General features: G+C 70.0%; 47 protein-coding genes and 3 tRNA genes. 21 read left to right on the plus strand and 29 right to left on the minus strand.

From position 1 onward, the window contains the following. The 5 genes from phaE to VI238_RS09060 form a co-directional block, all read right to left on the minus strand. The coding region (gene phaE / locus VI238_RS09040; RefSeq protein WP_331650604.1) for a class III poly(R)-hydroxyalkanoic acid synthase subunit PhaE at positions 1-1,033 on the minus strand (1,033 nt) is incomplete at its 3' end. A gap of 72 nt (positions 1,034-1,105) precedes the next feature. Then, on the minus strand, positions 1,106-1,687 hold the full coding sequence (locus tag VI238_RS09045) for a class I SAM-dependent methyltransferase (protein WP_331650606.1): 582 nt from the start codon (positions 1,685-1,687) through the stop codon (positions 1,106-1,108). Positions 1,688-1,995: 308 nt separating this feature from the next. Continuing rightward, complete coding sequence (locus VI238_RS09050) at positions 1,996-2,454, minus strand: hypothetical protein (RefSeq protein WP_331650608.1); 459 nt, start codon at positions 2,452-2,454, stop codon at positions 1,996-1,998. A gap of 77 nt (positions 2,455-2,531) precedes the next feature. Next, positions 2,532-4,724, minus strand: a complete 2,193-nt coding sequence (gene rlmKL / locus VI238_RS09055; protein WP_331650610.1) for a bifunctional 23S rRNA (guanine(2069)-N(7))-methyltransferase RlmK/23S rRNA (guanine(2445)-N(2))-methyltransferase RlmL — start codon at positions 4,722-4,724, stop codon at positions 2,532-2,534. Beyond that, the gene (locus VI238_RS09060) at positions 4,724-5,236 is read right to left on the minus strand and encodes an alpha/beta hydrolase (RefSeq protein WP_331650611.1); all 513 of its coding nucleotides are present in this window, start codon (positions 5,234-5,236) and stop codon (positions 4,724-4,726) included. The genes rlmKL and VI238_RS09060 overlap by 1 nt, the downstream gene beginning before the upstream one ends. 148 nt (positions 5,237-5,384) lie before the next feature. On the opposite strand from VI238_RS09060, the gene VI238_RS09065 reads away from it, so the two are divergent. From VI238_RS09065 to VI238_RS09080, 4 genes are all read left to right on the plus strand, one after another. After that, positions 5,385-5,954: an N-acetylmuramoyl-L-alanine amidase gene (locus VI238_RS09065; RefSeq protein ID WP_331650613.1), complete on the plus strand. Its 570-nt coding sequence runs from the start codon at positions 5,385-5,387 to the stop codon at positions 5,952-5,954. A 140-nt stretch (positions 5,955-6,094) separates the two neighbouring features. Further along, entirely contained in the window at positions 6,095-6,964 is an 870-nt protein-coding gene (gene tesB / locus VI238_RS09070) for an acyl-CoA thioesterase II (RefSeq protein WP_331650615.1), read from the plus strand. A 39-nt stretch (positions 6,965-7,003) separates the two neighbouring features. Next, on the plus strand, positions 7,004-7,390 hold the full coding sequence (locus tag VI238_RS09075) for a hypothetical protein (protein WP_331650617.1): 387 nt from the start codon (positions 7,004-7,006) through the stop codon (positions 7,388-7,390). A 256-nt stretch (positions 7,391-7,646) separates the two neighbouring features. Further along, positions 7,647-8,348 carry an arginyltransferase gene (locus tag VI238_RS09080; RefSeq protein WP_414650045.1) on the plus strand — a complete coding sequence of 234 codons (702 nt, stop codon included), beginning with the start codon at positions 7,647-7,649 and terminating at the stop codon, positions 8,346-8,348. A gap of 18 nt (positions 8,349-8,366) precedes the next feature. On the opposite strand, the gene VI238_RS09085 is transcribed toward VI238_RS09080, so the two are convergent. Together VI238_RS09085 and purT are read right to left on the minus strand one after the other, a co-directional pair. Then, positions 8,367-8,633: a hypothetical protein gene (locus VI238_RS09085; RefSeq protein WP_331650621.1), complete on the minus strand. Its 267-nt coding sequence runs from the start codon at positions 8,631-8,633 to the stop codon at positions 8,367-8,369. A gap of 78 nt (positions 8,634-8,711) precedes the next feature. After that, positions 8,712-9,893, minus strand: a complete 1,182-nt coding sequence (gene purT, locus VI238_RS09090; RefSeq protein ID WP_331650623.1) for a formate-dependent phosphoribosylglycinamide formyltransferase — start codon at positions 9,891-9,893, stop codon at positions 8,712-8,714. Between the two features lie 191 nt (positions 9,894-10,084). On the opposite strand from purT, the gene VI238_RS09095 reads away from it, so the two are divergent. Continuing rightward, positions 10,085-11,530 carry a transglutaminase-like domain-containing protein gene (locus tag VI238_RS09095; protein WP_331650625.1) on the plus strand — a complete coding sequence of 482 codons (1,446 nt, stop codon included), beginning with the start codon at positions 10,085-10,087 and terminating at the stop codon, positions 11,528-11,530. On the opposite strand, the gene VI238_RS09100 is transcribed toward VI238_RS09095, so the two are convergent. Further along, entirely contained in the window at positions 11,527-12,327 is an 801-nt protein-coding gene (locus tag VI238_RS09100; RefSeq protein WP_331650627.1) for a GlxA family transcriptional regulator, read from the minus strand. The two genes, VI238_RS09095 and VI238_RS09100, sit on opposite strands and share 4 nt — an antisense overlap. Positions 12,328-12,414: 87 nt before the next feature. Continuing rightward, a complete protein-coding gene (locus tag VI238_RS09105) occupies positions 12,415-12,537 on the minus strand; it encodes a hypothetical protein (protein ID WP_331650628.1) in 123 nt (40 codons plus the stop codon). 90 nt (positions 12,538-12,627) lie between these two features. On the opposite strand from VI238_RS09105, the gene VI238_RS09110 reads away from it, so the two are divergent. The 3 genes from VI238_RS09110 to VI238_RS18750 all read left to right on the plus strand — a co-directional run bounded on the left by VI238_RS09110 (position 12,628) and on the right by VI238_RS18750 (position 14,830). Then, entirely contained in the window at positions 12,628-13,473 is an 846-nt protein-coding gene (locus VI238_RS09110; RefSeq protein ID WP_331650630.1) for a dienelactone hydrolase family protein, read from the plus strand. Beyond that, positions 13,470-14,354 (plus strand): NAD(P)-dependent oxidoreductase, encoded by an 885-nt coding sequence (locus VI238_RS09115; RefSeq protein WP_331650632.1) that lies wholly within the window; start codon positions 13,470-13,472, stop codon positions 14,352-14,354. The genes VI238_RS09110 and VI238_RS09115 overlap by 4 nt, the downstream gene beginning before the upstream one ends. Before the next feature lie 188 nt (positions 14,355-14,542). Next, positions 14,543-14,830: a hypothetical protein gene (locus tag VI238_RS18750; protein ID WP_414650046.1), complete on the plus strand. Its 288-nt coding sequence runs from the start codon at positions 14,543-14,545 to the stop codon at positions 14,828-14,830. A gap of 3 nt (positions 14,831-14,833) precedes the next feature. Here VI238_RS18750 and VI238_RS09125 read toward each other — a convergent pair whose 3' ends face one another. Beyond that, positions 14,834-16,519 carry a M64 family metallopeptidase gene (locus VI238_RS09125; protein WP_331650634.1) on the minus strand — a complete coding sequence of 562 codons (1,686 nt, stop codon included), beginning with the start codon at positions 16,517-16,519 and terminating at the stop codon, positions 14,834-14,836. A 122-nt stretch (positions 16,520-16,641) separates the two neighbouring features. On the opposite strand from VI238_RS09125, the gene VI238_RS09130 reads away from it, so the two are divergent. The 4 genes from VI238_RS09130 (at position 16,642) to VI238_RS09145 (ending at position 19,310) form a co-directional block, all read left to right on the plus strand. Continuing rightward, the gene (locus tag VI238_RS09130; protein WP_331650636.1) at positions 16,642-17,520 is read left to right on the plus strand and encodes an SPFH domain-containing protein; all 879 of its coding nucleotides are present in this window, start codon (positions 16,642-16,644) and stop codon (positions 17,518-17,520) included. A gap of 79 nt (positions 17,521-17,599) precedes the next feature. Next, positions 17,600-17,785, plus strand: a complete 186-nt coding sequence (locus VI238_RS09135; protein WP_331650638.1) for an Arc family DNA binding domain-containing protein — start codon at positions 17,600-17,602, stop codon at positions 17,783-17,785. 162 nt (positions 17,786-17,947) lie between these two features. Next, positions 17,948-18,736, plus strand: a complete 789-nt coding sequence (locus VI238_RS09140) for a DUF3887 domain-containing protein (protein ID WP_331650640.1) — start codon at positions 17,948-17,950, stop codon at positions 18,734-18,736. A gap of 10 nt (positions 18,737-18,746) precedes the next feature. Continuing rightward, positions 18,747-19,310 carry a M15 family metallopeptidase gene (locus VI238_RS09145; protein ID WP_414650047.1) on the plus strand — a complete coding sequence of 188 codons (564 nt, stop codon included), beginning with the start codon at positions 18,747-18,749 and terminating at the stop codon, positions 19,308-19,310. Between the two features lie 4 nt (positions 19,311-19,314). Here the strand turns inward: VI238_RS09145 and VI238_RS09150 are convergent, their stop codons facing one another. The 7 genes from VI238_RS09150 to rimO all read right to left on the minus strand — a co-directional run bounded on the left by VI238_RS09150 (position 19,315) and on the right by rimO (position 27,023). After that, positions 19,315-19,695: a DUF423 domain-containing protein gene (locus VI238_RS09150; protein WP_414650048.1), complete on the minus strand. Its 381-nt coding sequence runs from the start codon at positions 19,693-19,695 to the stop codon at positions 19,315-19,317. A gap of 38 nt (positions 19,696-19,733) precedes the next feature. After that, positions 19,734-20,975, minus strand: a complete 1,242-nt coding sequence (locus tag VI238_RS09155; protein WP_331650642.1) for a DUF4340 domain-containing protein — start codon at positions 20,973-20,975, stop codon at positions 19,734-19,736. After that, positions 20,972-22,852, minus strand: a complete 1,881-nt coding sequence (locus VI238_RS09160) for a Gldg family protein (RefSeq protein ID WP_331650644.1) — start codon at positions 22,850-22,852, stop codon at positions 20,972-20,974. Before VI238_RS09160 ends, VI238_RS09155 begins: the two co-directional genes overlap by 4 nt. A 14-nt stretch (positions 22,853-22,866) precedes the next feature. After that, a complete protein-coding gene (locus tag VI238_RS09165; protein ID WP_331650646.1) occupies positions 22,867-23,601 on the minus strand; it encodes an ABC transporter permease in 735 nt (244 codons plus the stop codon). Further along, positions 23,598-24,539 (minus strand): ABC transporter ATP-binding protein, encoded by a 942-nt coding sequence (locus VI238_RS09170; protein WP_331650648.1) that lies wholly within the window; start codon positions 24,537-24,539, stop codon positions 23,598-23,600. Before VI238_RS09170 ends, VI238_RS09165 begins: the two co-directional genes overlap by 4 nt. A 195-nt stretch (positions 24,540-24,734) precedes the next feature. Beyond that, on the minus strand, positions 24,735-25,595 hold the full coding sequence (locus tag VI238_RS09175) for a DUF3025 domain-containing protein (RefSeq protein WP_331650650.1): 861 nt from the start codon (positions 25,593-25,595) through the stop codon (positions 24,735-24,737). A gap of 69 nt (positions 25,596-25,664) precedes the next feature. Further along, on the minus strand, positions 25,665-27,023 hold the full coding sequence (gene rimO / locus VI238_RS09180; protein ID WP_331650652.1) for a 30S ribosomal protein S12 methylthiotransferase RimO: 1,359 nt from the start codon (positions 27,021-27,023) through the stop codon (positions 25,665-25,667). A 295-nt stretch (positions 27,024-27,318) separates the two neighbouring features. Here rimO and VI238_RS09185 point away from each other — a divergent pair, with 295 nt between their 5' ends. The 8 genes from VI238_RS09185 (at position 27,319) to VI238_RS09220 (ending at position 34,674) form a co-directional block, all read left to right on the plus strand. After that, the gene (locus VI238_RS09185; protein ID WP_331650653.1) at positions 27,319-29,376 is read left to right on the plus strand and encodes a GGDEF domain-containing protein; all 2,058 of its coding nucleotides are present in this window, start codon (positions 27,319-27,321) and stop codon (positions 29,374-29,376) included. Positions 29,377-29,452: 76 nt separating this feature from the next. Then, the gene (locus tag VI238_RS09190; RefSeq protein WP_331650655.1) at positions 29,453-30,127 is read left to right on the plus strand and encodes a dienelactone hydrolase family protein; all 675 of its coding nucleotides are present in this window, start codon (positions 29,453-29,455) and stop codon (positions 30,125-30,127) included. Next, positions 30,124-30,540, plus strand: coding sequence for an HIT family protein (locus VI238_RS09195; protein ID WP_331650657.1), 417 nt, complete (start codon positions 30,124-30,126; stop codon positions 30,538-30,540). Before VI238_RS09190 ends, VI238_RS09195 begins: the two co-directional genes overlap by 4 nt. Continuing rightward, on the plus strand, positions 30,537-31,259 hold the full coding sequence (gene pxpB / locus VI238_RS09200) for a 5-oxoprolinase subunit PxpB (RefSeq protein ID WP_331650659.1): 723 nt from the start codon (positions 30,537-30,539) through the stop codon (positions 31,257-31,259). Before VI238_RS09195 ends, pxpB begins: the two co-directional genes overlap by 4 nt. Continuing rightward, entirely contained in the window at positions 31,256-32,251 is a 996-nt protein-coding gene (locus VI238_RS09205; protein ID WP_331650661.1) for a biotin-dependent carboxyltransferase family protein, read from the plus strand. The genes pxpB and VI238_RS09205 overlap by 4 nt, the downstream gene beginning before the upstream one ends. Continuing rightward, positions 32,248-33,033, plus strand: coding sequence for a 5-oxoprolinase subunit PxpA (locus tag VI238_RS09210; RefSeq protein WP_331650662.1), 786 nt, complete (start codon positions 32,248-32,250; stop codon positions 33,031-33,033). The genes VI238_RS09205 and VI238_RS09210 overlap by 4 nt, the downstream gene beginning before the upstream one ends. Next, positions 33,030-33,719: a DUF969 domain-containing protein gene (locus tag VI238_RS09215; RefSeq protein WP_331650663.1), complete on the plus strand. Its 690-nt coding sequence runs from the start codon at positions 33,030-33,032 to the stop codon at positions 33,717-33,719. Before VI238_RS09210 ends, VI238_RS09215 begins: the two co-directional genes overlap by 4 nt. Continuing rightward, entirely contained in the window at positions 33,706-34,674 is a 969-nt protein-coding gene (locus VI238_RS09220; protein ID WP_331650665.1) for a DUF979 domain-containing protein, read from the plus strand. Before VI238_RS09215 ends, VI238_RS09220 begins: the two co-directional genes overlap by 14 nt. A 126-nt stretch (positions 34,675-34,800) precedes the next feature. Here the strand turns inward: VI238_RS09220 and VI238_RS09225 are convergent, their stop codons facing one another. Together VI238_RS09225 and VI238_RS09230 are read right to left on the minus strand one after the other, a co-directional pair. After that, the gene (locus tag VI238_RS09225; protein ID WP_331650666.1) at positions 34,801-36,237 is read right to left on the minus strand and encodes a DUF1501 domain-containing protein; all 1,437 of its coding nucleotides are present in this window, start codon (positions 36,235-36,237) and stop codon (positions 34,801-34,803) included. A gap of 8 nt (positions 36,238-36,245) precedes the next feature. Then, a complete protein-coding gene (locus tag VI238_RS09230; protein ID WP_331650668.1) occupies positions 36,246-38,177 on the minus strand; it encodes a DUF1800 domain-containing protein in 1,932 nt (643 codons plus the stop codon). Positions 38,178-38,491: 314 nt separating this feature from the next. Here VI238_RS09230 and VI238_RS09235 point away from each other — a divergent pair, with 314 nt between their 5' ends. Continuing rightward, a complete protein-coding gene (locus VI238_RS09235; RefSeq protein ID WP_331650670.1) occupies positions 38,492-38,959 on the plus strand; it encodes a helix-turn-helix transcriptional regulator in 468 nt (155 codons plus the stop codon). 243 nt (positions 38,960-39,202) lie between these two features. On the opposite strand, the gene VI238_RS09240 is transcribed toward VI238_RS09235, so the two are convergent. The 10 genes from VI238_RS09240 to kdsB all read right to left on the minus strand — a co-directional run. Then, positions 39,203-39,547 (minus strand): hypothetical protein, encoded by a 345-nt coding sequence (locus VI238_RS09240; protein WP_331650671.1) that lies wholly within the window; start codon positions 39,545-39,547, stop codon positions 39,203-39,205. A 39-nt stretch (positions 39,548-39,586) separates the two neighbouring features. Further along, the gene (locus VI238_RS09245) at positions 39,587-39,778 is read right to left on the minus strand and encodes a hypothetical protein (protein WP_331650673.1); all 192 of its coding nucleotides are present in this window, start codon (positions 39,776-39,778) and stop codon (positions 39,587-39,589) included. A gap of 407 nt (positions 39,779-40,185) precedes the next feature. Beyond that, positions 40,186-40,272 (minus strand) — tRNA-Leu (locus VI238_RS09250). 154 nt (positions 40,273-40,426) lie between these two features. After that, positions 40,427-40,500: transfer RNA gene (locus VI238_RS09255), tRNA-Cys, on the minus strand. A gap of 88 nt (positions 40,501-40,588) precedes the next feature. After that, positions 40,589-40,664 (minus strand) — tRNA-Gly (locus VI238_RS09260). A 115-nt stretch (positions 40,665-40,779) separates the two neighbouring features. Then, a complete protein-coding gene (gene pgsA / locus VI238_RS09265) occupies positions 40,780-41,340 on the minus strand; it encodes a CDP-diacylglycerol--glycerol-3-phosphate 3-phosphatidyltransferase (RefSeq protein WP_331650674.1) in 561 nt (186 codons plus the stop codon). A 17-nt stretch (positions 41,341-41,357) separates the two neighbouring features. Further along, the gene (gene uvrC / locus VI238_RS09270) at positions 41,358-43,313 is read right to left on the minus strand and encodes an excinuclease ABC subunit UvrC (protein ID WP_331650676.1); all 1,956 of its coding nucleotides are present in this window, start codon (positions 43,311-43,313) and stop codon (positions 41,358-41,360) included. 53 nt (positions 43,314-43,366) lie between these two features. Continuing rightward, positions 43,367-44,794 (minus strand): thioredoxin-like domain-containing protein, encoded by a 1,428-nt coding sequence (locus VI238_RS09275; RefSeq protein ID WP_331650678.1) that lies wholly within the window; start codon positions 44,792-44,794, stop codon positions 43,367-43,369. A gap of 1 nt (position 44,795) precedes the next feature. Further along, positions 44,796-45,266, minus strand: coding sequence for a low molecular weight protein-tyrosine-phosphatase (locus VI238_RS09280; RefSeq protein ID WP_331650680.1), 471 nt, complete (start codon positions 45,264-45,266; stop codon positions 44,796-44,798). Positions 45,267-45,404: 138 nt separating this feature from the next. Next, positions 45,405-45,961, minus strand: a 557-nt coding sequence (gene kdsB / locus VI238_RS09285) for a 3-deoxy-manno-octulosonate cytidylyltransferase (RefSeq protein WP_331650682.1), incomplete at its 5' end; no start/stop codon positions are given.

Raw genomic sequence — 45,961 nt, forward strand, 5'->3', positions numbered from 1 at the left:
GCCCGGGCGCCGCCGCCCGCGCCGCCTCCGCGATGACCGCGGGGCCTTCGCCGCTCGTCGCGCGCGCACCCCCGATGGCTGCCTTGAGGTCCTCGAACTCGCGACGCAGGGCTGCGAGTTCGTCGGTGAACGCATCGCCGCCCCGCTGCGCGCGGACTTCACGCCGCAGCGCCTGCAGGCGCTCGCCGATGTTGTTGAGCTCGCTGCGCGTCGGCATGCCGAGGTCGGCGCTGAGACGTTCGATCTCCTGGTGGATCTGCGAACGCAGGCGCATCTGCGCGTTGGTCAGCGCACCATAGACGTCGCGGAACTCCTTCGACAACGCGATCTCGGCGTACCCTTCCTCGGCGGCATCGACCCACAGGTCGTACAGCGCACGCAGCGACTCGATCTGCCGGCCGGGCTGCTCGCGCTCGATCAGCTTGCCTTCGAACAATTCGAAGCCGCGCCGCGCGGCCTCGAGCATCTTCGTGTTGTAGCGCGCGAGCTGCTCCTGGTAATCGACCCAGGCCACCGCGCTCTTCTGCTGGTGTTCCTGGTGCTCGCGCAGGTAGCCGAACGCGGGCAGCTGCAGCCACGACTTCAATTCCTCGGCGGGATTCGCGCCGCCCGGCAACGTTCCGAACAGCTTGCCGAGTGCTGCTTGCGCGTTGCCCGCCGTGGCGTGTTCCTTCCACAGGCGCGCGAGGGGATGCTCGAACGACGCCGGGCCGCCGGGCATCGTGAACGCCTGGCGCAACGCGTCGCCCCAGGACGGCACGCCATCCGTCGCGTTCGTGCCCGCGGCGGCAATCAGCGATTGCATGAAAGAGACGTAATTCTTCGCGCCCTCGACGAGACGCTCGATCGTCTCCGCCTGCGCGCCCTTGCCGGGCCCGGCGCCGAATGCGCGCGACCACTGCTCGAATCCGTCGACGCGTCCATGGCCCGCCTGGTTCATGGCATCACGCGCGACCTCGGTCCAGGCGTTGACGGACTGCTGCGACAGTGCCTGCCACTGCTTCATCCAATCGGGGATCGACGATTCGCCCACGGCGCGGCCTCGCAAAGTCTGGGGCCGACATGATACCGCGAGCGTCGCTGCGAATTGACGGCGCCGTGCGCCTCAGGCGCGCGTGTAGACGAACACGAACGCGGGCGGCAGGTTGATCGGGGCGATGCCGCCGCGACGCACCGACAGGCCGAGTTCCTCGAGCAGGTCGCGCGGAATCGGACTCGCCGGCCCGTACGTGAACTGGATCAGGGGTCGGCCCGGGCCGAGCACCGAGAACACGGCGGAAAGAATGCCTTTCTGCACCTCGCGCGGCATCGCGAGGAAACCGAGGCCGCTGATCGCCGCGTCCGCGGCCTCGAACCCGTTGCGCGCCGCGATCGCGGCGAGGTCGCAGGCATTGCCGTGCACGATCCGTGCGTCCGGAAACTGCGCCTGCAACAGCCCGTGCAGTTCTTCGTTGAGCTCGACCACGAGCAGGTCGCGCGCTCGAATGCCGTGCGCGAGCAGCGCACGCGTGAACACGCCCGTGCCCGCGCCGAGTTCGACCACACGCTGCGCACCCACCGGCAGCTGGGCGATCATCGCCTGCGTCAACTGGCGCCCCGACGGCGACAGCGCGGCCATCGCGCGCGGATTGCGCAGCCACTGGCGGAAGAACGTCCATGCGCCCGGAACCTGCCGTTGCGCCGGCATTCCGGTTCGTCTGCTCTGCTCGCTCATGCACGCGTCGTCGGCCATACGTCCGCGCATCATACCTGCGAACCGCCCGAACGAGCCGCCCCGCGTAGCCGACGGCCGCCCTGGACGCGCGCATCGAGCCGGGTCACGTCGTGCTCGGCGAGCCACACGCAGCCGTCACGGCTGCCTCCGCGCAAGCCGCCTTCCGCGCACAAAATAGAAACCCCGCGACGATCAGGGGAAATCGTCGCGGGGCGGAGACACCGGCGGCAGGAAGGGGGAGGGGTGGCCGCCGGCGCTGACTGGTGATCGAGACCTAAGCGTCAATGACGATAGTAGCCGTCCCGGTCGTAGTAGGACGCCCGGTGTCCATAGTCGTCGCGATCGCGGTGACGATGGCCTCCGTCGTGATCACGGCGTCCATGGCCGCCGTAGTAACGGTGCGACGGCCGGTCGTAGTAGCGCACGCTGTAATAACCCGGGTAGTACGACGGCTCGTAGTACGAGGGCGAGTAGTAGTCGGCAGCGTAATAGCTCGGCCCGTAGTACACGGGCGCGTAGTACGAGCCGTAGTAGCCACCGCCGTAGTAGCCGCCGGCGTAGGAGTAGTTTCCGCCCCAGCCGCGCCCGCAATGATGGCAGTCGGAGTAGCCGATGCTGAGTCCCGGCAGGCCGATGCCGATGCCGACGTTCCAGTGGCTGCGCGCAATCGCGGCGGGCGCGAGCGCCATGCCGGCGACGACCAGCACACCCAGGGCGAACGAGCGAACGGACTTGCGCATGACCACACCCTCCTCAGGTACGACTCGCATGCTGCGAGCACACCCCTGAATCGGTCCTGAAATTACTCCACGCCTCGTTAAGAATTCGCTTGCCGCGCGGCAGGCTGTCGCAGTTCGTAACAAACGTGGATGCGGGGGTTGCGCGCGAAGTCGAACGGGATCGTCGAAGGGGTGATGTCGCGCACGACGAATCGTTCCGCGACGGTCGGGTCGAGCGAGAATCGACGCAGGTTGTTCGAGAACACGATGAGACCGTCCGGGGCTAGGCGGTCACCGACGAGGCGCAGCAGTTCGGCATGATCGCGCTGCACGTCGAAATCCTCGGCGCGCTTGGAGTTCGAGAAAGTCGGCGGGTCGACGAAGACGAGATCGTAGCGACCGCGATCGTGGCGCAGCCATGCGAGCACGTCGGCCTGCACCAGCCGATGGCGCGGCCCCTCGTGGCCGTTGAGCGTGAAGTTGCGTGCCGCCCACTCGAGGTAGGTCGCCGAGAGGTCGACGCTCGTCGTCGACGCCGCACCGCCGGCCGCCGCGTACACGCTCGCCGTCGCCGTGTAGCAGAACAGATTGAGGACGTGGCGCCCGCGCGCGAGGTCGCGCAGGCGCGTGCGCACGGGCCGGTGATCGAGGAACAGGCCCGTGTCGAGGTAGTCGAACAGGTTCACGCGAAACCCGAGCCCGCCCTCCTCGACGACGAGGAACTCGCCGCGCTCATCGAAGCGCCCGTACTTGGAACCGCCCTTTCCCTTGTAGCGCGTCTTCAGCGCGATGCGTTCGCGCGGAACCTCGAGCGCGTGTCCGGCGGCATGCACGAGTTCGCGCAGGCGATCGCGCGCGACGTGCTCGGGAATGTCGCGCGGCGGCGCGTACTCCTGCACGTGCAGCCACGTCTGCGGGAACGCTTCGCCGCGCTCGCGCGCGTCGTCGGCACCGACCGCGCGATAGACGTCGATCGCCGCCGCATACTCGGGAATGTCCGCGTCGTACGCGCGCCAGCACGAGATACCCTCGCGCTCCAGGCGCTTGCGCAGGTGGCGCAGGTTCTTGCCGATCCGGTTCGCGACCGCCTGCGCGCCTTCGGCCAGCGGGCGCTCGACACGCTCGCGGGGTGCCGCTTCGGCGAGATCGAACGTGAGCAGGCGGCACTCGAGGGCGCCGTTGTAGAGCACGTAGCGCTTTTCCGCGCGCAGGCCGAGCGCGTGACCGAGTTCGTCGTCGGCGACGATCACGGCGGCGCGCCAGCCGGTGAATGCCTCGCGCAACCGCGCGCCCAGCGCGCGATACAACGTGCCGAGTGCGGCTCGCTCGCCGAGGCGTTCCCCGTACGGCGGGTTCGAGATCACCAAGCCCGGGCGCTCGACGCCGGCCGGGCGACGCAGGTGTTCGGCCGATTGCCGCGCAAGATGGAGGAAGCCGGCGACGCCGGCCGCCTGCGCGTTGCGCTTGGCTTCCTGCAACACGCCCGCGTCGTGATCGTAGCCGTAATACATGGGCTGCAGCGCGCGCAGGCCCGCGGTCGCGCGCGCCTGCGCCTCGTCGAGCAGCGCCTGCCAGGACGTCGCGTCGTGGCCTCGCCAGCCGAGGAAACCCCAGTAGTCGCGCCGCAGCCCGGGCGCGACGTCGGCCGCCATCAAGGCGCCTTCGACGAGCAGCGTGCCTGCGCCGCACATCGGATCGACGAGCGCGCCTCCGCCGGCCGCGATCGCCGGCCAGCCTGCGCGCAGCAGCATGGCGCAGGCGAGGTTCTCCTTGAGCGGTGCCTCGCCCGTGCCCTGCCGCCAGCCGCGTCGATGCAACGGCAGGCCCGCGAGGTCGAGCGCGACGCTCGCGCGTCCCTTGTGTACGCGCACGTTGATGCGGATCGACGGTCGCTCGACGTCGACGTCGGGACGCGCGCCGCTACGTTCGCGGAACTGGTCCACGATCGCGTCCTTGGTGCGAAGCGCGATGAACTGCGTGTGGCGCAACGCGCCGCCGCCGCCGACTGCGTCGATCGCGAACGTGCCGCCCGGCGCGAGATGCCGCGACCAGTCGATCGCCTGCGCGCCCGCGTAGAGCGCGTCGGCATCCGGTGCGTCGAATTCCGCGAGCTGCAGCAGCACGCGGCTCGCCAGGCGCGACCACAGGCACGCGCGGTAGGCGAGCTCGAGCGGTCCGGAGAAGTGCACGCCCGCGAGCGCTTCGCGCGCGTCCTCGGCGCCGAGCGCGCGCAGTTCGTCGCGCAGCAGGTATTCGAGGCCCTTCGGGCAGGTCGCGAACAGCGTCGCCATCAGCCGAGGCCGGCGAGGAAGCGGCGGAACACGTCCGCGCACCAGTCGACGTGCGCGCCGAGGCGATGGTCGTCGCGCACGAGATGGAGCGTCGCGTCGCGCGCGCGCGCGAAATCGATCACCACATCGACGGGGCAGATCTCGTCGTGCCAGCCGTGCACGAGCTCGATCGGCACGTCGGCCGCATCGAACGCGTGGCGGTAACCGGGGATCGCGGTCGGCAGTGCGAGCAGGAACAGGCCGACGTTCGCGCGCCGCAGCGATGCGAGGCCCGAGGTGAATGCACCCATGCTCGATCCGGCAAGGACGACGCGCGCGCCGGGCGGCGCGTGCTCGAGCGCGCGCGCGACGCGCGCATCGATCGCGATCGGATCGCGACCCGCGGCGAGATCGCGATAGTCGGGCCGCACGCTTGCCCAGCCGAGTTCCGCGCAGACCGCGGCCAGCGCGCTCACTTTGGTCGCCTGCGGACCGCTTTCGAGGCCGTGCGAGAGGATGACGGTGCCTTTCATCTGAAAGATCGGGGTCGGACGACGCGACGGGGATTCGCGAAAGCATAGCGGTTCGCCTTGGAACGGCGAAGGATTCCTTCGCCAGCCACGGCGAAAGCCTGTAGCCTTCGCCTCGTCACGAATCATCCGTACCGGACCCGTTCTCCCGATGCCTGCCCTCGCGATCGAAGACTGGCCGCTGCCGTACGAGGAGCGCCTCGCGGCGCGTCCGTCGTCCGCGATCGACCTCGTCGTGATCCATTGCACGGAGCTGCCCGACATGGCGATGGCGCGCGAATTCGGTGAGCGCATCCATTACGCGGGCACCCGGACCGGCAACAGCGGCCACTACTACATCGACCTCGCGGGCAAGGTGTTCCGCTTCGTCGCCGACACGCGCGTGGCGAACCACACCTACGGCTACAACCCGCGCTCGATCGGCATCGAGCTCGTGAACATCGGCCGCTACCCCGACTGGGGCGACAGCCGACACCAGGCGTTCACGGTGCCGTATACGGCCGAACAGATCGCCTCGCTGCGCGCGCTGCTCGCACAGCTGCGCCACGACCATGCGAACCTGCGCTGGATCGCCGGCCACGAGGACCTCGACCGCCGCCTCGAACCGGCGAAGGACGATCCGGCGATCCTGCTGCGCCGACGCCAGGACCCCGGCCCGCTGTTTCCCTGGGACGAGGTCGTGCCGGCGAGCGGCCTGGAACGGTTGAGCGTCGCCCCGTAGGATCGTCCGCGCGCGCCGCGTGCCGTCGTTCGCGCGAGACGTGCACGCCGGCGACCGTTTCGCGGCGGTACGCGCGCCGCGCGTGCCGCCCCGCCACGCCCTGGCCTATACTTCGCCGCCCTGCCGTCTCCGCGCCACCTATGACGCCCGCCGTCGAAGAACTGCTGTCCCTGCTCCAGCTCGAGCGCCTCGAAGACAACCTGTTCCGCGGCGAGAGCCGCGACATCGGCACGCGCTACGTGTTCGGCGGCCAGGTGCTCGGCCAGGCGCTCTCGGCCGCGCAGCAGACCGTCGACGCCGACCGCAACGCGCATTCGCTGCACGCGTACTTCCTGCGCGCAGGCGACATCGAGCATCCGATCGTCTACAACGTGGAGCGCACGCGCGACGGTGGCAGCTTTTCCGTGCGTCGCGTGACCGCGATCCAGCACGGCCAGCCGATCTTCAATTTCTCGGCCTCGTTCCAGGCCGAGGAAAGCGGCGTCGAGCACCAGCTGCCGATGCCGGCAGTGCCCAAGCCCGACGACCTCGAGCCGGTCGAAGCGCTGCCGGCCGACGAGCTCGCCAAGCTGCCGCCCAAGCTGCAGCGCTGGTTCGGGCGCTCCGGGCCGTACGAGTTCCGCCACGTCTATCCGCGCGACGAGCTCAATCCGCCCAAGCGCCCGCCGTTCCAGCAGGTCTGGTTCCGCCTCACCGGGCGCGTGCCCGAGTCGAGCCCGCCGCTGCACCGCGCGCTGCTCGCGTACTCCTCGGACTTCCACCTGATCGGAACGACGATGTTCCCGCATGGGATCTCGTTCCTGCAGCGCAACGTGCAGGTCGCGAGCCTCGACCACGCGATGTGGTTCCACCGCCCGTTCCGCGCCGACGAATGGCTGCTCTATTCGTGCGACAGCCCGACCGCGCAGGGCGCACGCGGGCTCGCGCGCGGGATGATCTACAGCGAGGATGGCCGCCTCGTCGCGTCGACCGCGCAGGAAGGCCTCGTGCGCATCCGCAACGAAGGCTGACGCGCGCCGCCCCGCCGGGCGGACTGCTAGAATCGCCGCATGCGCCAGATCTACACCTCGCCGCGAATGGAGAACATCGAGCGCGTCGTCGCGCTGATGGCCGAGCACGGCATCAAGACGACGATTGCGAACCGGCGCGCCTACCAGGGCGCGGACTGGAAGCGCTTCAGTTACACCGCGAAGGCCGACCGCGACAGCTGGCCGCAGGTGTCGGTCGTGCGTTCGGAGGACCAGACCCTCGCACGCAAGGTCCTGCGCGACGCCGGACTGGAACCGGCGACGCGCTTCGCCGACGAGTTGGCCGCCGCGCGCGGCATCGGCAGTCCCGCCCAGCACAATCGCGCCTCGATGCGCATCAAGCTCGTCATCCTCGCGCTGATCGCCGGCGTCGCGGTGCTCATCGCGCTGAGCGTGCTGCGGCACTAGACGGCCGCGTGCCGTTCGCGCTCCCGCGCGGCGGCGAATGCCGGCTCGCCGCGGTGCGGTACGACGGCCCCTCGCCCGGGATCGCCGCGCACGCACCCGTACCCCCAGTCGAGGGAAGCCGGTCGCGCGGACCGCACGGATGCCCCTGGAGGCGCCGATCGACGCCCTCGCTCGCCGAGGTCGGCTGGCCATAACGCCGTCGGGCCGGCTCGCGTGGCAACAGGCAGGCCGCTTCGATCCGGCTAGAATGGCCATCATGCGCTCGGACGTCGTCCGCCTGTTCCAGACCCTGCCGCACCCGTGCGGCTATTACGCCTCGCGCACCGCGCAGAACATCGTCATCGACCCCAGCGCGCCGCAGCTGCCGCAGATCTACGACATCGCGGTGCAGCGCGGGTATCGGCGTGCGGGCGGCCACGTCTATCACCCGCAGTGCAACGGCTGCCGCGCCTGCGTCGCGTGCCGCGTGCCGGTCGAGCGCTTCCGGCCGGACCGGTCGCAGAGGCGTTGCCTCGCGCGCAACGCCGACCTCGGCGTACGCGTGACGCCGGCCAACTACACCGACGAATACTTCGCACTGTACCGCCGCTACCTGCGCGCGCGCCATCCCGACGGCGGCATGGACGACGCCCGCCCGGAGGATTTCGCTCGCTTCCTGTACACGGGCTGGAGCCCGACGCGCTTCATCGAAGTGCGCGAGCGCGACCGCCTCGTCGGCATCGCCGTCACCGACTTCTGCGCGGCGGGACTGTCGGCGGTGTACACGTTCTTCGATCCCGACAGCGACGCGCGCAGCCTTGGCACGTTCGCGATCCTCACCCAGTTGCGCATAGCGCGCGCGGAGGCTCTGCCGCACGTCTACCTCGGCTTCTGGATCGAGGGACACCCGAAGATGGACTACAAGTCGCGTTATCGTCCGCTCGAAGTGCTGCGCGAAGGCATCTGGACCGATCTTTGAGGCGCGCAGGCGCCGCGATCAGACGAACCCGATCTCATGCTCGCCGTGCATCGACATGACGAGCTTGACCATCGACGTCGGGACCATGATTTCGAGTTCGAGTCCCTCGCCCTTCGGCCCCTTGCCGACGAGCGTCATCTCGAACAGCGCGCCGGAGGCGTCGATCTCGCTGCAGACGATGTGCGCGCCGCCGGGCATGTCGCGCAGGTACGGCTTGATCGGATCGCCGAGGGCCTCGATCGCCTGCGGGTAGAGGAAGACGGCGTAGTTCTTGGGATCGGTCATGTGCGGGTCCGGATGACGGCGGCGCTGGCCGCCGTGCGGCGCGGCCTGCCTTGCGAGGCTGGAGGAAGGTTCGTGGTTTCAGGGTTCGACGCGCAGATGCGACGCCGCGCGCACGGCCTTGGCGACCGCGGCGTCGACGTCGACGTCCCGCGCGAGCGTGACGCCCATGCGACGCTGGCCGCGCACCTGCGGCTTGCCGAACAGGCGCAGCGTCGTGTCCGGCTCGGCGAGCGCTTCGGCGACGCCGTGGTAGCGCGGCCGGTCGCCGTCGCCGCTGCACAGCACCGCGCACGACGCCGATGGCCCGAGCTGGCGAATCGCGGGCACCGGAAGGCCGAGGATCGCGCGCGCATGCAGCGCGAACTCCGACAGGTCCTGCGAGACGAGGGTCACGAGGCCGGTGTCGTGCGGGCGCGGACTGACTTCTGAAAAGATCACCGCGTCGCCCTTGACGAAGAACTCGACGCCGAACACGCCGTAGCCACCGAGCGCACCGGTGATCGCGGCTGCCTGGCGCTGCGCCTCGGCGAGCGCCTTCGCGCTCATCGGCTGGGGCTGCCACGACTCGCGATAATCGCCGTGTTCCTGACGGTGGCCGATCGGCGCACAGAAACTCGTGCCGCCCGCATGGCGCACGGTGAGCTGGGTGATCTCGTAGTCGAAGTCGACGAACCCTTCGACGATGCAGCGCCCCTTGCCCGCACGACCGCCCGACTGCGCGTACTCCCAGGCGGCATCGACCTCGGCCTCGCTGCGCACCGTGCTCTGCCCCTTGCCCGAGCTGCTCATCACGGGCTTGATCACGAACGGCAGCCCGATTGCCGCGAGCGCATCGCGGTAGTCCGCGTGCGTATCGACGAAGCGGTAGCGCGAGGTCGGCAGGCCGAGTTCCTCGGCTGCGAGGCGGCGGATGCCTTCGCGATCCATCGTGAGCCACGCCGCACGCGCCGTCGGGATCACCCGCAGCCCTTCCTGCTCGAGTTCGACCAGGGTCGGCGTGTGGATCGCCTCGATCTCCGGCACCACGAGGTCGGGCCGCTCGAGGTCGATCACGCGGCGCAGCGCGGCGCCATCGAGCATGTCGATCACGTGCGAGCGGTGGGCGACCTGCATCGCGGGCGCGTTCGAGTAACGGTCGACCGCGATCACTTCGACGGCGAACCGCTGCAGTTCGATCGCAACCTCCTTGCCGAGTTCGCCCGAGCCGAGCAGGAGCACGCGGATGGCAGTGTCGGTGTGCGGAGTACCGAAGGGCTTCATGCGCGGATCCACGGCGGCGGGTCGCAGATTCTAGGCGATGGTACGCGCAAGTCCATCCCGGCGGCGGCGACCGGACGCGCGCTCGCAGCACCATCGGTCCGCGCAGCGCCGCGCGCCCCTGCGGGGCTCCCGGCCGATTGCGACGCGCGTGCTTCGGGCACACTAGGCGCTCGCTCCTGCCGGAATCGCCGATGCGCCGCACCCTGCCCCTGCTCGCCCTGCCGTTCATGATCCTGCCGATCGTCGCACTCGCGGCGCCGCCCGAGGACCAGTGGTTCACGGTGCTGCTCGACGGCCGCAAGATCGGCTCGTTCGAGGCGAAGCGCGAAGTGCGCGACCGCACCGTGCACACGACCCAGACGCTCGAAATCGAACTCGAGCGCGCGGGCGTGAAGGTCGCCCTCGGCAGCAGCGAGAGCGCGACCGAGACCATCGACGGCAAACCTGTCGCGTTCTCGAGCACGTCGCGCCTTTCCGGCAGCGAAACGCGCATCGAAGGCCGCGTGCGCGACGGCACGGTCGAGCTCGACACGACCACGGGCGGAGCGCCACAGCATCGACGGATGGACTGGCCCGCGCATGCGCTGCTGCCCGAAGGCCTGCGCCTGGCCGGCCTGCGCGCGGGACTCGTCGCGGGAACGCGTTACCACGCACTCGCGTTCCAGCCGTCGAGCCTCGACGCCGCCGAAATCACGAGCACGGTCGCGCCGCCCGAGCGGGTCGACCTGCCGGGTGGCGCACGCACGCTGCATCCGGTCGACCAGGTCCTCGCATTCCCGGGCGCGCCGATGAAGACGCGTGCGTGGGTCGATGCCGACCAGACCGTGCACAAGCTGACCCTGCCGATGATGGGCGTGGAACTCATCCTGCTCGCCTGCGATCGCGCCTGCGCGACCGCACCGAACCAGGGCAGCGACGTATTCTCGCGCACGCTGATGCCGTCGCCGCGCCCGCTGCGCATCGAAGAGCTCGCGGGCACGATGCGCTACACGCTCGCTTCGCCTCGCAACGAATCGGCGCTCGCCCTGCCGGACACCGACGAACAGAGCGTCGTCGCGCGCGGCACCGAGCGCATCGTCACGGTTCGTCGAGACGCGCAGGCGCGCAAGGGCGAGAAGCCGGCTGCCGAGGACTACAAGCCGAACGACTGGCTGCAGAGCGAAGCGCCCGAGATCGTCCAGCTCGCCAGGCAGGCGGCCGGCGACGCGACGACGCCGCTCGAACGCATGCGGCGCGTCGAGACATTCGTGCGCGGCTTCATCCGCAGCAAGACGCTCGACGTCGGCTACGCGTCCGCACTCGAAGTCGCGCGCAAACCCGAGGGCGACTGCACCGAACACGCACTCCTCGTCGCCGCGCTCGGCCGTGCGCTCGGCATCGCGACTCGCGTCGTCGACGGCCTCGCGTATGCGCCCGGCTTCGCCGGCAAGGACCAGGTCTTCGTGCCACACGCGTGGGCGCAGGCGTGGGTGGACGGCCGCTGGCGGAGTTTCGACGCGGCGTTGCCCGGATTCGATGCCGGCCACATCGCGCTCGGCATCGGCGACGGCGATCCCTGGCGCTTCTACGCGGGCCTCGACCTGCTCGGCCGGGTCGAACTGCGCGAGGCGCAGTCGGCCACGGCACAGCAGCGCTAGCCGCGCGCTCGCCCGCCGCCGCGCGGCGCGGCGACGGCGGACGTCGCGCGCATGCCCCCTGGCGTCGTCCCCGCGGCCCTGCGCAAGAGCCGGCGCAGCGCCGTCGCGTCCTGGTAGCCGACCGCGGCAGCGACACGATCGATGCTGAGCCGGCTGTTCTGCAGCAGGCTGCGCGCGCGATGCAACCGGATGCTGGAAACGAGCGCGATCGTGCCCATGCCCGTCGCGTGCCGCACGCGGCGCGCGAGCGTGCGCTCCGACACGCACAATTCGCGCGCGAGCTCGCTGACCGAAGGAACGTCCGGCAGCGCGGTCTCCACGCGACGGCTCAGTCGCGCGACGAGCGCGTCGCCGCTCGCGAGCATCGCCGGCACGACGAACTGGGCCTGCTCGCCGCGCTCGTGCAGCAGCAGCACACGCGACACGCCGTCGGCGATGCGCGCTCCGAAACGCGCGCGCAGCAGGTGCAGCACGAGGTCCGACTGCGCGAACGCGGCGCCCGCAGTGAGTACGGGACCATCGACGCAGAGGATGCGGCTCGCTTCCACGCGCACGTCCGAGGCGATCCGCGCGAGCTCGGGGGCGAGCCACCACGTCGTCGTCGCATGGCGCCCGGCGAGCACTCCGGCCGCGTGCAGCAGGAACACCGCCGAGCACGATGCCGCGACCTGCCCGCCCCCGGCGACGTGCGCGGCGATCGCACGGATCGCCCGGCGGCAGTCGTCCGCCTCGAGGCGCGCATGCAGTTCGCGCGCGTCGGCGACCCAGATACCCGGCACGAGCAACACGGTGCGCACCGGCGTGCGTCGGGCGGGCAACCGGACCGTTTCGGCGACGATGCCGCCCTGCAACGGCAGGCGCCCGCCTGCGATAGAGCAGAGACTCTACGTCGGTGCAGCATCGTCGTTGCGCGCGGCGAGCAACGCTGCCGCCGCGAGGATGTCGCGCGTCATCGACACGCCACTCGGGTTGGCGCCTTCGAGCAGCAGCAGTTCGAAATCCTTCATGTCCGAATCCGCCCGGAAGATGTCTTTTCAGACACTACCATGCGTCGCCGCGGCTCGCTCAAATGGACACTGCACGCAACGGAGTCCGCGATGAGCACAGCCGAACGCGAAGACGACCCGCTCGAGGATTTCGACGCGCGTTCGATCGACCTCGACGGCGTCGCGCGCCGCGTGTACGTCTCAGGCCAGGGGCCCGGCGTGATCGTGATGGCGGAAATGCCGGGCATCAGCCCCGACGTCGCGCGCTTCGCGCGCTGGATCCGCCAGGCGGGTTTCACCGTCTACATGCCGTCGCTGTTCGGTCGCGATGGCGCGCATCCGCTCGCCGGGGACGGCCTCGCCGTGCTGCGCCGGGCGTGCATCAGTGCCGAGTTCCACGCACTCGCAGGACGCGGATCGAGCCCGGTCACGCGCTGGCTGCGCGCGCTCGCACGCCTCGCCCACCGCGAATGCGGCGGCGCAGGCGTCGGCGCGGTCGGCATGTGCTTCACGGGCAACTTCGCGCTCGCGATGATGCTCGAACCGGCCGTGCTCGCGCCGGTCCTGGCGCAACCCTCGTTGCCGCTCGACGACCCGGCCGCGCTCGAAAGCGACGATGGCGAGCTGCGCGGGATCCGCGCGCGACTCGAACGCGACGGCCTCGACGTGCTCGCCTATCGCTTCGAGGGCGACCGCCATTGCCGCGCGGAGCGCTTCGCCGCGTACGCCGCCGCGCTCGGTCCGCGTTTCGTCGCGCACGTGCTGCCCGACGATGCCGCCCGCCCGGACCCACCGCCGTTCTTCGCCGACGTCGTCGGCTGCCCTCACAGCGTGTTCACCGCGCACCTCGTCGACGTCGACGGCTCGCCGACCCGGCGCGCCCTGGCCGAGGTGATCGCCTTCCTGCGCGAGCGGCTGTGGGCCCCTGCAGCGTTCGCCGCGGAAACAGTGATATGACCGTCGGCTTCGCCGGACTCGGCACCATGGGCCTGCCGATGGCGATGAACCTGCTGCGCGCGGGCCACGCGCTGCGCGTCTGGAACCGCACGGCCGAGCGTTGCGCGCCGCTGCTCGAACTCGGTGCGCGACACGCGGTCTCGATCGACGCGCTGTGCCGCGACGCCGACGTGGTCATGCTCATGCTGTTCGACGAATCCGCGCTCGACGCCGTGCTCGGCCGTCGCTCGCATGCATTCGGCGCACGCGTCGCCGGGCGCACGTTCGTCCACCTGGGCACCACGTCACCGGCGTATTCGGCGGCGCTCGCGCGCGATCTCGACGCGTGCGGGGCGCGCTACGTCGAGGCGCCCGTGTCCGGCTCGCGCGTGCAGGCCGAGCGAGGCGAATTGGTCGGGATGGTTTCCGGCGGCGACGCCGCGGTCGACGCGGTGCTGCCGCTGCTCGCGCCGCTGTGCCGGCGCACGTTCCGCTGCGGCGCGGTGCCCGGTGCGCTGCGCATGAAGCTCGCGGTCAACCACTATCTCATCGCGATGGTCGCCGCGCTCGCCGAAACCGTGCATGCGGCGCGCGCCGCTGGCGTCGACGCGGCGCTGCTGCGCGACGTGCTCGATGCCGGCCCGATGGCGAGCGAGGTTTCGCGCATCAAGCTCGGCAAGCTCGTGGCTGCGGATTTCACGCCGCAGGCGGCCGTGCGCGACGTCGCGACGATCGCGGACCTCGTCACCGCGCAGGCCGAGACCGCCGGCGTGGACGCGCCGCTGATCCGCGCATGCGCTTCGTTGTATCGACGCACGGCCGCCGAGGGCTTCGGCGATCTCGACATGGCAGGCGTGGTCCACGCGTTCGGTGCGCGCGGGCCAGACCGGAAGGAACCATGACCGCCGAGGACGACGAACGCGCCGCCCGCGCAGTCGTCGCGCTCGACGTGCCGCCGCGCGAAATTCAGCGCGTAGCCCGAGCCGTTCGCGGCACGCGTTAGGGGACGCGACAAGCGCGCGCTCGGCGAACACGTCCGCCTGCGCGACTTCGGGGTGAACCTCACCACGCTCGCGCCGGGTGCGGTGCCTTGCGCCACGCACATGCGCTGCAGGACGAAATCGCCTACGTTCTCGCAGGGCATCCGACCTTGCGCTGGAACGCGGGTGAGCTGCCCTGCCCGGGCATGTGCGCGGGCGTTCGCGCGGGCGACGGCAATACGCATTGCATCGTCGACCTGACCGATGAACGCGCGGCCCACCGCGAGGTCGGCCATCGCGGCAGCGGCGATATCTCGTCCGGCCCCGACGACGACCTCGTGGCCGTCGAGCACGCCGACGCCTGGCGCTTTCGCCGCAAGGACGGCACGCCGTGGTGATCGTCAGCTGCCGTCGAAGCCGTTGCGGAAGATCACGTCGGTGTCGACCTGGATCGTCCAGCTGCGTTGATGGTCGAGCAGGCCACCGGCCATGGCGGCGGATACGAAGCCCGTGAGGTCCTTCACGCGCACCTCCAGCGTGTGCGACGACGGGGACGCGCCGGCCTGGCTGAACACGTAGGTCGACGACGTCGCGCCGCCGATCGGATCGCCGTCGAGGTACCACTGCACGTCGAGCGCGCCGATCGTCGGCTGCAGCAACGACACCGCGAAAGGCTGGTGGGTGCCGGGCGCGTACTGCACCGGTACCGTGGTGGCGGGCGACTCGCTGCCGGGTTCGATGAGGTCGATACCCGTGGAAGGATCACCCCAACCGCCGCGATAGAGCGTGCGCACGTACTCCTGGCGGCACACCGGGCAGAACGGCACGCCGAGGAACTGCATGAGGCATTGCGTGTCGACCGGTCGGTACATGCCCGTCGAGAGGTAGCGCGCGCCCTCGAACAGGCCGACGCCAGGGGTGCCAGGCGGCGTCGGAATCGGGTTCCCGGGCGTGAACCAGCTGTTCCACTTCACCTGCGCCGCCGCGCTCTGGTTGGTCACGTTGGCTTCGCAGGGCGCCCCGCCGGAGATGTCGCTGCACGGCGGAAAGCCTGGATACGGCGAACTGTACTCGTCGGCGAGGCCCGTGAAGCTGTGGCCGTACTCGTGCAGCACGATCTGCGGCGCCTGCGCGTGCGTCGAGGTGACCGAGATGCCGCCGCCGGAACCGCCGTAGGTGTCGTCGTTGACGACGACGACGATCTTGTCCCAATCCGGATATGCGGCCGCGGCCGCGAGCACGGCGCCGTCGTCGACGACGAGCAGGCGCTGGATCTGGAACGCGCAGAACGTCGCGTCGAAGGCGGTATCGACGGATTGGCCCGCGTGCGGGTCGCCGATCGCATCCGGATCCGAGCAGCAGGTCGCCTGCGTGCAGCCCGCCTGGTACGGCGGATGGTCCGCGCCGGACTGGCCGGAGGCGAAGAACGCCGTCGTCCAGTTCACGAAGCTCTCGTATTCCTTGTACGGCGCGAGGCCGAAGAAGGCGTCGTGCAGGATCGTCGCGTCCGCATCGAACAACGAATGCTGGGCGCTCGTGTAGCCGTCGCCGACGACGAGGATGTCGACGCGGTTGGCAGGGTTGCCGCCACCCTGCACGGGGTCGATCCGCGCCCGCGGCACGCGTGCAGCAAGGCGCAACTCGCGCGCATGCGCCGCGAGCACGCCGAGCTCGAAGCGCTGCGGCGCTCCCGCTCCGGCGAACTCGACTGCGTCGGCCGCATCGACGGGAATGCGCAGCACGAAGCTGCGCGCGCCCGCGTGCGGACGCGCCGAAACGATCGTGCCGTCGCCGCGCAGGGGATCGCGTGCGAACTCGCCGCGCAGTTCGGGGATGGCGACGCTGCGCTCGCCGAGGTCGATGCCGCCCTTCCAGGCGCGCCACGCGACGCGCTCGCCACGCGCCGCGTCGAATGCGGGCGCGCGCGCGTCGTCGCGTGCGTCGGCGAGATCGACCGTCGTGTAATAGACCGGCTCGATCGTGCCGGTGGTGTCGCGCGTGAACACGACGTAGTGCGCGGGCACGGCGTGCGCGACGCCGCTGGCGAGCCCGATCAGCAGACCGATGCGACCGACGGTGCGTTCCATGGCGCCTCCCCTCCCCGAAAAGCACGCGTCAGCCTAGCACAGCGACGGCGCGGCTCCCGCACCGCCCTTGCATATTGATATCGCTTTGATATCATACATGCGAGCATGAGGGAGGTTCGGCCATGAATGAACGCAGTGCTTTCTCGCTCGCCGGCATTCCGGTCGTATTGGTGCTCGTCGTCGCGATACCGGCGACGATCGCCGCCGCCGTCTTCGGCGTCGATGCGAACCCGTCCGCGCCCCTGTCGACGATCGTGCCCGCGGCACTCGTCATGGCCGTGCTGCTGTTCGCGACCGCGGGCTTCTTCCAGGTGCAGCCAAACCAAGGCCAGGTGCTGCAACTGTTCGGCCGCTACGCCGGAACCGTGCGCGACGAGGGGCTGCGCTGGACCAATCCGTTCTATTCGAAGCGTGCGGTGAGCCTGCGCGTGCGCAACTTCGAATCGGGCCGGCTCAAGGTCAACGACGCCGACGGCAACCCGATCGAGATCGCCGCGGTCGTCGTCTGGCAGGTCGTCGATACCGCCGAGGCCGTCTTCTGCGTCGACGACTACGAGAACTTCGTGCAGATCCAGAGCGAGTCGGCGCTGCGCCAGATGGCGCAGAGCTATCCGTACGACGCGCACGAGGGCGACGCGCCTTCGTTGCGCAGCCACGGCGACGAAGTCAACGCGCACCTGCGCCGCGAGATCCACCAGCGCCTCGGCAAGGCCGGCGTCGACGTCGTCGAGGCGCGCATCAGCCACCTCGCCTACGCGCAGGAAATCGCGCAGGCGATGCTGCAGCGCCAGCAGGCGGGCGCGATCGTCGCCGCGCGCGGGCGCATCGTCGAGGGTGCGGTCAGCATGGTCGAGATGGCGTTGGCCGAACTCGGCAAGCGCGGCGTCGTCGATCTCGACAACGAACGGCGCGCGGCGATGGTCAGCAACCTGCTCGTCGTGCTGTGCGGCGAGCGCGGCACGCAGCCGGTCGTCAACACCGGAACGCTCTACACCGGCTGACGATGCGCTCCGTCGTCGCCCGCAGCACCGCGTGTTGCGCCTCGTGCCTCGGTACGCCGTGCACGCGCGGAGGCAGCGCATGAACGGGAAGAAGGCGTATGCGCTGCGCATCGCCTCGCCCGTGCTCGACGCGATGCAGCGCTGGGCCAACGACGACCTCCGTTCGCTCAACGCGCAGATCGAGTACGTGCTGCGCGAGGCCCTGCGCGAGGCCGGGCGACTCAAGCCCGCGCCGAAACCACGCGCGATCGCGGACGACGCGTGAGGTGACGCCAGCGCCGGGCGTGATGCGCGCGGATTCGCGCGCGCCTCGCATGCGATGCGCGCGTGCGGTGCGCCGCATGGCGCCGTTGCGCCGCCCGCGCCCGGCTCAGCCGCGAGTCAGGCCTCCGTGGTAGCGTGCGCCATCCCGCCGGAGACCCGTTCCATGACCAAACGTTCGCTCGCGCTCGCGTTCGTGTTGCTCGCCTCCGCGTCCGTGCAGGCGGCACCGCAAAAAAAGAAGCACGCGGCAGCTCCCCCGCACGACCCGACGGCGCAGGGCGCGGCGCCGCAGGAGATCGATGTCGACGCGATGGCGCGCGCGAAGGACGGCAAGCCGACCGAGCCGTTGTCCGCGCCGACCGACGCGGCCGCGCCGGACTCCGCTGTAGCTGCCGACGATGCGGCGGCGGCGGCGGCGCCGGTCGAAGGATCGACGACCAACCCCGCATCGGCTGCGCCGGCCGCCGAAGACACGACGCCCGCCCCGACCTCCGCCGGCGCCGACGCCGAACACGGCCACTCCGCGGCGGCCGCCGAGGCCCCGACGACGACCGAGGCCGCGCTACCGCCGCAGGGCGGGTCCCAGACGGAACGGCCCTCGCCACTTGCACCCCCTCCGCCGCCGACGGCGGCCGAGAAGAGCCTCGCCGCCGGCTGCGAGGCGCGTGCGACCGCTTTGCTCGACGCGGCGCAGAAGGGCGATTTCGCCAATGCGACGCGCGACTTCGACGCGACCATGCGTGGCGCGATGCCGCCCGCGAAGCTCAGGCAGGCGTGGGAATCGCTGGCGCAGTTCGGCCGGCTGCAGGCGCGCGGACAATCGCATCCGATGACGAGCGACGGTTACGTCGCGATCACGATTCCGCTGATTTTCGACAAGGCGAACCTGTACGCGCAGGTCGCCTGCGGTAGCGACGGCCGCATCGCCGGCTTCTACGTGAAACCCCTCTGAGCGAAGGCCCGTGAGCGACCCCGTCGATCCGGCACCGGCGCGCTGCCACGGCGAACGGCGACGCGCGCTCATCGCCGAAACCCACGCGCTCGGCGTACCGCGCGACTACGGCCGGCAGCGCCGCCTCGCACCGGTGCGCGAACCGCGCGAACTCATGTGCATCGGCGAAGACATCCACGGCCGCCGGCAATGGCTCGCGCCGCGCGCGGCGCGCGCGTACGCGCGCATGACGGCCGCGGCCGCGGCCGACGCGATCGAACTGCAACTGGTATCCGCTTACCGCTCGGCCGAGTACCAGTTCGGCATCCTCGAGCGCAAGCTCGCGCGCGGACAGGCGATCGAGGCGATCCTGCGCGTGAGCGCGGCGCCCGGCTACAGCGAGCACCACAGCGGGCGCGCCGTCGACCTGACCACGCCGGGGTTCGCCGCGCTCGAAGAGGCGTTCGAACATTCATCGGCCTTCGCATGGCTCGTCGCCAACGCGCAGCGCTTCGGCTTCCGGCTGTCCTATCCGCGCGACAACCCGCACGGCATCGCGTACGAGCCGTGGCACTGGTGCTGGCATCGCGCGTAGCGGCTCAGCCGCTGCGTGCGTGCACGGCGAGCGCGAGCCAGCCGACGATGAAGGCGACGCCGCCGAGCGGCGTGATCGCGCCGAGCCAGCGTGGCGCGCCGAGCGCGAGCGCGTAGAGGCTCGGGCAGAACACCACGATGCCGAAGGCGAACGCGGTCGCGGCGACGCGCAGGCTGCGCGCCTCATGGTCGCGCGCGAACGTGCCGCACGCGAGCAGCGCGAGCGCGTGCCAGGATTGGTATTCGACCGCGGTGTGCCAGGTCGCGAGCGCGGCGGCATCGAGCACGCCGCGCAACGCGTGCGCACCGAACGCGCCGAGCGCGACTGCGACGGCGCCCGTGATCGCGCCGGCGCCGGTCGACAGGCGTGCGAGACGGTTCATCATCGCCGCGAGCGGCTCCGGCGATCGCCGGAGCCGTCCACTCAGTGCGCCGGTCCGGCTTTCGCCGGCTTCGCGGACGGCTTCGCCACGGGCGCGGCCTTCTTGTCCTCGAGCGGCTTGAGCAGATCGGACATCGACTTGTTGATGTTCGCGTACTTGTACGCGGGCACCACGTAGGTCCAGCCCGAGAAGCGCGCGTTGAGGTCGGCGACATCCTTGTTCAGCGCGGCGAGGCGCGTCTCGCGGTCCTTCGCGGGATCCTCGACCGACGCGGGCTTCGCGGGCGGCACGGCTGCATCGGTCTTGCCGTCCTTCTTCGCCGCCTCCGCGGCCGCGGCCGCCGCGTCGTACTCGGCCTTCGCCTTCGCCTGTGCCGCGGCGATCCCCTTGTCCGCCTGCGCCGTGTCGAGCGAAGCGACGAATTGCGCGTAGTCCTTGCCGTCCTTCTCCCATGCGGTCACGTCGACGACCACGCCGTCGAACGTCGCATAACGCGCCTTCAGCGCCTGCTCCGGCGGAGTCGCGTCCTTCGCCGGGAGCACGTCGTCGAAGCGCAACCCTGCGAGCGCGGAAGCGAGCCCGTTGATCGTGAACTCCGCCCCCGCCTCGCGCCCCTTCGGTACGCCGGCGAGCACGAAGTTCGCATCGCCCTCGGCGTTCTTGGCGATCGAGACCGTGCTGCCGTCCGGATGCGTGATCGCGACCGACGCGATGCGCGTCGCCGCGATGTCCGCGAGGTCCTTGCGCAGCCAGTCCGCGGCGTTCCTGTCGACGGTGAGCGATGCCGACACGAGCCAGCTTTCGGGCTCGCCCGCGACGCGCACGTAGGTGCCGCCGCGCGGGTCGCTGCTGCCGACGACGAGCACGAGCGGCTTGGCGAGGCCATCGAGCTCGACCTGCAGGCCCTTCGCGTCCTTCGTGGAGACGTCCTCGACGCCGAGCAGCGCGTACTTGTCCTTGTTCGACGTCTTCTGCTCGACGCGCCGGGCGTCGGCGAGCTTGAGCAGGAACGCGCGCAACTTGCCGGTGTCGGCGGCATAGCCGCCCTTCTCTGCCAGCGTCCAGCCGTTCGCGCCGCGCTCGAGCGTCGCGACCACCGTGCTGGCGGCGCCGGTGACGACGACCTTGGCGACGTCGTTGACGTGGTCGCGCAGCTCCGGCACGAGATAGGCCGATGCCTCGGCCTGCCCGCTCTGCGGACGGTTCGAATGGTTCAGCGCGACCGCGGCCGCGATCGCGACGAGGGCGACCACGCCCAGGCCGATCAGGGTCTTCTGGTTCATGCGCGGGCTCCCTGTGCGGCGCGACGGCGCTGCAGGCGCCACCACGCGAATGCGAGCGCGGCGAGCGTGACGAGCAGCGGCATCAGCACGATGTTGACGATCTTGAGGCGAGTGCCGAGCGACTCGATCTCGGCGTCGAGCTGGCGCCGCACCTGGCGAAGCTCCTTGCGGATCTCGAGCTTGCGGTCGAGGAACTTCTCCAGCTCGGCCTTCTGCTCGGCCGAAAGGATCTGCGCCTGGTCCTGGCTCTTGGCGCTCTGCAGTTCGGTGAGCTTGCGCTCGGTCTCAGACAGCTCGCGCTGCAGGTCCTGCTCCTTCGCACGGAAGCGCTCGTCGGCATTGCGCTTGATCGCCTCGACCGTGGTGAACGGACGCTGCGACGTCGCGCGGCCGCGGATTGAGATGAGATCGCTCGAACCGGCCATGTTGTCGAGCGCGTTGACCGCGAAGTCGCCGTTGTTGGCAAACGGATTAATGATCTGCTGGCCGAGGAATGGGCGCACCTGCACCCACATGCGGTCACTCAGGAGATCGGTATCGGCGACGAGCACGATCTGTCCGTTCGCATCCTTGGACTCCTTCAGCGAGCCCGCATCGGTGCGCTCCGGGAATGCGCTCTTGAACTTGCCGGACAGGCGCGCCGCGATCACGAACGGCGATCCGGCCGGCGTGTAGCCCTGCAGCAGCGAGGACGGGTCGGCGAGCATGCGCAGCCGGTCCGCCGGCACGCTCGTCGCGTCCGAAGTCGTCTGCAGCAAGGGCACGAGCTTCTCGTCCTTGGCGTCCTTGGCGAGGTCGAACGAGCCCGCGGTCGACACGTTGATGCTGTCGAGGTTCGCGGTCAGGACGTCGTCGTGGTTGAGGTCGGCCTGGGTCAGGCCGAGGATGCCCGGATGGCGTACCGGCGCCGTGCCCTCGCCCAGGCTGATCGGCAGGCCCCGCGCGCGGTCGAGCACGACCTTGTGCGGGTCGTACTCGACGCCCCAGGCCTTGAACAGCTTCGGCAGGTCGGACGACTTGTCGGCCATCATCCCCGCCATCGGGTTGGACGGATCGGCACCGCTGTCGTCGAGCTCGGCGCTCGGATCGACGAACACCAGCAGGTGGCCGCCGCGCAGCACGAACTGGTCGATCGCGTACTGCGCGTCGTCGGACAGGTGCTTGGGCTGCACGACGATGAGCACGTCCATGTCCTTGTCGACCGCCTTGAGGCTCGCCGCATCCACCGGCTTGACGTCGAACAGCTGCGTCCACTGCTGGTAGATCGCCCACGGCTGGCGCATCTGCTGCGTCTGCGGATCGAAGCCCGCCGCGAGCGGCAAACCCGACAGCAGGCCGACCACCGGCTTCTTCGGCGTTTCGAGGTCGTGGATGAGCTTGGCGATGTCGTACTCGAGGAACGCTTCCTTGTCCGGCTGCAGGAACGGGATCGACGCGTGGCCGTTGGTGGAATTGGTGCCCGCGATGCCGAGGAACACCTTGTCACCCGACGCCGACACGGGCACGGCCTGCAGGCCGAGGCTCGCCGCGCGGTCCTCGTCCTCCGAGAACGGCAACGGATCGATCACCTGCAGGCGCAGCTTGCCGCCCGAGCGCGCGGCCATCTCCTGCAGCATCTCGCGTACGGTCGAGAAGTAGCTGCGCAACTGCGGGATGCCTTCGCTCGCCTTGTCGGAGAAGAACAGATAGAGGTCGATCGGTTCGTCGATCGACTTCAGGATGTTCCTGGTGCCGTCGGACAGCGTGTAGAGGTGGTTCTGCGTGAGGTCGGCGCGCGCGCCGCGGAACACGACGTTGACCAGCAGCATCACCGCGACGAACAGCGCGGCGAGCACGGCCAGTGCGGTACCCGAAAGGGCCTTGCGATTGAGTTGCATCGTCGGACTCCTCCTCAGGCCGCTTTCTTCATGTCGATGACGACCGCGGTCGCGTACAGCCAGACGCCGATCATCAGGACGAAATAGATGAGATCGCGCAGGTCGATGACGCCCTTGCTGATCGACGCGAAGTGGGTCAGGAAACTGAGCCCGGCGATCGCGTCGGCGACGCCCTGTCCGGCGATCGCGCGGATCGCATCCAGCACGAGCGGGTAGCCCGCGAGCAGCAGCAGGAAGCAGATCACGACGGTCAGGATGAAGGCGACGACCTGGTTGCGCGTCGACGCCGACAGACACGAACCGATCGCGAGGAACGCGCCGGCCATCAGCAGCGAACCGAGGTAGCTCGCGAAGATGACGCCGTTGTCGGGACTGCCGAGGTAGTTCACGGTGAGCCAGATCGGGAACGTGAGAGCGAGCGCGATCGCGATGAACGCCCACGCGGCGAGGAACTTGCCGAACACCGCCTGCCACATCGTGATCGGCAGGGTCAGCAGCAGTTCGATCGTGCCGGTCTTGCGCTCCTCGGCCCACAGGCGCATCGACACCGCGGGCACGAGGAACAGGTACAGCCATGGATGGAACGTGAAGAACGCCTGCAGGTCGGCCTGGCCGCGTTCGTAGAAGTTGCCGAGGTAGAACGTGAATGCGCCCGACAGCAGCAGGAAGATCACGATGAACACGTAGGCGACCGGGGTCGAGAAGTAGCTGCGCAGTTCGCGCCGGAAGATCGTCGTCGTGCCGCTCATGTGCGTGCCTCCCTGCCCGCCGCGCCCTGGGTGATCGTGCGGAACACCTCGTCGAGGCGCCCAGCCTCGAGCGCGAGTTCTCGCACGGCGACGTTCTGCGCCTTGAGCGCATCTCCGACCGCTACGAAGATCGAGCGGCCGGGCTTCGGGAACGCCGTGATGCGGTTGTCCTGCGGGTCGACCTCGATCGCGGCGACGTCGGCGACGCGCGCGAGCGCGTCCTTCGCCTCCTGCACGTTCGCGGCGGTCAACGACACCGCCTGGTGATAGCGCGAGCGCGCCTCGAGCTCGGACGGCGTCGCGTCGGCGAGCACCCGGCCACCGGCGATGATGATCGCGCGCGTGCACACCGCGTGCACTTCCTCGAGCAGATGGGTGGAGATGATGATGGTCTTGTCGCGCGCCATCGAGTTGATCAGCGTGCGCACTTCCTGCTTCTGGTTCGGGTCGAGGCCGTCGGTGGGCTCGTCGAGGATGAGCACCTTGGGATCGTGCAGGATCGCGCCGGCGAGGCCGACACGGCGCTTGAAGCCCTTCGACAGCGTGTCGATCGGCTGTTCGAGCACCCGCTCGAGGTGCAGCCGCGCGATCGCGTCGTCGATGCGCTGGAACCGCCGCTCGCCGTCGAGGCCGCGCACGTCGGCGATGAAATCGATGAACTCGCGCACGGTCATTTCGCCATAGCTCGGCGCGCCCTCGGGGAGGTAGCCGAGCACGCGCTTGGCTTCGAGGGGCTGGCGCTCGATGTCGAAGCCGGCGACGGTCGCGCCGCCGGAAGTCGGGGCGAGGAAGCCGGCGACCATCTTCATCGTGGTCGATTTGCCGGCGCCGTTGGGCCCGAGGAAGCCGAGCACCTGGCCGGGCTCCACCTTGAAACTGATCGCGTCGACGGCGGTGAAATCGCCGTAGCGTTTGCTGAGTTGTCGGGTTTCGATCATCGTCTTGGCTGCACCTGTTGACGGACATGGCAGCCCGCGCACGCGAAAACCGCGCGGGCGACTACCCCCAGATGGTTTCGGCGCACTGCGTCGGCCGACGACGTCGCGAGCGGGCAAGCCCGCCGGCATCGCAGCGACCCCGGACGCAGGGCGCGCGGAAAGATACAGCAAAGGCCGGGGAAAGTTCCCGCGGGTTCACCCCAGACGCCACGGCGCGGGATAGCGCCTGCCCGGCCGCAGCGGCCGGAAGCACGGCGCCTGCGCGAGCACGCGTGCCGCGAGGCCCTCCGCGTGCCAGCCGCGAATGCCCGCGAGCGGCAGCGGCCGCAGCTCCTGCGGGTCGGCGAGCAGGTCGCCGGCGCGGATCGCCGTAGCGAGCACGCGTTCCGCCGACGCCCATCGCGCGACGATCGCCGCGTCGTCCGCGCGTCCGCGCAGCGCGTCGCGACGGACCTCGACCACGATGCACTTCGCGACCGGCCATGCGTGCCCGTTCCAGACATGCTCGGCGAGCGCGTGGCCGAACACGGTCACGGCCAGTTCGTCGCCCCATGCCGCGGACGCATCGACGAACAGCGCCGTCCAGTCGTGCGCGTCCCAGGCAGCGAGCCGGCGCGACGATGCGAGCCAGACGATCGCACCGGCTTCGTCGAAGTGGGTGAGGGCGCACTGCCCGCGCGTCCGCTGCCTCGAGCCGACGCGCGCGACATCGGCCGCCTGTCGCGCATTGAGCGCCCATTTGAGCTCCGGATGGCGCAGCCAGACCAATGCGTTGAATGCATCGTGCGCGTCGTGCTCGCGCGTCGCGAGCACGCTCTGAGCGGCGACGCGCGTCTCGTAGTGCAGTCCGTCGTCGAGCAGCGACCTTGTCTGCGCGCGGAAAGCGGGGCGAGCGACGCCGTCGCCGTCCTGCGCGCGCAGGCGGCGCGCCTCGAGCTCGTCGAGTCCGGGCAAGGACGCGTCGGGATCGAGCCAAGTGCGCACGAGCGGGTGCTCGGTCGCGGAGAACGCGCGTGGCGCGGCCGGATCGGCCGCAGCGGGTGCTCGGGGTTTCACGCGTTCACATCGCCGCTGCGGCAGCCGCGACGGCGACCGGCGCTTCCGACGCAGCGGCACGCTCCGCGATCACGCGATCGCCGCGAGTCGCCCGATCAGGTCGTGTTCGTCGGTATGGATGATCTCCACCTCGACGAACTGGCCCGGCTTCAACGCATGACCATCGTCGATGCGCACGATGCCGTCGATCTCGGGCGCGTCCGCCTTCGAGCGCGCGATCGCGCCGTGGTCGTCGACCTCGTCGACGATCACCTGCTGGCGCGTGCCGACCTTGCGCGCGAGTCGCACGGCGGAGATCTCCGCTTGCACTTCCATGAAGCGCTCGAGGCGCTCCTCCTTGACTTCTTCCGGAACGGGATCGGGCAACTCGTTCGCCTTCGCGCCGTCGACCGGCGAATAGGCGAACGCGCCGACGCGGTCGAGCTGCGCCTCGCGCAGGAAGTCGAGCAGTTCCTCGAACTCCGCCTCCGTCTCGCCCGGGAAGCCGACGATGAAGGTGCTGCGGAGCGTGAGTTCCGGGCATGCGGCGCGCCACGCCTGCACGCGCGCGAGTACCTTGTCGACCGCACCGGGGCGCTTCATGAGCTTGAGGATGCGCGGGCTCGCGTGCTGGAACGGGATGTCGAGGTACGGCAGGATGCGGCCGTCGGCCATGAGCGGGATCACGTCGTCGACGTGCGGATACGGGTAGACGTAATGCAGGCGCGTCCAAACGCCGAGTTCGGACAGGCCTTCGCAAAGGCCGGTCATGCGCGCCGCGCGCGCCTTGCCGCGCCACTCGCGCTCGGCGTAGCGAAGGTCGACGCCATAGGCGCTCGTATCCTGCGACACGACGAGCAGTTCCCTGACGCCGCCCTTGACCAGTTTCTCCGCTTCGACGAGCACATCATCGACCGGGCGCGACACCAGGTCGCCACGCATCGACGGGATGATGCAGAACGTGCAGCGGTGGTTGCACCCTTCGGAAATCTTGAGATACGCGTAGTGCTTCGGCGTGAGCTTCACGCCGACGCCGTCGATGATCCCTGCGCCGAGGCGCCGCGAGGTCGGCACGAGGTCGAGGAAGGGATCGTGCTTCGGCGGCAACGCCGCGTGCACCGCGTTCATCACGCTCGCGTAGTCCTGCGGGCCGGAGATCGACAGCACGTCCGGATGCACCTCGCGGATCACCTCGGCGCGCTTGCCGAGGCAGCCCGTGACGATGACCTTGCCGTTCTCCTCGAGCGCCTCGCCGATCGCGTCGAGCGATTCGGTCACGGCGGCGTCGATGAATCCGCAGGTGTTGACCACGACGACGTCGGCTGCGTCGTAGCTCGGCACGATGTGGTAGCCCTCGACGCGCAGCTGGGTAAGGATGCGTTCGGAGTCGACCAGCGCCTTCGGGCAACCGAGGCTGACGAAGCCGACCTTGGGATTGCGGCGTGACATGGGGAAACCGGCGCGGGTGGCAGCCGCGTAGTTTAGCAGCCGGGAGCGTGGGCCGCCGCGGGGGCAGGTCCGGGCCGAGGGCGGTGGCCTCGCCGGCCGCCGACCCCGTGTTTCACTGTTATCGTAGCCGCAATCCGGATTTTTTCCGCGCGGCGCCTTAAGATGCGGTCCGCGCCCTGCAAGCTATTCCTTCGCCGGGCCGGATCGGACGACTGGAGAGAGCTGCCCGATGCACCCGGGGAACCCGTTGCCACCCGACCGCCGACGGCGGCGGGCGTGCTCGCGCGGTCGCGCCGTGCTCCTCGTCCTCGCCCTGTCCGCGTCCTCGATCGCGACCGCGCAAACCGAGGAGCATCCGCTCGCGAGGTTCGTGACGGGCAGCCGCCAGATCGCCGCTGCGGTCGAAACCACGCTCGGCGACGAGACGGTCGAACACGTCGCCGACGCAGTCGGCGGCGCCTGGGCGCGCCAGCAGCTGCTCGCGATCGCGGGCGACATCTGCGCCGCACTCGACCGCGCCGATGCCGCGAACCGGCTGTGGACGCGCGCGCTGCCGGCCGCGGAGCAGCGCCGCGACATCCCGGCGACGATCCTGCTCACCACGCTCGTCGCGCAGAGTTCGCTCTCGCTCGGCGACTACGCGCGTTCGCGCGAACTCGCCGAGCGATTGCGCGTGCTCGCGCATCGCAACGGCGACGCGAGCGCAGAAGCGCAGGCGGAGAACGCGCTCGGCGTGCTCGAGCGGCGCCGCGGCCGCCTCGACGGCGCGGTCGAGCACCAGCGCCGCGCGATCGAGCTGTTCAAGTCCGCAGGCAACGGCATCGGCGCGATGCGCGCGCTGTCCGACCTGGGCACCACCTGGCGCGACCGCGGCGATCTCGCGCAGGCGCTCGATGCGCAGCTCGAGGCAGTCGCCGAACGCGAGCGCTCGGGCGACCGCCTGTCCAACGTCTACCGGAACCTCGCGCTGCTGTACCGCGAGATCGAAGACACCGCGGCGTCGCGCGCCTACTTCGAGCGTGCGACGCAGGCAGCGATCCAGAGTGGCGTGCCGTCGATGTATTCCTCGGCGACCGGGGCGTACGCGAGCCTGCTCAACGACATCGAGGATTTCGCCGCCGCGCGCAGGGCGGCCGAAGAGGCGCTCGCGATCGACGCGGCGCTCGGCGATCTCCCGCACCAGGGCTTCGAGCACCTCGAACTCGGACGCGCGCTGCTCGGCGAGAAGCAGACCGTCGCGGCGATCGACCATCTCGATCGCGCGCTCGCGATCGGCCGCGAACTCGGCCAGCGCGAGATCGTCGCGCGCTCTCTGCTGCACCAGACCGAGATCGCGCTCGCCCAGCACGATTACCTGCGCGCGCGCGGCCTCATCGACGAGGCGATCGCCGGGCTCGAAGCGACCCGCCTGCGACCGCAACTCGCGCAGGCCTACGTCCTGCGCGAGCAGCTCGCGCGCGCCGAGCACGACGACACCGAGGCCTTGCGCTACGCGCACAAGGCCGCCGCGGCGCGCGAGGAGCTGATCGGCATCCGTGCGAGCCGCCAGATGTCCGCGCTCGAGGTGCGCCACGCGCGTTCCGACGCGGACCAACGCCTCGCCATGCTCGCGAAGGACAACGAGCTCCAGTCCGCACGACTGCAGGCGCAGGCGGTGCAGCGACGCTTCGGCGCGATCGCGCTGGCCGGGCTCGCGCTCGCACTGCTCGCCCTCATCTGGCGCCACCGCGGCGTGCGCCGCCTCAACCGCGCGCTGGCGGCACGCAATGTCGAGATCGAACGCCAGCGCGCCGCGCTCGGTGAGGCGAACGCGCGCCTGGAACGGCAGGCCGCCGAACTCTACCAGGCGGCCACGACCGACTGGCTCACCGGGGTGTCGAACCGTCGCGACGTGCTCGAGCGGATGGAGCGTGCGTTGCGCGATGCGCGCGCAGCCGGCGAGGAGTTCGCGGTGCTGCTGGTCGACTTCGACCACTTCAAGCAGATCAACGACCTGCGCGGCCACCTGCTCGGCGATCGCGCGCTCACGATCGGCGCCCACGCGATGCGCGACTGCCTGCACGAGGACGACCTGCTCGGCCGGTTCGGCGGCGAGGAATTCGTCGCCGCGATCCGCGGCCGCGCGCCGGCGGACGTCATGGCCGCTGCCGAACGCATGCGCGCGCACGTCGCTGGTCAGCTCGCATGGCTCGTGCCGGAGCTGCGGGCGATCGCGACCGTGAGCATCGGCATCGCCGCGCTCTCCGACGCCGGCCAGGACAGCGACGTGTCGGGCCTGCTCGAAGCGGCCGATCGCGCGCTCTATGCGGCCAAGCACGACGGCCGCAACCGCGTCCACCGCTACGCGGCCTGAACGCGTCCTGCGCGACCGGTTGTGCAGCCGGCGCGGATCGAAATAACGTAGCGCTTTCCGCAGGCGGAGTCCGCGCATGGGCCAGTCGATCCAGCTCAATACGTCGCGCATGCAGTGCATCGGCGCCTATCTCGCGCGCCCGGCGGGCGCGGCGAAGGGCGGCATCGTCGTCGCGCAGGAGATCTTCGGCGTCAATGCCTACGTGCGCGCGGTCGTGGACCGCTTCGCCACGCACGGCTACGTCGCGATCGCACCGGCCTTCTTCGACCACGTCGAGGCAGGCGTGGAACTCGACTACGACGAGGAAGGCTTCCGCCGCGGCCGCGAACTCGTCGGCGAGGTCGGCCTCGACCTCGCCGTCGAGGACGTCGCGAGCGCGGCCGAGGCGATCGCATCGGCCGGAAGGATCGGCTGCGTCGGTTATTGCTGGGGCGGCACGGTCGCGCTGCTCGCCGCGCAGCGCCTCGCCATGCCCGCGGTCAGCTACTACGGCGCGCGCAACGTGAACTTCACCGGCATCGCCCTGCGCGCGCCCGTGATGTTCCACTTCGGCGACCTCGATGCGTCGATTCCCCCCGAGGCGGTCGAGCGCCACCGCACGGCCTGGCCCGATGCGGTGATCCACACCTATCCCGCCGGCCACGCGTTCGACCGCAGCGTGGATCCGCGCGCATACGACGCAGCGAGCGCCTCACTCGCGCTCGAACGCACGCTCGCGTTCTTCGATCGCGAACTCGCGGGGCGCGCATGAGCTTCGCGCTCGATCCCCGCCTCGTCGCGGACACCCACCCGATCGGCGACGCCCTGCTGTCGCGCGTGCTGTTGATGGACGATGCGCGCTTTCCTTGGCTCATCCTCGTGCCCCGCATCGCCGGCGCGCGCGAACTGTTCGATCTCGATCCGGCCGATCGCGCGAGCCTGCTGGCCGAGCTCGACGGCGTAGGTCGCGCACTCGAGTCGCTGCTGCATCCGGACAAGATGAACATCGCCGCGCTCGGCAACGTCGTGCCGCAGCTGCACGTCCACGTGATCGCGCGCTACACGACCGATGCGGCGTGGCCGCAGCCGGTATGGGGCCATGGCGAACGCGTGCGCCACGCGCCCCTGGCGCTCGCGGAGCGGGTCGCCGCGTTTCGCGAAGCGCTCGGCGCCCTGCTCGCTTGAGCTCGCCGCGCGCGCTGCCGCCGTTCGAGCTCGAACCGCTCGGCGAATCGGCCCTGATGCTGCGCTTCGGCGAGCGCATCGACGCCGAAGCGAATGCGTGCGTACACGCCGCCGCCGCAGCGCTGCGCGCGGCCGCCCTGCCCGGCGTGCACGACGTCGTGCCCGCTTACGCGAGTCTCGCGCTGCACTACGATCCGCTCGCCTGGCGCGAAGGCGCACGCGCACCGTGGCGGCGAGTCGCCGATGCGGTGCGCGGTGCGCTCGGCACCGCCTCCGCGGTGCCGCTCGGGACGCCGCGCGCGATCGACGTACCGGTCTGCTACGGCGGCGCGCACGGCCCCGATCTCGACGCGCTCGCGACGACCCTCGGACTCGACGTCGCGGACCTCGTCGCGCGCCACGCGGGCGGCGACTATCGCGTCGCGATGATCGGGTTCGCGCCGGGCTTTCCCTACCTGCTCGGCCTGGATGCGTCGCTCCATGCGCCGAGGCGCGCTCACCCGCGCACGCGCGTGCCGCGCGGATCGGTCGCGATCGGCGGTGCGCAGACCGGGATCTATCCGTCCGAACTGCCGGGCGGCTGGCAGCTCATCGGTCGCACGCCGCTCGTGCTGTTCGATCCGGAACGCGAACCCGCGTGCCTGTTCTCGCCCGGCGACGCCGTTCGCTTCCACGCGATCACGCCCGCTGCATTCGACGCCATCGAGGCGGCGCGATGAGCATCGAGGTCGTGCGCGCCGGCCTGCTGACGACCGTGCAGGACCGCGGCCGCCATGGGCATGCCGCGCTCGGCATCGGCCACGCGGGCGCGATGGACGGGGTTGCGCTGCGGCTCGCGAATGCGCTCGTGGGCAACGCGCCTGCCGCCGCCGCGCTCGAGATCTGTCTGGTCGGGCCACGCTTGCGCTTCACCAGCGCGGCCACGATCGCGCTCGTCGGGGCCGACTTCGACGCGCAAGCGGGTGCGTCGCCGATACCCGGCTGGCGATCCCTGCGCGTCGAAGCGGGGACCGTGATCGACTGCGGTCGTGCCCGGCGCGGCGCTTGGGCCTGCCTCGCCGTCGCCGGCGGCATCGAGGCGCACCGCGTGCTCGGCAGCGCGTCGACCGACGTCAATGCGCGACTCGGCGGCGCGCCGCTGCGCGAGGGCGAAGTCCTGCAGGTCGGTCGAGCGGGAATCGCGGCGGGCGTCCGCGCGGTCGCGCGCGCACCCGCCACGCTCGCCGCGTTCTCGCTCGATCCGCGGCCATGGTTCGACCCGGATCCCGCGCGGCCGATCCGCCTCGTGCACGGCCGGCACGCGCACGCGCTCGATGCCGCGTCGCGCGAGGCGCTGTACGCGCAGCCGTTCCGTGTCGCCGCCGACTCGAACCGCGTGGGATTGCGGCTCGATGGTCCGCGGCTGCGCCTCGGGGCGCCGCTCGAACTCGTCAGCGAGCCGATCGCGGCGGGGACCGTGCAGCTGCCGCCGGGGGGCCAGCCGATCGCGCTGATGGCCGAGCATCCGACAATGGGGGGTTATCCGCGCATCGGTCACGTCGCCGCGATCGACCTGCCACGCCTCGCGCAGCGACGTCCGGGCGACGCGGTGCGGTTCGCGCCGATCGAACTCGACGATGCGCAAACGCGCTATCTTGCCCGCGAGGACGAACTCGAACGGTTGTGCGCGCGGATCGCCGCACGGCTCGACGGTGGCCGAACCCCACGATGAAGCGACCCACGATGGACCTCAACTGCGACCTCGGCGAATCGTTCGGCGCATGGCGCATGGGTGACGACGAAGCCGTGATGCCGTACATCAGTTCGGCGAACATCGCCTGCGGCTATCATGCGGGCGACCCCGGAACGATGGCGCGCACCGTCGCGCTCGCGCTGCGCGCGAACGTCGCGCTCGGCGCGCACGTGTCCCTGCCCGACCTCGCCGGGTTCGGGCGTCGCGAGATGCGCATATCCGCTGACGAAGCGTATGCGATGACCCTGTACCAGATCGGCGCACTTGCCGCATTCGCGCGCGCGGCCGGTGCACGGCTGTCCCACGTCAAGCCGCACGGTGCGCTCTACACCATGGCCGCGCGCGACGCGACGCTCGCCGAGGCGATCGCGCGGGCCGTGCTGGCGTTCGATCGCTCGTTGCGCCTCGTCGGCCTCGCGGGCAGCGAGTTGCCCCGCGCCGGCGAGCGCGCGGGACTCCCCGTGGCGCACGAAGCGTTCGCGGACCGCCGTTACGAAACCGACGGCTCGCTCGTCGCGCGACGCGAGGCGGATGCGGTCATCGACGACGTCGACGAAGCCGTCGCGCAGGCGCTCGCGCTCGCGCGCGGCGAACCGATCGCCACCCGCGGCGGCGCTCCGTTGCACGTGCGCGCCGACACGATCTGCGTGCACGGCGACCGCGCCGATGCGGGCAGGTTCGCCCATCGCCTGCACGCGGCCCTGCGCGGCGCCGGCATCGCGATCGCGAACCCCGCGCCCAGGAACGGACACGCTTCGTGAACTACTGGCCGCTGCTCGGCGTCGCCGTCGTCGTGCTCGGTTTGGCGCTGCGCCGCAATCCGGCGCTCGTCGTCGTCGTCGCAGGGCTGGTCAGCGGCATCGCCGCGGGCAAACCGCTCGGCGAATTGCTCGATCTGCTCGGCACCGCGTTCGTGAACAACCGCACCCTGCTCCTGTTCGTGCTGACCCTGCCCGTCATCGGCCTGCTCGAACGCCATGGGCTGCGTGAGCGCGCGCGGGGCTGGATCGCCGGATTCCGCTCGTTGACGCTGCCTCGCCTGCTCGTCGCGTACCTCGGCCTGCGCCAGCTGCTGTCGATGTTCGGCCTCATCGATCTCGCCGGTCACGCGCAGACGGTGCGGCCGCTGCTCGCACCGATGAGCGAGGCCGCCGCCGCGCAGGAGGAGCCGCTCGACGAACCCACGCGAAACCGCGTGCGCGCGCTTGCGGCCGCGACCGACAACATCGGCCGCTTCTTCGGCGAGGACGTCTTCCTCGCATTCGGCGCGGTGCTGCTCATCCAGGGCTTCTACGCGGGGCACGGGATCGCGCTCGAGCCGATGGCGATCGCCCTGTGGGCACTACCGACGGCGATCGCCGCGTTCACCATCCACGCGATCCGCATCGCGTGGTTCCAGCGCGGCCTGCGCCGCGGCAGCGAACGGAGGCGCGATGCTGACGCTTGAGCCAGTCTACCTGTTGCTCGGCGCGTTCCTGCTGTTCGGCGCCGTCCTCGACTACCGCTCGCGTCGCCGTGCGATGGCCGTGTTCTGGGCCATACTCTCGCTGCCGTTCCTCGCGGGCGACGCGATCCTCGCTGCGGCCAGGGAGGGCTCGCACTGGCCCGCGCAAGCGATGGGCATCGGCGTGATCGCACTGGGCGTGATGGCAGCCCTCGGCGGCCGACGTCCGTCCGACGACGAGGCCGCGCTCGAGCACACGCGTCGCGCCGACGCGGTCCGGCTCGGCAACCGCCTGTTCGCTCCGGCACTGCTCATTCCGCTGGTCACGCTGCTCGTCGCGCTTGCGGCCCAGTATGGCCCGCCGCCCGTGCGCGCGCTGTTCGAAGCGAAGCAATCCACGCTCATCGCGCTCGGCATCGCGAGCGTGGTCGCCTTCGCGGTCGCCGTGCGCGTGACCGGCGCGGGTGTCGGTGCGGGCCTGCAGGAAGGCAATCGTCTGCTCGATGCGCTCGGCTGGGCTGCGCTGCTGCCGATGCTGCTCGCGACACTCGGCAGCGTATTCGCGGCGACCGGCGTCGGAGACGCGATCGCATCGCTCGTCGCGATGGTGATTCCGACCGACAGCCGTATCGCGTGCCTGCTCGCGTTCGCGCTCGGCATGGTGCTGTTCACCGCGATCATGGGCAACGCGTTCGCGGCGTTCCCCGTGCTCATGGCCGGCATCGGGCTGCCGTTGCTCGTGCAGCGGCACGGTGCGCATCCGGCCGTGCTCGGCTCGATCGGCATGCTCACCGGCTACTGCGGCACCCTGCTGACGCCGATGGCGGCGAATTTCAACATCGTGCCCGTCGTATTGCTCGAGCTGCCGGACCAGTACGCAGTGATACGCGCGCAACTGCCCACCGCACTCGTGTTGCTCGCGGTCAATATCGCGCTGCTGTGGCTGCTCGCGTTCTAGGCGAGCGCGCCCGGCCGGCCGGCTTGCACGGGAACGCGCCCCGCGCGCGGCCGCGACGCCCGGAGTCTTCCAGGCGCGCGCCGCGCGGGCCGATGCCCGCAGGCTGCACGACTCTCCCGCTCGCGGTCAGACGAAACCGAGGTAGCGCGTGTTGAAGTTGCCGAGGTTCGGCAGGATCAGGTCGATGTCGCCGTCGCTGAGCCCGAACCACTTCGCGAGCGTCGCCGAGTACTGCTCGACCGAGGTCGTCGGGATCATCTGGCCGTAGCCGCCGTCGTTCGGGTTCTGATCCGACGGCGCGAGGCTCGGCATCTGCGCCGAGCCCGTGCCCGCGAGGTTGTCACCGTAGAACTTGCCGCCCGATACGGCACCGCCGACGACGAACTGGTGCGACGCCCAGCCATGGTCGCTGCCGTCCTCGTTGTTGGACAGCGACCGACCGAAGTCGGACGCGGTGAACGCGGTCGCGCGGTTGGCGAGGCTCACCGAGGCCAATGCCGCATGGAAACCCGACAACGCCCTCGACAGGCCGACGAGCAGGTCTGCCTGCGTCGCGAGCTGGTCGCCGTGCGTGTCGTAGCCGCCCGCGGTGACGAAGAACACCTGCCGCTTGAGGCCGCTGTAGCCGGCGACGCCGTTGTTCGCGGCCCAGATCAGTTTGGCGACGGTCTCGAGCTGCTCGCCGAGCTCGCCTGCGCCGGTGAAGAAGCCGCCGAAGTCCGGCATGCCCGCGGCGGACAACGTCGCCTGCAGCAAGGTCGCGGTCGCGACCGAATGGCGCATCGCGTTGCCGAACGTGCGCTCGAGCGCATTGGCCTGGCCTTGCGCATGCAGCGCGTCGAACGCGCCGCGCAACGCATTGTCGCCGCTGAGCTCGTACGGGAAGTCGATCACGTTCGGGCCATACGAGTTCATCACGTAGCCGGCGACGGATTCGCCGCGCACGAACGCGTCCTGGCCACCGAGCGAGGTGAGGATCGGGATGTCGGGCGGATTGGCGCTTTCGACGAGATCGGCGATGCGACCGCCCCAGCCCGTCACCGGCGCGTTCGACGGCGGAGACGACTGCCAGTACGCAGCCTGGTCCGCATGCGAGAACAGTTGTGGCGGCAGTACCGCGGCGCCGCCCTGGTATTCGGCTTTCGTGGTCGGCCGCACGAGCGCGCCCACGTTGGCGACGACCGCCGCATGGTTCGCGTTGAACAGCGCGGCGAGTTCCGGCATCGATGCGTGCAGTCCGTAGCTGCTGCCGTCGCCAGGGCTGCCTGCGCCGCTCGCAGGCGCGTTCAGCGCGTGCAGCCCTGCCGCGGGCAACGCGAGGTTCGGCCGCACGAGCTGGTAGTTCGTGCGCGCGGTGCCGGAAATCGGCACGACCGTGTTGAAACTGTCGTTGCCGCCGTACAGGAAGACGCAGACGAGCGCCTTGTAGTCGGGGAACGTGTAGCCGCCGCGGCCGGCGGCGGCCTGCACGAGCTTCAGGCCGCCGAATGCGGAGTACAGGCTCGCACCGCCGAGCGCGGCGCAGATCGTTTCCCGGATGAACTTGCGACGATCGGGACGCATGTCGGCTCCTATTTCTGGACCATGTATTCGGGCGAATTGAAGATGAGGTACAGCGCGGTGTGGATGCGCCACAGCCGCCAGTCGCTCACGCCTTCGGTCCAGCTCGAATCGATGCGGTTGAGGTACGCCAGCAGCGTCTCGCGCATGAACGGCGACATCTGCCCGGACATGAAGCGCTTGCTGTACGCGTCGACGAGGCGATCGGCCGGGTCGGCCGCTCCGCCGCTGCCGCTGCCCGCGAGCGCGAGATCCTTCGCATGGTTGACTTTCACTTCGCCGAAGTCGTCGCCCGCGTCGCACACCTGCGCGATGTCGAAGTAGAACGAGCGACCCTCCACGCTGTTGACGGTATTGGCGATCACGCTTTCGGTCTGCAGCTGGAACTCCGGTCCGACCAGGTTGCCTGCGGTCATCTCGCCGGGTGGGAGGTAGCTCGGCTTGAAGAAGTTGAACACCGAGAACGCATTCATCGGCGCCTGCGCGATGCCCGATCCGTACTGGTCGTCGTCGGTGCCCCATGCGGTCACGTAACCCGCGTAGCGGTAAGGCTGGTTCGCGTAGTGGTTCTGGATGCCGCCCTGGTTGAAATCGCGGCCGCAGGTGTGGCGCGCGTCCATCGCGCGCCAGAAATGGGTCAGTGCAAGCAGCGGCTCGCGCAGCTTGCCGTACTTGTCGCTGTACAGGTGGCCATAGCGCGCTTCCGGATCGAGCAGGATCGCCTGTGCGACCGCGCGCAACTGGTTCGGGCTCGCGCGGTTCGCGTTGAACACGTCGGCGACGCGCTTGACGTACGCCGGGCTGGGGTTGCTCGTGACGAGGCGCTGGATCAGCTGCTTCGCGATGAACGGCCCGACGTTCGGATGGCCGTAGATGTTGTCGAGCGCGAACTGAAGGTCGCTCGCCGCCGAGCCGCCGTCGGCAAGCACGCCGCCCGCCTGGACACCCGGGTAGACCAGCAGCTGCTTCGCATGGAGGTCGTTCGGCCCGGTGCCGTTGTCGTGGTAGCTCGGATCGCCGTTGTTGGGCTGGTTCGGCTGGTCGTACGGCACCATCGGATGGAGCCAGTTCTCGCCGGTCGTGTAGTCGGGCCCGCAATCGGTGAAGTTGTCGAAGCCGTTGTTGTCGCAGTCGTACCAGTTCCAGCCGGTGAACACGTGCGCGAAGGCGGAGATCGTCGCCTGCGAATAGGTCGGGATCGGATGGCCCGAACCGTCGAGCTTCGGCGTGCCGTCCGCGTTGAGCATGACCAGCCCGATGCTGAACAGCTGGTTGATCTCGCGCGCGTAGTTCTCGTCCGGGTGGATGTTGCGCGTGGGATCGGCGCGCTGGTTGCCGCGCATGTTGAGGTAGGTGCCCATGGCGGGGCTCAACGTCACCTGCTCGAGCAGCGTGCGGTAGTTGCCGAACGCGTGGGCGACGAGGATGTCGTAGTAATACGCGATGCTCGACGGGAACTCCGCGAGCTGGGCGTTCTGATCGGAGACGACGAGGATCTCGCTCAGCGCGAACGCGATGCGCTGGCGCAACTGGTCGGTGTGGACGATCGCATTGTTGGCCGGGTCCGGCCCGCCGAGCGCGGCAAGGAACCACGCCTCGCGCCGGTTCTGATGGCCGACCTGCTCATGCAGCGTGTTGCCGACCCAGTCGAGATAGGTCATCTCGAGCGTCGGCGGCGCGGCGAACTGTTCGTCGAGCCAGGCCTGGTAGCCGATCGCGCGCAGATGCGCGATGTCGGCATCGGTCGGCCCGAAGGTCGCCTGCGCGAGGAAGCGCGATGCGTCCGCATCGTCGGTCGGTCCGGCGGCGGTGCCGTCGAAGCCGTCGTGCAACATCGCATCGGGTCGCGGCGACGCAGCGTGCGCGAGGGTCGCGGACGCTGCCGCATACACGAGCATGACCGCGAGGCGCAGGAGCCCGCGGACCTTCCTTGCTGTCAGCATGTGATCTTCCTCTCTCCCCAGTACCATGCGATGGCCGCCGCGGCGGACCCGCGCGACTCTAGCCGGACTAAACGAGTCCGAACGGTGCGCGGGGCCACATTCGACCTGTCGACCCGCTCACAGGTCGATTTCGGCGGATGATCGGTCGTGGCGACGCTGCAATGCGTTCCGGACCGGTCGAAGAACGGCGGGCGATGGACGATCATCCGCGCGCCGCAGGCGGCGGTCTGGATGCGAGGCCGCGTGCATTTTCGCGATTTAGGCTGTTGCGGATATGCTAGTCGCCGCAATTTCCCCCTCCCTGAGATTCCAAGATGCCCAATATCGCCACGTTCCTGAAAGCGGAGATCGCGCGCCTCGCCCGCAAGGAAATCCGCGGTGAAGTCGGTGCGCTGCGAAAGTCGAGCGCGGCCCATCGACGCGACATCGCCGCGCTCAAGCGTGAGATCGCCACCTTGCAGCGGCAGAACAAGCAGCTGGCCAAGCGCGCATCGGTAGTGGCCGAAACCGACGCGGACGGCGGCGAAGGCGACGTCAGGAACCGTTTCTCGGCCAAGGGTTTCAAGTCGCTGCGCGCGCGCCTCGGCCTCTCGGCCGACCAGCTCGCCACGCTGCTCGGTGCGAGCATGCAGTCGGTGTACAACTGGGAACACGGCAAGACCACGCCGCGCCCGAACCAGGTCGCCGCGATCGCGGCATTGCGCACGATCGGCAAGAGGGAAGCGATGCGCAGGCTCGAGGAAGCACAGGCCCCTGCCAAAGGTCGCAAGCGCGCGGGCTGATACGGCCGTCGCGTTCGCCCGAGGCCTGTCCCCGCGCGAAAGCGGAAAGACGCCGCAGCGAACGGTGCATCCGAATCTCGGCTCCGCGCGGGCGCGACCCGCATCCGACCCGGTTCGGAATGAGCCGGTTCGCGCCTCAGGGCCCCCTGGTGTCGGTGGAGCCCTGCCCGCGTTTCCCGGTCCGTGAAGCCATGGCGTCAGCCACACGTGCGGGGCGACGTGCGCGGCGCGTCGGCTGGGGAATCAGCGGCGGCCCGGACGCTTGCGCTCGTCGTGCAAGGCCACGCGGATCGTCGCGCCATCCTGCACGGACCCATTCAGCGCGGCGAGCGCATTGCGAGCCTCGTGGCCTTCCATCTTCAGTTCCGCGAATCCTCGGCATTCGCCGCTGAACAGGTCGCGCGCGAGGCGCAGGCCGAACACGCGGCCGTGTTGCGCAAAAAGCGAATGCAGCGAAGCATCGGTCATCGACTTGGGCAAGCCGCGGACGTCCAATGTGATCATGATGTGCTCCTGTTGAATGTCATTGATGCGCCGGACCCACGGCGCGACATCGCGATCGTTCCGCACGAACGCGACGACGAACACGCGTGCAGCACGCGCGAAAGGAAAGGACGCGGACAGACGTCACTTAGGGCGAGGAACGCCGTCGAGCCGGAACAGGGAGATGCGCGTCCCGGGAAACCTCGCCTCGAGGATCGCCAGCAGGCGGGCCTCGACCGCGGCGAGGTCGAACCGGTCAGGAGGACCGGACAGGGAATAACGGTAACCGACGGCACCCTCGTTGCGCCCGCGCGTCGCCTCTCGCGAGACCGTCACGTCGCTGCACCCGCAGGCAGTCGACCACAGCCGCTTCAACGCAGCCGGTCCGATCGATAGTCCATGCCCCAGGCGGAACTGGAACTGGGGAACGTGAGCACGCATTGCCGCTCCAGCAGATGATGCGCAACGCACGACCGGATGGGCGATCGCCGTGCTGCGGCAAGGGAGGAATCGCCCCTCGCGCGGGGACGGCGGGCCTATACACCATACACCGATCGCGGCGGGAACGCCCACGATTTCTCCGTGGACCCCGGCCCGACGAGCGGGCGCTCGAGGACGATCGAAGCGAAAGATGACCGCAGGAACCCGCTGGGAAAGGCGGCGCAGGGGAGTCGCGCAAGCGCACGTACGATGCACTGCTCGTGCGTCGGATTATCCCGTCCAGCCTGCATCTCGGAACGTGCTGGTGCCCGGACCCGGACTCGAACCGGGATGACCTTGCGGTCGAGGGATTTTAAGTCCCTTGCGGCTACCGATTTCGCCATCCGGGCAGCGCACGCGGCGATGGTAGCGCCTGCGCGCGCGGATCGCGCGCGATGCGGCAGCGCGATCATCTTCCTTCGCGCGCACCCAGAGATTTCGGGCATGAAAAAACCCGCATCGCTGCGGGCTTCTTGCCGCTGCCTCGCACTCGGCGTCGGCAGATGGAGGCTTGGGTCGGAATCGAACCGGCGTACGCGGATTTGCAGTCCGCTGCATGACCACTCTGCCACCAAGCCGTGGCTGTTGCGCATCGCGCATGCCGGACATCTTGCGACGTCCGGCAGAAAAACGAAACCCCGGCGTGCCGGGGTTTCATCGACGATCTGGAGCGGGAAACGAGACTCGAACTCGCGACCCCGACCTTGGCAAGGTCGTGCTCTACCAACTGAGCTATTCCCGCGTGGGACGCGCATAATACGGTTTGACGCGCAGCTGTCAAGCATTGCTCCGCGGTGATTCACGATCGCGATGGCGAGAGCGGCCGACTGGCCGCTTCCCGTCGACCACTTCGCAGATCAGCGTTGCTGGCGCAGGATCGGCCACGCCGCCCGCACGTATTGCAACCCCGACCAGATCGTGAGGCCCGCGGCGAGCACGAGCAGCGATTCGCCGACGTGGAACAGGCGCAAGCCTTCGAGGTCGTGCTGGTAGAGCAGCACGACGATCGCGACGATCTGCATCACGGTCTTGAACTTGCCGACCGCCGCGACGCGCACGGTCGCGCGCTGCCCGATCTCGGCCATCCACTCGCGCAACGCCGAGATGCTGATCTCGCGCCCGACGATGACCGCGCTCGTGACCGCCATCAACGGCGTCGGGTTCTCCTGCACGAGCAGGAACAGCGTGATCGCGACCATGAGCTTGTCGGCGACCGGATCGAGGAACGCGCCGAACGCCGAACCCATGTTCCAGCGCCGGGCGACCCAGCCGTCGAGCCAGTCGGTGATCGCCGCGGCGATGAAGATGAGCGCGGCGGCGACGTTGGCGCCGCGGAACGGCGCGTAGAACGCGATCACCATCACCGGCAGCAACAGGATGCGGAACAGCGTCAGCGCGGTCGGGATCGTGATGTGCATCGTTCGATCGGGTGGTGTCATCCGTGGAAGGTCGCGTAAATGCGTTCGGCCAGCTGTCTACTGATCCCGCTGACCTGCATGAGTTCCTCGATGCCGGCCTTCGAAAGCCCGCCGAGGCCGCCGAAGTGCTTGAGCAGGGCCGCACGACGACGCGCGCCGACGCCGGCGATCTCCTCCAGCGTACTCGCTTCGCGGGCCTTCTCGCGGCGGCCGCGGTGACCGGTGATCGCGAACCGGTGCGCTTCGTCGCGCACTGCCTGCACGAGATGCGATGCAGGTGACTCCGGGCCCGGGAACAGCGTGCGGCCGGAACGGCCCACGATCAAGGTTTCGTCGCCCGCGCGGCGCGCCTCGCCCTTGGCGACGCCGACCACGGGCACGCCTTCGAGCCCGAGCTCGTTGAGCACGTCGAGTGCCTGCTGCAGTTGGCCCTTGCCACCGTCGATGAGGAGCAGGTCCGGCAGGCGCGCCATGAGCGGCGGCTTCACCGGCGCGGGTGCAGCCACGGCGTCCGTGTCCTGCGCGTCGGCAGCCGCCGGCTCCTGCGCGAGCGCCGCCGATGCCGCGGCCGATTCGCGCCGGAAACGACGCTGCAGCGCCTGGCGCATCGCCGCATAGTCGTCGCCGGGCGTGATGCCGGTGATGTTGAAGCGGCGGTACTGCGATTTCTCGGGCCCTTCCGGTCCGAACACGACGCACGACGCGACGGTCGCCTCGCCCATCGTATGGCTGATGTCGAAGCACTCGATGCGTTGCGGCGTCTCGTCGAGCGCGAGCAGGTCGCGAAGCGCCTCGAACCGGGCGAGCAGCGTCTGCCGGCTCGCGAGGCGCGACGCGAGCGCCGCGTCGGCATTGCGCCGCGCGAGGTCGAGGAAGCGTGCGCGGTCGCTGCGCACGTTCGCCTTGATCTCGACCGCGTGGCCCGCATGCCCCGCAAGCGCCTCCGCGAGCGGCGCGGCATCCTCGGGTGCGTGGCTCACGATCAGTTCCGCCGGCACGGGTCGCTCGAGGTAGTACTGCGCGATGAAGGAGCCGAGGATCGCCGCCTCGTCGGTCGCGCCGGCGAGGCGCGGGAAGAAATCACGCGAGCCGAGGCTGACCCCGTTGCGGAAGAACAGCACGCTGACGCACGCGATGCCGCCGCGGATCGCGCACGCGATCACGTCCATGTCCGCGCTCGCGCCTTGCACGTAGTGGCGCGCCTGCACGCGCTTGACCGCCGCGATCTGGTCGCGCACGACCGCGGCGCGCTCGAAGGCGAGGTCGGCGCTGAGCCGCTCCATCGTCGCGACGAGTTCGTCCATGACCGCACCGGCGCGCCCGTCGAGGAACATCTCGGCGTGGCGCACGTCGGCGGCATAGTCCTCCGGCGCCACGAGGCCGACGCACGGCGCGGTGCAGCGGCCGATCTGGTGCTGCAGGCACGGACGCGAGCGGTTGCGGAAATAGCTGTCCTCGCAGTTGCGGATGCGGAACAGCTTCTGGATCAGGTCCAGGCTCTCGCGCACCGCGCCCGCGCTCGGGAACGGCCCGAAATAGCGGCCTTTGCCGCTGCGTGCGCCGCGATGGAACGCGAGCCGCGGGAAGCGTTCGGACGGCGGCGCCGAGGCGTCGAGCGCCGCGCGCGCGGGATCCGCCGTGAGGTGGATGTACGGGTAGCTCTTGTCGTCGCGCAGGACGATGTTGTAGCGCGGCTTGAGGCTCTTGATCAGCTGCGCCTCGAGCAGCAGCGCCTCGGCCTCGGTGCGCGTGACCGTGGTTTCCATCCGCGCGATCTGGCCCACCATCGCGGCGATGCGTGGATCCATCTTCGGCTTGAGGAAGTAGCTGCCGACGCGCTTCTTGAGGTTGCCGGCCTTGCCGACGTAAAGCAGCTCGTCGTCGGCGTCGAACATGCGATAGACGCCGGGCGCGCCGGTCAGGGTACGGACGAAGATCTTGCCGTCGAACGGCGCAGTGGAACCCGATGACATGGCACGAGTGTATTGGGAAGGTCGGGATCCGACCATCCGTGCCGCCCGCGCCGTCAGGTCTCTCCGACCGGCACGCGCCGCAAGGCGCCGCTGCCGAGATCGATCGCGACGATCTCGTGCTGGTTCGTGTTGGCGATGAACAGCGTGTTGCGCGCGACGCCGAGCGCGTGCGGCTCGCGCAACGGGTGCGTCATGCGCAGCGGGCGCGTCTCGCCGCTGCGCCGGCTCACGAGCCGCACGGCGTCATTGCAGCTGTCGGCGACGTAGATCAGCCCGCGCGGATCGATCGCGACCGCGAGCGGGTACTGCAAGCGCGACTCGGCACGGGTTCCGCTCGCGTCGCCGTACGCGTACAGGCCGTGCCCGACCACGGTGGCGACGCGACCGGTGTCGACGTCGACGGCGCGGATCGCCGACGACGCCGCGTCGGCGACCACGAGTTCGCGGCCGACGGCAGCGAGCCCGCTCGGCTGGGCGAACGCGGCCTCGCTGCCGCTGCCGTCGACGAGGCCGAGATCGCCGGTGCCCGCGAGGACCGAGACGAGGCGCGTCGCGAGGTCGAAGCGCCAGACCTGGTGCTGCCCGGCGATCGCGACGAACAGGTCGTCGCCGATCACCGCGAGTCCGATCGGCGTATTCAGCGCCGTAACGGGCGCGTCCGCCGCGACGGGCCGCGCGCGACCCGCGCGCGCCGTGCCCAGCACCGTGTCGACTTCGCCACTGACCAGATCGACGCGCCGCACGCAATGGTTGCCGGTGTCCGCGACGTAAAGCGCCTGCCCCTTGCGCGCGAGGCCGTGAGGCTGCCGGAAGCACGCGAGGGAGGCGACGCCGTCGGCGTGGCCGGCGTTGCCGCTGCCGAACGCACGCAGCACGCGGCCGTCGTGGCTGCACTCGAGCACGCGATCGTGGCCGCTGTCGGCGACGAACAGGCGCTGCTCGTCGACGAGCAAGCCGGCCGGGAACGCGAGCACCGCGCGCGGCTCGGGCCGTGCGACCGCCTCGGCCGGCTCGTACACGCGCAAATCGTGCGCGGCGGCTTCGTCGAGCAAGGCGCCGACGTGCGCCTCGATCTCCGCGCTCCTGCCCTCCCCCGCGTACACCGCGGCGAGCCGGCCGGCAGCGTCGACGAGCGCGATGCTCGGCCATGCCTGGATCGCGTAGTCCCGCCAGACGCGGAAGTCGCGATCGTTCGCGATGGGGTGGCGCAGGCGATGCCGGTTCACCGCACGCAGCAACGCGTCGCCGTCGCGCTGGCGCGGAAACTTCGGGCAATGGACGCCGATCACGACGAGGCCGTCGTGGTGCGAATCCTCGAGCCTTCGCACGAGCGGCATGAGGTTCCAGCTGTTGACGTTGTCGTAGCTCCAGAACCACAGCAGCACTACGCGCCCGCGCGACGCGTCGAGGCACGGCGCCACGTCGGTGTTGACCCATTCGAGGTCGGGGGGCAGCGGCGTCGCCGCTCGGCGCTCGTCCATGTCAGGCACGGCGCTCCCCGGGCGCGTGCAGGCGACGAATGAGCGCGTCCACGCCCTTGCGCGCGAGTTGGACGACGCGATCGAAGTCGCGCGCGGTGCCGTAATACGGATCGGGCAGTTCGGTATCGACGAGGAACAGCTCCGGCGCGACGCCGAGGCCGCGATGGAAGCGCTGCAGCGCGAGCAGGTTCATGCGGTCCATCGCGAACACGAGATCGAACGCCTCGAAATCCGCACTGGTGACCTGGCGTGCGCGCAGGTCCGCGATGTCGTAACCGTGCGCCGCCGCGGCGCGGATTGCGCGCTCGTCGGGCGGCTCTCCGACGTGATAGTCCTCGGTGCCGGCCGAATCGAGCAGCGCATCGAGGCCGGCGCGGGCGAATTCGACCCGTGCGATGCCCTCGACCGTCGGCGAACGGCAGATGTTGCCCATGCAGATGAAGAGGACCCGGTGTTGCTCTTGATTGTCCATCGACTCGCGCCGGAAATCCCTCTCAGCGAAGCGAGCGGAACCATGCCACTACGCGCCGGCGGAATCAATCAGCCGCGCGAGCACGGAGGCCGTGCCCAGGACTGCCGGAGCTGCCGCTCGCGCCCACTGCCCGGTTCCTCAGCCGCGCGCAAGCAGGCCCTCGATGCGTGCGAGATCCTCGGCGGTGTCGACGCCGGGGGGAAACGGCTCGGGCGCGATGCGCACGGCGATCGCGTGGCCGTGCTCGAGCGCGCGCAGCTGTTCGAGCGATTCGCAGCGTTCGAGCGGCGTCGGCGCGAGCGCGGCGAATCGGCGCAGGAAGCCCGCACGGTAGGCATAGATGCCGATGTGGCGCAGGAAGGCGACGTCGGGCGGCAGCGCGTCGCGGCCACGCGCGAACGCATCGCGCGGCCACGGCAGCGGCGCGCGGCTGAAATAGAGCGCGCGGCCGTCGCAACGACGCACGAGCTTGACGCAATGGGGATCGAACAATTCGTCGATGCCCGCGAGCGGCGTCGCGAGCGTCGCCATCGGCGCATCGTCGTCGACCAGGGCCTGCGCGACCGCGCGGATGCCGCTCGCCGGCGCGAGCGGCTCGTCGCCCTGCAGGTTCACCACGATCGCGTCGTCCGGCCAGCCGAGCGTGGCCGCGACCTCGGCGAGGCGATCGCTGCCGGACGCGTGATCCGCGCGCG

The organism is Dokdonella sp., from assembly GCF_036518555.1.
Lineage (GTDB): Bacteria > Pseudomonadota > Gammaproteobacteria > Xanthomonadales > Rhodanobacteraceae > Dokdonella_A.

Excerpts from the sequence above, each read along its gene's own strand:
- VI238_RS09045 (WP_331650606.1), bottom strand. The coding sequence starts at position 1,687 with ATGCCGGCGCAACGGCAGGTTCCGGGCGCATGGACGTTCTTCCGCCAG.
- VI238_RS09050 (WP_331650608.1), bottom strand. The coding sequence starts at position 2,454 with ATGCGCAAGTCCGTTCGCTCGTTCGCCCTGGGTGTGCTGGTCGTCGCC.
- rlmKL (WP_331650610.1), bottom strand. The coding sequence starts at position 4,724 with ATGGCGACGCTGTTCGCGACCTGCCCGAAGGGCCTCGAATACCTGCTG.
- VI238_RS09060 (WP_331650611.1), bottom strand. The coding sequence starts at position 5,236 with ATGAAAGGCACCGTCATCCTCTCGCACGGCCTCGAAAGCGGTCCGCAG.
- VI238_RS09065 (WP_331650613.1), top strand. The coding sequence starts at position 5,385 with ATGCCTGCCCTCGCGATCGAAGACTGGCCGCTGCCGTACGAGGAGCGC.
- tesB (WP_331650615.1), top strand. The coding sequence starts at position 6,095 with ATGACGCCCGCCGTCGAAGAACTGCTGTCCCTGCTCCAGCTCGAGCGC.
- VI238_RS09075 (WP_331650617.1), top strand. The coding sequence starts at position 7,004 with ATGCGCCAGATCTACACCTCGCCGCGAATGGAGAACATCGAGCGCGTC.
- VI238_RS09080 (WP_414650045.1), top strand. The coding sequence starts at position 7,647 with ATGCGCTCGGACGTCGTCCGCCTGTTCCAGACCCTGCCGCACCCGTGC.
- VI238_RS09085 (WP_331650621.1), bottom strand. The coding sequence starts at position 8,633 with ATGACCGATCCCAAGAACTACGCCGTCTTCCTCTACCCGCAGGCGATC.
- purT (WP_331650623.1), bottom strand. The coding sequence starts at position 9,893 with ATGAAGCCCTTCGGTACTCCGCACACCGACACTGCCATCCGCGTGCTC.
- VI238_RS09095 (WP_331650625.1), top strand. The coding sequence starts at position 10,085 with ATGCGCCGCACCCTGCCCCTGCTCGCCCTGCCGTTCATGATCCTGCCG.
- VI238_RS09105 (WP_331650628.1), bottom strand. The coding sequence starts at position 12,537 with ATGAAGGATTTCGAACTGCTGCTGCTCGAAGGCGCCAACCCGAGTGGC.
- VI238_RS09110 (WP_331650630.1), top strand. The coding sequence starts at position 12,628 with ATGAGCACAGCCGAACGCGAAGACGACCCGCTCGAGGATTTCGACGCG.
- VI238_RS09115 (WP_331650632.1), top strand. The coding sequence starts at position 13,470 with ATGACCGTCGGCTTCGCCGGACTCGGCACCATGGGCCTGCCGATGGCG.
- VI238_RS09125 (WP_331650634.1), bottom strand. The coding sequence starts at position 16,519 with ATGGAACGCACCGTCGGTCGCATCGGTCTGCTGATCGGGCTCGCCAGC.
- VI238_RS09130 (WP_331650636.1), top strand. The coding sequence starts at position 16,642 with ATGAATGAACGCAGTGCTTTCTCGCTCGCCGGCATTCCGGTCGTATTG.
- VI238_RS09135 (WP_331650638.1), top strand. The coding sequence starts at position 17,600 with ATGAACGGGAAGAAGGCGTATGCGCTGCGCATCGCCTCGCCCGTGCTC.
- VI238_RS09140 (WP_331650640.1), top strand. The coding sequence starts at position 17,948 with ATGACCAAACGTTCGCTCGCGCTCGCGTTCGTGTTGCTCGCCTCCGCG.
- VI238_RS09150 (WP_414650048.1), bottom strand. The coding sequence starts at position 19,695 with ATGATGAACCGTCTCGCACGCCTGTCGACCGGCGCCGGCGCGATCACG.
- VI238_RS09155 (WP_331650642.1), bottom strand. The coding sequence starts at position 20,975 with ATGAACCAGAAGACCCTGATCGGCCTGGGCGTGGTCGCCCTCGTCGCG.
- VI238_RS09160 (WP_331650644.1), bottom strand. The coding sequence starts at position 22,852 with ATGCAACTCAATCGCAAGGCCCTTTCGGGTACCGCACTGGCCGTGCTC.
- VI238_RS09165 (WP_331650646.1), bottom strand. The coding sequence starts at position 23,601 with ATGAGCGGCACGACGACGATCTTCCGGCGCGAACTGCGCAGCTACTTC.
- VI238_RS09170 (WP_331650648.1), bottom strand. The coding sequence starts at position 24,539 with ATGATCGAAACCCGACAACTCAGCAAACGCTACGGCGATTTCACCGCC.
- rimO (WP_331650652.1), bottom strand. The coding sequence starts at position 27,023 with ATGTCACGCCGCAATCCCAAGGTCGGCTTCGTCAGCCTCGGTTGCCCG.
- VI238_RS09190 (WP_331650655.1), top strand. The coding sequence starts at position 29,453 with ATGGGCCAGTCGATCCAGCTCAATACGTCGCGCATGCAGTGCATCGGC.
- VI238_RS09195 (WP_331650657.1), top strand. The coding sequence starts at position 30,124 with ATGAGCTTCGCGCTCGATCCCCGCCTCGTCGCGGACACCCACCCGATC.
- VI238_RS09205 (WP_331650661.1), top strand. The coding sequence starts at position 31,256 with ATGAGCATCGAGGTCGTGCGCGCCGGCCTGCTGACGACCGTGCAGGAC.
- VI238_RS09210 (WP_331650662.1), top strand. The coding sequence starts at position 32,248 with ATGAAGCGACCCACGATGGACCTCAACTGCGACCTCGGCGAATCGTTC.
- VI238_RS09220 (WP_331650665.1), top strand. The coding sequence starts at position 33,706 with ATGCTGACGCTTGAGCCAGTCTACCTGTTGCTCGGCGCGTTCCTGCTG.
- VI238_RS09225 (WP_331650666.1), bottom strand. The coding sequence starts at position 36,237 with ATGCGTCCCGATCGTCGCAAGTTCATCCGGGAAACGATCTGCGCCGCG.
- VI238_RS09230 (WP_331650668.1), bottom strand. The coding sequence starts at position 38,177 with ATGCTGACAGCAAGGAAGGTCCGCGGGCTCCTGCGCCTCGCGGTCATG.
- VI238_RS09235 (WP_331650670.1), top strand. The coding sequence starts at position 38,492 with ATGCCCAATATCGCCACGTTCCTGAAAGCGGAGATCGCGCGCCTCGCC.
- pgsA (WP_331650674.1), bottom strand. The coding sequence starts at position 41,340 with ATGCACATCACGATCCCGACCGCGCTGACGCTGTTCCGCATCCTGTTG.
- uvrC (WP_331650676.1), bottom strand. The coding sequence starts at position 43,313 with ATGTCATCGGGTTCCACTGCGCCGTTCGACGGCAAGATCTTCGTCCGT.
- VI238_RS09275 (WP_331650678.1), bottom strand. The coding sequence starts at position 44,794 with ATGGACGAGCGCCGAGCGGCGACGCCGCTGCCCCCCGACCTCGAATGG.
- VI238_RS09280 (WP_331650680.1), bottom strand. The coding sequence starts at position 45,266 with ATGGACAATCAAGAGCAACACCGGGTCCTCTTCATCTGCATGGGCAAC.